25 protein-coding genes are annotated in these 41,213 nt (G+C 57.4%); 21 read left to right on the top strand and 4 right to left on the bottom strand.

Translation table 11 applies throughout. The features are described from left to right. Positions 1-1,151: 1,151 nt before the first annotated feature. The 12 genes from dppA to ACTJKZ_RS20705 all read left to right on the top strand — a co-directional run bounded on the left by dppA (position 1,152) and on the right by ACTJKZ_RS20705 (position 19,502). Positions 1,152-2,762: a dipeptide ABC transporter periplasmic-binding protein DppA gene (gene dppA / locus ACTJKZ_RS20760; protein ID WP_033734771.1), complete on the top strand. Its 1,611-nt coding sequence runs from the start codon at positions 1,152-1,154 to the stop codon at positions 2,760-2,762. A gap of 171 nt (positions 2,763-2,933) precedes the next feature. Next, a complete protein-coding gene (gene dppB, locus ACTJKZ_RS20755; protein ID WP_013359638.1) occupies positions 2,934-3,953 on the top strand; it encodes a dipeptide ABC transporter permease DppB in 1,020 nt (339 codons plus the stop codon). Positions 3,954-3,962: 9 nt separating this feature from the next. Next, on the top strand, positions 3,963-4,865 hold the full coding sequence (gene dppC / locus ACTJKZ_RS20750; protein WP_013359639.1) for a dipeptide ABC transporter permease DppC: 903 nt from the start codon (positions 3,963-3,965) through the stop codon (positions 4,863-4,865). 12 nt (positions 4,866-4,877) lie between these two features. Further along, positions 4,878-5,864 carry a dipeptide ABC transporter ATP-binding protein gene (gene dppD, locus ACTJKZ_RS20745; RefSeq protein ID WP_033784396.1) on the top strand — a complete coding sequence of 329 codons (987 nt, stop codon included), beginning with the start codon at positions 4,878-4,880 and terminating at the stop codon, positions 5,862-5,864. Then, positions 5,854-6,876 carry a dipeptide ABC transporter ATP-binding subunit DppF gene (gene dppF / locus ACTJKZ_RS20740; protein WP_013359641.1) on the top strand — a complete coding sequence of 341 codons (1,023 nt, stop codon included), beginning with the start codon at positions 5,854-5,856 and terminating at the stop codon, positions 6,874-6,876. The genes dppD and dppF overlap by 11 nt, the downstream gene beginning before the upstream one ends. Positions 6,877-7,558: 682 nt before the next feature. After that, the gene (gene bcsO, locus ACTJKZ_RS20735; RefSeq protein ID WP_161734191.1) at positions 7,559-8,158 is read left to right on the top strand and encodes a cellulose biosynthesis protein BcsO; all 600 of its coding nucleotides are present in this window, start codon (positions 7,559-7,561) and stop codon (positions 8,156-8,158) included. Continuing rightward, positions 8,149-8,952, top strand: coding sequence for a cellulose biosynthesis protein BcsQ (gene bcsQ / locus ACTJKZ_RS20730; RefSeq protein WP_161734193.1), 804 nt, complete (start codon positions 8,149-8,151; stop codon positions 8,950-8,952). Before bcsO ends, bcsQ (ACTJKZ_RS20730) begins: the two co-directional genes overlap by 10 nt. A gap of 48 nt (positions 8,953-9,000) precedes the next feature. Further along, complete coding sequence (bcsA, locus tag ACTJKZ_RS20725) at positions 9,001-11,112, top strand: UDP-forming cellulose synthase catalytic subunit (RefSeq protein WP_161734195.1); 2,112 nt, start codon at positions 9,001-9,003, stop codon at positions 11,110-11,112. After that, complete coding sequence (gene bcsB, locus ACTJKZ_RS20720; protein WP_440830002.1) at positions 11,109-14,216, top strand: cellulose biosynthesis cyclic di-GMP-binding regulatory protein BcsB; 3,108 nt, start codon at positions 11,109-11,111, stop codon at positions 14,214-14,216. Before bcsA (ACTJKZ_RS20725) ends, bcsB (ACTJKZ_RS20720) begins: the two co-directional genes overlap by 4 nt. A gap of 11 nt (positions 14,217-14,227) precedes the next feature. After that, positions 14,228-18,043, top strand: a complete 3,816-nt coding sequence (locus ACTJKZ_RS20715) for a cellulose biosynthesis protein BcsC (protein WP_222924771.1) — start codon at positions 14,228-14,230, stop codon at positions 18,041-18,043. Continuing rightward, complete coding sequence (gene bcsD, locus ACTJKZ_RS20710; RefSeq protein WP_161734202.1) at positions 18,043-18,486, top strand: cellulose biosynthesis protein BcsD; 444 nt, start codon at positions 18,043-18,045, stop codon at positions 18,484-18,486. Before ACTJKZ_RS20715 ends, bcsD begins: the two co-directional genes overlap by 1 nt. 8 nt (positions 18,487-18,494) lie before the next feature. Beyond that, entirely contained in the window at positions 18,495-19,502 is a 1,008-nt protein-coding gene (locus ACTJKZ_RS20705; RefSeq protein ID WP_161734204.1) for a glycosyl hydrolase family 8, read from the top strand. Between the two features lie 106 nt (positions 19,503-19,608). On the opposite strand, the gene bcsG is transcribed toward ACTJKZ_RS20705, so the two are convergent. From bcsG to bcsE, 3 genes are read right to left on the bottom strand one after another with little or no spacing between them, the layout of a single operon-like run. Then, complete coding sequence (gene bcsG / locus ACTJKZ_RS20700) at positions 19,609-21,273, bottom strand: cellulose biosynthesis protein BcsG (RefSeq protein WP_161734206.1); 1,665 nt, start codon at positions 21,271-21,273, stop codon at positions 19,609-19,611. Continuing rightward, positions 21,263-21,460 carry a cellulose biosynthesis protein BcsF gene (gene bcsF, locus ACTJKZ_RS20695; RefSeq protein WP_098051885.1) on the bottom strand — a complete coding sequence of 66 codons (198 nt, stop codon included), beginning with the start codon at positions 21,458-21,460 and terminating at the stop codon, positions 21,263-21,265. The genes bcsG and bcsF overlap by 11 nt, the downstream gene beginning before the upstream one ends. Further along, positions 21,457-22,995 (bottom strand): cellulose biosynthesis protein BcsE, encoded by a 1,539-nt coding sequence (gene bcsE, locus ACTJKZ_RS20690; protein ID WP_161734208.1) that lies wholly within the window; start codon positions 22,993-22,995, stop codon positions 21,457-21,459. The genes bcsF and bcsE overlap by 4 nt, the downstream gene beginning before the upstream one ends. Before the next feature lie 199 nt (positions 22,996-23,194). Here bcsE and bcsR point away from each other — a divergent pair, with 199 nt between their 5' ends. The 8 genes from bcsR to ACTJKZ_RS20650 all read left to right on the top strand — a co-directional run bounded on the left by bcsR (position 23,195) and on the right by ACTJKZ_RS20650 (position 37,854). Beyond that, on the top strand, positions 23,195-23,392 hold the full coding sequence (bcsR, locus tag ACTJKZ_RS20685; protein ID WP_161734210.1) for a cellulose biosynthesis protein BcsR: 198 nt from the start codon (positions 23,195-23,197) through the stop codon (positions 23,390-23,392). Next, positions 23,392-24,123 carry a cellulose biosynthesis protein BcsQ gene (gene bcsQ, locus ACTJKZ_RS20680; protein ID WP_440830001.1) on the top strand — a complete coding sequence of 244 codons (732 nt, stop codon included), beginning with the start codon at positions 23,392-23,394 and terminating at the stop codon, positions 24,121-24,123. Before bcsR ends, bcsQ (ACTJKZ_RS20680) begins: the two co-directional genes overlap by 1 nt. Beyond that, positions 24,120-26,720, top strand: a complete 2,601-nt coding sequence (gene bcsA, locus ACTJKZ_RS20675) for a UDP-forming cellulose synthase catalytic subunit (RefSeq protein ID WP_253420641.1) — start codon at positions 24,120-24,122, stop codon at positions 26,718-26,720. The genes bcsQ (ACTJKZ_RS20680) and bcsA (ACTJKZ_RS20675) overlap by 4 nt, the downstream gene beginning before the upstream one ends. A 9-nt stretch (positions 26,721-26,729) precedes the next feature. Next, a complete protein-coding gene (gene bcsB, locus ACTJKZ_RS20670) occupies positions 26,730-29,018 on the top strand; it encodes a cellulose biosynthesis cyclic di-GMP-binding regulatory protein BcsB (RefSeq protein ID WP_260059598.1) in 2,289 nt (762 codons plus the stop codon). Next, a complete protein-coding gene (bcsC, locus tag ACTJKZ_RS20665) occupies positions 29,011-32,478 on the top strand; it encodes a cellulose synthase complex outer membrane protein BcsC (RefSeq protein WP_440830000.1) in 3,468 nt (1,155 codons plus the stop codon). Before bcsB (ACTJKZ_RS20670) ends, bcsC begins: the two co-directional genes overlap by 8 nt. A 117-nt stretch (positions 32,479-32,595) precedes the next feature. Beyond that, the gene (gene hmsP, locus ACTJKZ_RS20660) at positions 32,596-34,602 is read left to right on the top strand and encodes a biofilm formation regulator HmsP (protein ID WP_253420647.1); all 2,007 of its coding nucleotides are present in this window, start codon (positions 32,596-32,598) and stop codon (positions 34,600-34,602) included. Between the two features lie 225 nt (positions 34,603-34,827). Further along, on the top strand, positions 34,828-36,117 hold the full coding sequence (locus tag ACTJKZ_RS20655; RefSeq protein ID WP_161733858.1) for a dicarboxylate/amino acid:cation symporter: 1,290 nt from the start codon (positions 34,828-34,830) through the stop codon (positions 36,115-36,117). 246 nt (positions 36,118-36,363) lie between these two features. Then, positions 36,364-37,854 carry a M16 family metallopeptidase gene (locus ACTJKZ_RS20650; protein ID WP_440829999.1) on the top strand — a complete coding sequence of 497 codons (1,491 nt, stop codon included), beginning with the start codon at positions 36,364-36,366 and terminating at the stop codon, positions 37,852-37,854. A 2-nt stretch (positions 37,855-37,856) separates the two neighbouring features. On the opposite strand, the gene ACTJKZ_RS20645 is transcribed toward ACTJKZ_RS20650, so the two are convergent. After that, positions 37,857-38,729 carry an alpha/beta hydrolase gene (locus ACTJKZ_RS20645; protein ID WP_013359660.1) on the bottom strand — a complete coding sequence of 291 codons (873 nt, stop codon included), beginning with the start codon at positions 38,727-38,729 and terminating at the stop codon, positions 37,857-37,859. 492 nt (positions 38,730-39,221) lie between these two features. Between ACTJKZ_RS20645 and msbA the strand changes: the two genes are divergently transcribed. Further along, on the top strand, positions 39,222-40,979 hold the full coding sequence (gene msbA / locus ACTJKZ_RS20640) for a lipid A ABC transporter ATP-binding protein/permease MsbA (protein ID WP_161733862.1): 1,758 nt from the start codon (positions 39,222-39,224) through the stop codon (positions 40,977-40,979). The last annotated feature ends 234 nt before the right edge of the window (positions 40,980-41,213 follow it).

Genomic DNA, 41,213 nt, shown 5'->3' with positions numbered 1-41,213 from the left:
AGACAGGTTTTTTTTCGTCTGTAGAAAACCACCGACAGGGACGGTTTTTCCTGAACAGTCTCGATCTGGCCGCTAAGCATTCACATTCTTACCGCTGAGTGGGCTTCAGGGAGCATACGCCTTCCGCAAAGACGCAAAACCGCCATCCCTGGCGGGCTCAGCGCGGGCGATTACGCACCTCATCCCTGAGGTGCGCCCGTAGCCGGGCCAACGCTTTGCGTTGTTCAAAAACGCTCCCGGCGTTTTTGTCCCTGGCCCGCGATGCTTTGCTACAGGCGTATGCTCCCTTCGCTTCACGTCTGTCAGACGCATCAGGTACTTACAGAAGCATCTCAGACAACTGACAGATCCAAATCAGAGTGCATCTGACCGCAGCGCATAAACTCAAGGCGGAGGGAACACGGGCAGAGGAGGAAAGCGTCCCACGCCATGGACGGCGTGGGCCGAGCGTCCAGGGAGGGTTTAAGCGCCTTTCCGATCTGCCCGTGTTCCCAAAGCAATCTCGATCTTAACGCTACTCCCGCTTGCCATCTTCGCTATCTTCCAGAAAGTTCCAGTAACCCCCATCCGCGGCGTGTTCCACTTACCAGCCCTGTTATTGTCACTTACCCGCTGGCAGGCCTTGCCATATAAGAGATGCGATCATAATTCGCGACACATTCTTCTTATGACCGAAAGCGGCAACATGCTGATTTCTTATGCTTCTTTGCCAGCATATTCCGCTGGTTGAACGTCATAACGCACAATGAATCGTTCAGTTATTCAACATTTGCCGGTAAAAGTTTTAAGTTTTTTAGCGGTGAGAATCACTAGCGATAGAGCAGCAAGCCAGCACAATGCACGGAATTCAGGTCAGCTACGCTGTGCATTGTATGGCTTTTAGACAGAAACGGTTTTTATTACCGTTGCATGCTATTCCTCACACTCTGTGTAAATAAGTAACCGTTGTATTGACGTTCTTTGCAACTGTTGACAAATTGATGCGTCAATAAACGCGCAGTTACGGAATTTTCTGAATGCACAATCTGCGTCAGAAAAAACAAAAAAAACGCAGCGCGCGTTAACCACCTGTTCGGTGGTACGCCTGAACCGCATAAAAAAATCAGAGGTCGGGCAATACACACAACATCACATCACAATGGAGCAAAAGCATGATCAACTCCCTGGCTAAATCCGGGATGCTGAAGGTCGGTCTGAGCCTGATTGCTATGACTGTCGCCGCCGGTGTTCAGGCAAAAACCCTCGTTTACTGTTCTGAAGGTTCTCCGGAAGGCTTTAACCCGCAGTTGTTCACCTCGGGCACCACCTACGATGCCAGCTCACGTCAGATCTACAACCGACTGGTTGAGTTCACTATCGGCACCACCGAACTGCACGCTGCGCTGGCAGAGAAGTGGGATGTCAGTGAAGACGGTAAAACCTACACCTTCCACCTGCGTAAAGGTGTGAAGTGGCAGACCACCAAAGATTTCAAACCGACACGCGACTTCAATGCGGATGATGTCGTGTTCACCTTTGAGCGCCAGCTGGATAAAAACAACGCCTATCACGGCGTCTCTGGCGGCAGCTACGAATATTTCGAAGGCATGGACATGCCGAAGCTGATCAGCAAAATCGAAAAAGTGGACGAGAATACCGTGCGCTTTGTGCTGACGCGTCCTGAAGCGCCGTTCCTCGCCGACCTCGGCATGGACTTCGCCTCGATTCTGTCGAAAGAGTACGCAGATAACATGCTCAAAGCGGGTACCCCGCAAAACGTTGACCTGAACCCGGTCGGGACCGGTCCGTTCCAGCTGCTGCAGTACCAGAAAGATTCGCGCATCCTTTACAAAGCTAACCCGGATTACTGGGGCACCAAGCCGAAAATCGATCGCTTAGTCTTCTCCATTACCCCGGATGCGTCGGTGCGCTACGCCAAGCTGCAGAAGGGCGAATGTCAGGTGATGCCTTATCCAAACCCGGCTGACATTGCGCGTATGAAGCAGGACAAAAACATCAACCTGTATGAGCAGGCTGGCCTGAACGTCGGCTATCTGTCGTACAACGTTGAGAAAAAACCGCTGGATAACCTGAAAGTGCGTCAGGCACTGACCATGGCGGTCAACAAAAAAGCGATTATCGACGCCGTTTATCAGGGTGCAGGTCAGCCTGCTAAAAACCTGATCCCCCCAACGATGTGGGGCTATAACGACGACGTAAAAGACTACGCCTACGATCCTGAGAAAGCCAAAGCGCTGCTGAAAGAAGCGGGCATGGCAGACGGTTTCTCCATCGACCTGTGGGCGATGCCGGTTCAGCGTCCGTACAACCCGAACGCGCGCCGCATGGCTGAGATGATTCAGAGCGACTGGGCGAAGATTGGCGTCAAAGCCAAAATCGTCACCTATGAGTGGGGCGAATATCTGAAGCGCGCCAAAGCGGGCGAGCACCAGACCGTCATGATGGGCTGGACCGGTGATAATGGGGATCCGGATAACTTCCTGGCCACCCTGTTCAGCTGCTCAGCGGCCAAAGATGGCTCAAACTACTCGCGCTGGTGTGATAAATCCTTTGAGGATCAGATTCAGCCCGCGCGCGCCACCGCCGATCAGGCGAAGCGCATCGAGTACTACAAGCAGGCACAGGTTGTGATGCATGACCAGGCACCGGCGCTGATGATCGCGCACTCAACGGTATACGAACCGGTCAGCAAGAAAGTCTCCGGGTACAAAGTGGATCCGCTGGGCGGACACTACTTTGCTCAGGTAGACATTAAAGAATAATTGTCGCCTTTTCCGGGGCGGCTGCGCGTCGCCCCGGCTTTATCTCCCTGTTTTACTGGAAACGGTAGAGGCGCAGCCTGTCTGCGTCGCGGTCGGGCCTACCCGATCGTCAGATGTAAGCAATAACAACCCTCGCGGCGACGGTCGCGCGGACAAGAGAGAACCCGGATTATGCTGCAGTTCATACTCCGACGTCTGGGCCTTGTCATCCCAACGTTTATCGGTATTACATTACTCACCTTCGCGTTTGTTCACATGATCCCCGGTGATCCGGTGCTGATCATGGCCGGTGAGCGCGGTATTTCTCCTGAACGTCATGCTCAGTTAATGGCGCTGTTAGGTCTGGATCAGCCGCTGTGGAAACAGTACCTGAACTACATTAATGGCGTATTACATGGCGACCTGGGCATTTCACTGAAGAGCCGCATCCCGGTCTGGGATGAGTTTGTTCCACGCTTCAAAGCGACGCTGGAACTCGGCATCTGCGCCATGATATTTGCCGTTGCCATTGGTATCCCGGTTGGTGTGCTGGCGGCGGTAAAGCGTGGTTCGATTTTCGATCACACCGCCGTGGGCATCTCACTGACCGGCTACTCCATGCCGATCTTCTGGTGGGGCATCATGCTGATCATGCTGGTCTCGGTGCAGCTCAATCTGACACCGGTTTCCGGGCGGGTCGGCGACACCGTCTTCCTGGATGACAGCATGCCGCTGACCGGCTTTATGCTGATCGATACCTTCTTCTGGGGTGAGCCAGGCGACTTCCATGATGCGGTGATGCACATGATCCTGCCTGCCATCGTGCTCGGCACTATTCCGCTGGCGGTGATTGTGCGTATGACGCGATCGGCAATGCTCGAAGTGCTGGGTGAAGATTACATCCGTACAGCGCGTGCCAAAGGCCTGACGCGGATGCGCGTGATCGTGGTGCATGCGCTGCGAAACGCCATGCTGCCGGTGGTTACGGTCATCGGCCTGCAGGTCGGCACGTTGCTGGCCGGGGCGATTCTGACCGAAACCATCTTCTCGTGGCCGGGTCTGGGTCGCTGGCTGATTGAAGCGTTGCAGCGCCGTGACTATCCGGTGGTGCAGGGCGGTGTGCTGCTGACCGCAGTGCTGATTATTGTGGTCAACCTGCTGGTTGATCTGCTGTATGGCGTGGTTAACCCGCGCATACGTCACAAGAAATAAGGGGGCATCATGTCTGTTGTTGATCCCGGCAGCGTTACCGTTGCACCCAAGCCGATGACCCCGTTTCAGGAATTCTGGCACTACTTCAAACGTAACAAAGGCGCGGTCGTCGGTCTGGTTTACATCATCATTGTGCTGCTGTGCGCCATCTTTGCCGATGTGCTGGCCCCGCATGCCCCTGCTGAGCAGTTCCGCGATGCGCTGCTGCATCCGCCGGTCTGGCAGGAAGGCGGTAACTGGAGCTACATTCTGGGCACCGACGATGTGGGCCGCGATGTGCTATCGCGTCTGATGTACGGTGCGCGCCTGTCGCTGCTGGTGGGTTGTCTTGTAGTCGTACTGTCGCTGATTTTCGGCGTGATATTTGGCCTGCTGGCCGGTTATCTCGGTGGCGTGGTCGATGCCATCATCATGCGCGTAGTCGATATCATGCTGGCATTGCCAAGTCTGCTGCTGGCGCTGGTGCTGGTCGCCATCTTCGGTCCCTCAATCGTTAATGCCTCTATCGCGCTGACGTTTGTGGCGCTGCCGCACTATATCCGTCTGACCCGCGCCGCAGTGCTGGTGGAAGTGAACCGCGACTATGTGACCGCTTCCGGCGTGGCCGGTGCCGGTATGCTGCGCCAGATGTTTGTGAATATTCTGCCTAATTGCCTGGCACCGCTCATCGTGCAGGCGTCATTAGGTTTCTCCAACGCCATTCTTGATATGGCGGCGTTGGGCTTTCTCGGTATGGGTGCGCAACCGCCAACGCCGGAGTGGGGCACCATGCTCTCCGACGTTCTGCAGTATGCGCAAAGTGCCTGGTGGGTCGTGACCTTCCCTGGATTGGTCATTCTGCTTACCGTGCTGGCATTTAACCTGATGGGCGATGGTTTGCGTGATGCCCTCGACCCGAAACTCAAGCAGTAAAGAGGCACCGAGATGGCGTTATTAAATGTAGACAAACTGTCGGTGCATTTCGGCGACGATAAAGCACCGTTCCGCGCGGTTGACCGCATCAGTTATCAGGTTGAGCAGGGCCAGGTCGTGGGTATCGTGGGCGAGTCCGGCTCCGGTAAATCGGTAAGTTCACTGGCGATCATGGGACTGATCGACTTCCCAGGCAAAGTGATGGCGGAGAAGCTGGAGTTCAACCAGCGCGATCTGAAACGCATCTCCGAACGCGAGCGCCGCCAGCTGGTGGGCGCAGAAGTGGCGATGATTTTTCAGGACCCGATGACCAGCCTGAATCCCTGCTACACCGTGGGCTTCCAGATTATGGAAGCGATCAAGGTGCATCAGGGCGGCAATAAGCGCACCCGGCGTCAGCGGGCGATTGACCTGCTGAATCAGGTCGGGATTCCCGATCCTGCGTCACGGCTCGATGTCTATCCGCACCAGCTGTCGGGCGGCATGAGCCAGCGTGTGATGATTGCGATGGCAATCGCCTGTCGGCCTAAGCTGCTGATCGCCGATGAGCCGACCACGGCGCTCGACGTGACCATTCAGGCGCAGATCATTGAACTGCTGCTGGATCTTCAGCGGCAGGAGAACATGGCGCTGATCCTGATTACGCACGATCTGGCGTTAGTGGCAGAAGCGGCGCACCACATTATCGTGATGTATGCCGGTCAGGTCGTGGAGAGCGGTAAAGCGACCGATATCTTCAAAGCGCCGCGCCATCCTTATACGCAGGCGTTGCTGCGCGCGCTGCCGGAGTTTGCGGCCGACAAAGCGCGTCTGGCTTCACTGCCTGGCGTGGTGCCGGGCAAGTATGACCGCCCGGCTGGCTGTCTGCTTAACCCACGCTGCCCTTATGCGACTGACCTTTGTCGTCAGGAAGAACCTGAACTGCGCACCATTCCAGGACGCCAGTCCAAGTGTCACTATCCGCTGGACGATGCCGGGAGACCCACTTATGAGTCATGAAACCACGAAAGATCAGTTCCTGCTGCAGGCGATTGATCTGAAGAAGCACTACCCGGTGAAGAAGGGTCTGTTTGGTCAGGAGCGTCTGGTCAAAGCGCTGGATGGCGTCTCTTTTAATCTGGAGCGCGGCAAAACGCTGGCGGTCGTCGGCGAGTCAGGCTGTGGCAAATCCACCCTGGGACGCCTGCTGACCATGATCGAAACCCCGACTGAAGGCCAGCTTTACTGGCACGGCCAGGATCTGCTGAAACACGATCCCCAGGCGCAGAAGCTGCGTCGCCAGAAAATCCAGATCGTCTTCCAGAACCCCTATGGCTCGCTCAATCCGCGTAAGAAAGTGAGCCAGATTCTGGAAGAGCCGCTAGTGATCAATACCCAGCTCACGAAAGCGGAACGCCGCGAGAAGACGCTGGAGATGATGGCGAAAGTCGGCCTGAAAACCGAGCACTACGACCGCTATCCGCATATGTTCTCAGGCGGGCAGCGTCAGCGTATCGCGATTGCGCGTGGGCTGATGCTCGATCCGGATGTACTGATTGCCGATGAGCCGGTTTCGGCGCTCGACGTGTCGGTGCGCGCCCAGGTGCTGAACCTGATGATGGATCTGCAACAGGATATGGGCCTCTCTTACGTCTTTATCTCGCACGATCTGTCGGTGGTGGAACACATTGCCGATGAGGTGATGGTGATGTATCTCGGCCGTTGCGTAGAGAAAGGCAGCAAAGAGGCGATTTTCGCCAACCCGCGCCATCCTTATACCCAGGCTTTGCTGTCAGCGACGCCGCGGCTGAATCCTGACGACCGTCGTGAGCGCATTAAGCTGACCGGCGAGCTGCCCAGCCCGCTCAATCCGCCGCCAGGCTGCGCCTTCAATGCGCGCTGCCACCGACGTTTTGGCACCTGCGTGCAACTGCAACCGAAGCTGAAAAACTACGGTGGCCAGGAGATTGCCTGCTTCGCGGTCGATCAGGATGAGAATCAGCCGGTGGGTGTGGCAGAAAAGGTCAGCTGACGATTGGCAGCTCAGGCCGTTAATGCAGTGATGGCCCAGGGAGCATATGCTCTTCGCAAAAACGCCATCCATGGCCCGCGATGCTTAGCTACAGGCGTATGCTCCCATCTCCTGAAGAGAGTTAGCCGTCTGTGGTTCTGATTTGGTAATGCAATACACCCTGAGCCAGTACAATTTCTTAAGCTGAAGGCTCCTTATTGGAGCCTTTTTTTATCTCAATTCTGCTGCAAACCGCACCGCTGGCGGACCGCCATCACGTTTCGGTTATTTCCCCTCTTTTTCCGTTATCAGATTTAATCTGTTTTTCTTCTGGCGAAATTCGCAGCGAAAAAAGATAAACAGGCTCAATCCCTTATGACAGCGATCGGTTTTTTTTGCGCCTGCGGCCGCCCGATCGTGGCTTAACATTGCGTTTATCATGTCACGTCTGGTTGTGCCAGGGGTTGTCAGAGCGGCTAAGTCTTAAAAATTATTGAAACATCGCAGATTAATTTAACTTAAACATCACTTATTAATTATAGGGGTTACTTATCTTATATTGGCTTTATTTTGCTGTAAGTGAATCTTTATGATTAAACTATTTTATTGAATATGCTTTATTTGTAATCAGGTTTTTCTGACTGACATTAAAGGGATGTGTTATATTCCAGGAAAAATCCTCCCTTGTTGCAGGCCACGGCCAATGAAGAATAATTACGATGATTTGCAGCGTTTTAAAGAGAAAACGCAAACGCTCGACATCGACTTTAAAGATATGTCTGGCCAGGCGCAGGAAGCGGCGGAACACAGTAAATGGGCTTTAATTCGTCAACTGGCGAAAGAGGAGCATCAGACCTCATTGGGTGGCGGTCAGCGTATCGACCTGCCGCAGCCACAGCCGCTGCGTGGAGATGAATTTACCGCACCACCACCTGAGGCACCGGCAAGGCCTGCCACACTCAGTGCGCAACCGACGACATCCGCCCGCAGCGCAATTCTCGATAGTCTGTCAGGCAGCAACCTGCCCACGGCCCGCACCGCTGAACGTGACCCTTCAGCACTGTTTCCGCCACCGCCGCCACCGCAAAAACGGGTTGCGGCTGATCCTGTTGCTGTATCACATGCTGAGCCAGTCCGGCCCGCCATGGTGGCGGATTTAAAGCCCACCATCACGCCTGCTACACCCCATTCTGAACCGGAACGGTTTGGTGCGTTGTTCCGCTCGCGCAACAGCGAACCGTCGAATCTGCCAAAAGAAACCTTACTCAAACCGTTACTGGAGAAGATTGCGCTATGCCGTTAGTTTGTGTGTGCTCGCCGAAGGGAGGGGTGGGGAAAACCACGCTGGCGGCGAATCTGGCCTGGAGTCTGGCGCGTTCCGGTAGCAAAGTTCTGGCCATTGATTTCGATGTGCAGAATGCACTGCGTCTTCATTTTGGCGTGCCGCTGCATGATGGCCGCGGATTTGTGGCGCGATCAGAAGAGCAGGCGGACTGGAGCCAGTCGATTCTTACCACCGGCGGCAATATCTTTGTCCTGCCCTATGGCAATGTCACCGAGCCACAGCGCGAACGGTTCGAAGAGAACCTGATGAAAGATCCCCACTTTATTAAGCGTGGTCTGGATACAGTACTTAATTATCCCGGTCTGGTGATTGTCGCTGATTTTCCGCCTGGCCCGGGTCCGGCCCTTAAAGCAATGACGGCGCTGGCCGATATGCATTTAGTGGTGATGTTAGCGGATACCGCCTCTGTGTCGTTATTACCGCAGATTGAAGAGAACCGGATGACCGGGAAACCGCTCAATAATAAGCAGGGGCACTATTTTATCCTGAACCAGTGCGATAACCGCCGGAATATTAATCGCGATGTCACTGCATTTATGCAGCAGCGTCTGGGCGATAATTTACTGGGCGTGGTTCACCGTGATGAAAGTGTGGGTGAAGCCAATGCTTCGCAGCAGTCCGTATATGATTTCAGCCCTGCCTCAGCAGCGGCATTTGATATTGAACTGATCGCCAAACGGGTCAGCAGCATTCTGAATATCACCGTGGGAAATGGCGAAGTTCAGGCTCCCATCCGCACAAATCATTTTTAGTCGGCTATTGCAGGCGACTGACTTAAACAGCTCTTCTCAGGGTGAATCATGAGTAAAATCGGGTTTTACCTGCTGCTGCTGGTGCTTGCACCCGTTGCCGCGGTGATCATCATTACGCCGATGGACAGCCAGAAACAGTATATTTTTGGTCTGATCAGCATCGGCATGATGTTTTTATTGGGTTTCAGCAAGAGCCGCAAAATAACCGTGGTGATGGTGATTCTCTCTGCCCTGATGTCCAGCCGCTATATCTGGTGGCGCACCACTGAGACGCTGCACTTTAATTCCGAAATCGAGGCGATATTAGGGATTGGCTTATATCTTGCGGAGCTTTACGTCTGGCTGATCTTAATTCTTGGCTTCCTGCAAACCACCTGGCCATTAAAGCGCACCATTGAGCCGTTGCCGGACGATACCCGTCTGTGGCCGACGGTCGATATTTATGTGCCGTCTTATAATGAAAGTCTGGATGTGGTGCGCGATACCGTGCTGGCGGCGCAGTGTATCGACTACCCGCGTGACAAACTCAAAATCTATCTGCTGGATGATGGCAAGCGCAGCGAATTTGCCCGATTTGCGGCGGATGTCGGGGTAGGGTATATCACCCGCGACGACAACAAACATGCCAAAGCCGGTAACCTCAACCATGCAATGAAAATCACCAAAGGTGAGCTGATTTGCATCTTCGACTGCGACCACGTGGCGACCCGCACCTTCCTGCAGGCGACGGTGGGGCCGTTTCTGAAAGATCCGAAGCTGGCGCTGTTGCAGACGCCGCACTACTTCTATTCGCCCGATCCCTTTGAGCGTAACCTGCGCGCTGCGCGCAGCATTCCCAACGAAGGCGCGCTGTTTTATGGCCCGGTGCAGCAGGGGAACGACAACTGGAATGCTACCTTCTTCTGCGGCTCCTGTGCGGTGATCCGTCGTTCGGCGCTGGAAGAGATTGGCGGCTTTGCCGTTGAAACTGTCACCGAAGATGCACACACCGCCCTGAAAATGCAGCGCCTGGGCTGGGGCTCAGCCTTCCTGTCGATCCCGCTGGCGGCCGGTCTGGCGACCGAACGTCTGGGTCTGCATATCATCCAGCGTACCCGCTGGGCGCGCGGCATGACGCAGATTTTCCGCGTCGATAATCCGCTGTTTGGCCGTGGCCTGAACTGGCAGCAGCGTCTTTGCTACCTCAACGCCATGCTGCATTTCCAGTTTGGCCTGCCGCGCGTTGCCTTCCTGACCGCGCCACTGGCTTACCTGCTGTTTAACCTCAATATTATTCACTCATCGGCGTCGCTGATTTTTGCCTACGTGCTGCCGCATCTGGTGATGTCGCTCTACGTTAACTCACGCATGAATGGCCGTTTCCGTTACACCTTCTGGGGTGAGATTTATGAGACGGTGATGTGCTTCCATCTGGTCATTCCGACCATCCTGACGCTGCTGTCGCCGAAACATGGCAAGTTTAACGTGACCGACAAAGGCGGTGTGCTGGATCAGGGCTTCTTCGATTTCCACATCGTGCGTCCGCACGTGATTGTGGCGCTGCTGCTGGGCATCGGCATTGTCGCTGGCGTAGTGCGTGCCGTGATGCATGACTATTTTGGCGTCGACCCTTACGTTATTGCGCTCAACGTCGGCTGGGCGATTTTCAGCCTGATTATTCTGATGGCGGCGATTGCCGTGGCGCGCGAAACCAAACAGGTGCGTAAAACCATCCGCGTTGACGTACAAATCCCGGCGATTATTCACTACGCCAGCGGCATTTCATCACGTACCCAGACCAGCAACCTTTCGATGGGCGGTGCACAGCTCGATGCGCCGGATGGCCGTCATGAAACGGATGAAATTGAAGAGATTGATCTGCTGCTGAAATCCGGCGCGATCACCATCCCGGTGAGTAAGATTTCCGGCGATGACGAGAGCATTCGCCTGCGCTTTGAAGCGATGCCGCTGGCGCGTCGTCGCGAACTGGTGCGTGTCGTGCTGGCGCGTGCGGACGCCTGGATCCAGCCAGAGTATAAGCAGGACAACCCGCTGATGTCGCTGGGCACCATTATTCGTACCGTATTTGAGCTGTTCTGGCTGACCTGGAAGGGGCGCCACGATAAACGTAAAAAAGTCGACCCGGTTGCCGCGGCGGCGAAAGAGGATGGCGCGGCATGAAGATCCTGACGCACACGTTGCTGGCCAGTTCACTGACCGCCGCGTTATGGCTGACGCCCGCTGGCGCCGAAACGCCGACGGCGATCGATAACAGCAGTGCCGCGCCGGTAAACAGTCCGGCTCCGACGCCGCCTGATGCTGCTGCAACCACCCAGCCAGCTGAGGCCACTGCAACCTCGAAATCTGCTGATGCCGCCACGAGTGTGCCGGTAACCAGTACGGCTCCGGCGTTGCCTGATGCGGCTGCAACCACGCAACCTGCCAGTGCAGCAGCGAGTGTGCCGGTAACCAGTACGGCTCCGACGCCGCCTGAGGCTGCTGCAACCACTCAGCCAGCTGAGGCCACTGCAACCTTGAAATCTGCTGATGCCGCCGTCAGTGTGCCGGTAAACAGTGCGACTCCGGCGTCGCCTGATGCTGCTGTAACCACACAGTCAGCTGAGGCCACTGTCAGTACACTCGCGGAAAATCAGGCCCCGGCCAGCGGTGCGGCGTATGTGACGCCACCTGCAACGCCTGTTAATCACGCTGCCACACCGGATGCCGGTTCAGCGCAGATGACGGCCCCGGTGAGTGTGGGCGGGTCAGCAGCGCCGTTAGTGCCGTTCGCGGCCCAGCCCGCGGAATCTGTACCGGCCTCTGCGCCACAGAGTGCAGTACCTGATGCCACGCCGACATCAACAAACTCTTCTTACGCACCAGCGGGTGAGGCAACATCAGCGCCTCAGGCGTCAGCGAACGGCGGGTTTTCTTCCGTCGCGCCGGTGACGAGCAGTGGCGCCGTGACCCAGGATAGCAGCGCGCTCTCCGCGGTGCCGCTGCCACAGGGGCTGAGCAATGCCGATCCGGCGCTGGAAGCGGCCGCCAGTGCGCTGCCCTACGCGCCGGGCCAGGCGACTGCGCCGGTTGCAGAACCGCAGCCACCTATCGCGTCGGCCATCAATCAGCCGATCAGCAGCGTGATTTCAGTGGCCCAGATGGGCCAGTCACGCGGCATTACGCTGACCGGCGGTCAGTTACAGTCGGGCATCACTTTTACTCTCCCCAGCGATGAAGTGATTACCAATGCGCGACTCAGTCTGACGCTGCGCGTCTCCGCCGCGCTGGCGGCACGCAATACCTCACTGCAGCTGATGCTGAATGGTCAGCCGCTCGGCACGCTGCCGCTGGGAGCCACGGACAGCGACGTCAGTGATTATGAGCTGGATATTCCGGCGGCGATGGTGGTGTCGAACAACAACCTCAGTTTTAAAATCAACGATGCGGACAAGCTGCTGTGTGAGAAAGAGAGCGCACAGCAGTATCAGGTCACCATTCTGCCGAATACCACGCTGCACCTTGAAGGTCAGCAGCTCAATATTGGCACCCGTCTGCGCAACTTCCCGCGTCCGTTCCTGGATCCGCAGCGGATGACGGCGTCCACCATCACGATGGGCTTTGCCAGTAACGTCTCACCTGATGCGGTCAGCGCGGCTGCGCTGGTGGCTTCCTGGCTCGGCATTCAGAGTGATTATCGCGGCATCCGGTTCCCGGTGGTACGCGGCGAACTGCCGGAAAACAACGGCATCCTGTTTGGTCATCCTGGCGATCGAATCGGCACCCTGACGTTCCCGGCCAGTAATGGCCCGATGCTGCAGGTGGTGGATAACCCCAGTAATCCGGTTTACAAATTGCTGCTGGTCAGTGGTAACAATGACGATCAGCTGCGTCAGGCGGCGAACCGTCTGACGACGCAGCCTTTTACCACCGATGAGAGCCAGCTGCAGGTTCCTGTACAGACCATTGGCAACCGTAAACCTTACGATGCGCCGCGCTGGATTAACACTGACCGCCCGGTTCGCCTGAGCGAACTGCTGCGTAAAGATCAGAGCCTGACCAGCAGCGGCATCTGGCATGATGCGCTGCGGGTTAATTTCCGCGCCGCGCCTGATCTGTTCCTGTGGGATGGCGACACGGTGCCGGTCAATGTGCACTATCGCTTCCCGTCTGAAAGCTGGATTGATGAGGACAACTCGTTCCTTAACGTCATGCTCAACGGCACGTTCCTGCGCAACCTGACGGTGAACAAAGTTGGCCTGCTGGAGAACGCCTGGCATAGATTGGGCGGTGATGCGCGTCAGGAGCAGTATCAGCTGAATCTCGAGCCCTATCTGATCTATGGCGATAACCAGCTGGCGCTCTACTTCAATATTAAACCCCGCGCCGATGCGCCCTGCGGCGTGCTCCTGAATAACAACATCAAGAGCCGGATTGAAGAGGACTCGTGGATCGATCTGAGCCATACCCGCCACTTCAGCATGTTGCCGAACCTCTCTTACTTTGTGGGTGCCTCGTTCCCGTTCTCGCGGCTGGCTGACTTCGGCCAGACCACGCTGCTGCTGCCGGAAACGCCCAGCGATGCTGAGCTGTCGACGCTGCTGGATCTGACGGCGCGAGCCGGAACCGCGACCGGCGTGGCGCTGACGCAGAATGAGGTGCTGTTTGGTCTGCCCACTGGCGGCACCCATCTGGCGCGCATACAGCAGAGCGATCTGCTGGCGGTCAGCACGACAGGTAACACGGCCTTTAATCAGGCGATGCTGGCGGCGTCACCTTATGATGCCACCAGCGGCACCTTTGGAGTTAAAGAGCCCGACACGCTGGAAAAATTACGCGGCTGGCTGACCGGCGACTGGAGTCGTCAGCAGCTGGATGCCGATCGTTACTTCTCATCCAACGAAGCGTGGCGGGGCTTTCTCAGCTACCGGTCGCCATGGAATCGCGATCGGCTGGTGGTGATGACGGTGGCAACCAGCGACGATCAGCTGTTGCGACTGCACAACGATTTAAGTTCGGCGCAGATTAACGCCGCAGTGCGGGGCGACACCGCGATTATCACCGATGAAAACGGCATTCGTAGTTTTCGCGTTGGTGCACAGTTCCCCAGCGGCGAGATGCCCTGGTACATGATGGTGGTATGGTATGCCAACCAGCACTCGGGGCTTCTGGCGGTGGCAGCGATGCTGCTCTCTGCGCTGGTGGGCAGTGCGGTCTGGGTGATGCTGAAGCGTCATGCCTGGCGGCGTCTGAACCCGAAGCAGGGCCATGATTCCGGCAGGAAGTAAGGACAACAATAATGAAAAAAAATCCGTTAAGTGCCGGTATTCGTAAAGCGTTGCTGCTGGGCAGCGCGCTGGCCCTGTCACCGCCGCTGCTGGCGGCAGAAAGCGCCAATCCGGCGTTGCAGGCTCTGTTCGATCAGGCCTCCTACTGGCATCAGAAAGCACATGACGACCTGGCGAAAGCCTCACTGCAAAAGGTGCTGATGGTTGAACCCGGCAACACCCAGGCGCTCTATCTGCTGGCCCTCTATTCACAGCAGGGTGGCGACACGGCTGCCGCAGCGCAGTATCGCGCCCGTCTCAGCCAGGTCTCTCCCAGCGATCCGCACCTGAGCGAGCTGGATAATGCGCGCCAGATGCAGACCATTCCGCAGGCGCAGCTTTCGCTGGCACGTCAGCAGGCGCGCAGCGGCAACATTGCGGCGGCATTACAGACCTGGCGCAACACCTTCAGTGGTAATGAGCCGCCACCGAGCGTAGCGGCGGAATATTATCTTACGATGGCGGGTGACCGTACGCTGCTGCCGCAGGCCGTTGAGGCGCTGCGGCAGTTTGCGGCTCAGCATCCGCAGGATACCGGCGCACGGCTGGCGCTGGGTAAAGCGCTGACCTGGCAGGAACCGACCCGTCGCGAAGGCATTGAGGTGCTGAGTTCGCTGGCAAGTGGTAATCAGGATGCCGATCGTTCACTGCGACAGGCGCTGCTGTGGCTCGGTCCGCAGCCGTCAGACGCGGCACTCTATCAGACCTGGCAGCAGCGTCATCCGCAGGACTCCGCCGTCATCGACTACTATCGTAAAAATGTCGGCGGCGCAGAAAAAGGGGCCGGATTCAGCGCGCTGAACAGCGGTGATGTCGGCGGTGCGCAGTCCAGCTTTGAAAAAGTGCTGGGTGCGAATCCGCAGGATGCCGATGCGTTAGCGGGGATGGGCTATGTGGCCCAGCGAGCCGGACATTATCAGGAAGCGGCAGATTATCTGCAGCGGTCTGCTCAGCAGGGCGGCGATCAGGGTTCCTTGCGCCAGCAGCAGGCCGACGATGCCCGCTTTTATGCGCAGCTGGCCAGCGCGCAGCAGGCGCTGAAAAGCGGCGACACGGCGCAGGCGCTGACCTTAAGCGAACCGCTGGCCCAGGCTGACGGCGAAAAAGGGCTGGCCGCCAGGCTGTTCCGCGCCGACGTGCTACGCCGCACCAATCAGCCTGAGCAGGCTGAGCAGATCTACCGCACCATTCTGCAAAGTGATGCGGACAACCGCAGCGCCAAAGAAGGGCTGTTCTACGTTCTGCGTCAGCAGAATCGCAGTGCCGAAGCCAGTACGCTGCTGGGGGCACTGCCGGACAACGTACGTCAGAGCGTCACGCCACGCGCCAATGAAGCCGATGCGCTGCGTCAGCAGGCGAAGCGGCAGCAGGCGGCCGGTAACAACGCCGCTGCTATCGCGACACTGCAGCAGGGCATTCAGCGCTATCCCTCCGATGGCTGGCTGCGGCTCGATTTAGCCCGACTCTATCGTCAGCAGGGCGATACGCTGCTGGCGGCCAACGTGATGCAGCCGGTGATGCGCAACGGGGCCAGCACCAGCGAGCTCTATGCCGGTGCACTTAACGCCAGCGAAAGCGGTGGCTGGCAGCAGGCCAGCGCGTTGCTGTCGCGCATTCCCGCAAACGCACAGACGGCGGCGATGCGTGAGCTGGCGCAGCGGGTGAATTTCAATCTGCAGATGAGCACCGCCGATCAATATCTGGCGCAGGGCGCGATGGCCGCCGCCACCAATACCCTGAAAGCGCTCACGGTCACGCCGCCCGCTAATCCGGTGGATGCCGGAAACCTGGCGCAGAAGCTGGCAAAAGCGGGCGATCTCACCAGCGCGGTATCAGTGGTGCGGACGAACCTGCAGCGTGGCGTACAGGGCAATGCGGGCGATTATGCCGCGCAGATGGCGGTGCTGAATCAGGCAGGCCTCGGCAGTGAGGCGCAGCGCTTCCTCAGCAACCCGGAGCTGCAGGCGCGCAGTACCCCGGCGCAGCTGGCCGGTATTCGTAACGGCTATCTGATTAACGAAGTGGATCGCCTGCGGCAGCAGCGGCAGTACGCAGTGGCCTATGACAAGCTGATAGGTGCGCTGCAGCAGGATCCGCAGAACCGCGATCTGATGTTCGCGATGGCCCGTCTCTATCAGGACGGTAAGATGAACCGGGATGCGGGAGTCGTGTATGACTACCTGATGACCCAGGATACGCCGACCCAGGATGCGCGTGTCGGGGCCATCAACGTCGCGCTGGCGCAGAACAATGTGCAGCGCGCCAGTGAACTGAGCCGCGGCCTTAACAGCACCACGCAGACTCCGGATCGCCTGCTGCTGCTGGCGCGGGTCGCTGAAGCCAATGGCGAGCATTCACAGGCGATGGCGTATCTGCGTTCGGCACGCGGGCAACTGATTGGCCTGCAGGGCGTGCAGTCTGGCAGTGTGCCGACCGTGGGCGGCCTGGCGCTGGCGGACAATCCGTTTATCAACCGCACCACCTCGCCGGTGGGACGTTCACCATCCAGCTACGGTACCGTGCTGCCGTGGCAGGCGGCACCAGTGGCGGCTACTGCGGGGGTGACCACGCAGGATGAACCGGCAGCGGGCAGTAAAACGGTTTCTCAGCAGTCACGGATTCTGCATGACATCGACACCATGATGGATTCGCTGCAGGAGAAAACCGGCACCTGGAGTCAGGGGATGGTGCAGGTACGCGGGCGCGATGGCGAGTCGGGCCTGAGCAAGCTGACGGAAGCCAAAGCGCCGCTGACCTTCTCTACCGTGCCGTTTGAACAGGCGCGTCTCGACTTTACCGCCACGCCGGTCTCACTGACGGCGGGCAGTGGCGCAGCTGATGCCTGGCGTCGTTTCGGCACCAATGCGCTGAGCCAGGGCCGCGTCGTGGCCGCAGGCGGCGCGACGGTCAATGACCTGCCCAACGCGACTACCGATTCGCAGACCGCTTCTGGCGTCGAGCTGAATCTGGCGCTGAAAGGCGACAGCTACAAAGTGGATATCGGCAGTACGCCGCTGGGCCAGGATCTCAGTACGCTGGTCGGTGGCGTGCAGTGGTCACCGAAACTGACCGACTTCCTGACGCTGATCCTGACCGGTGAGCGTCGCGCGATTACCGACAGCCTGCTCTCTTATGTCGGCGCAGAAGATAAAACCAGCGGCAAACGCTGGGGACGGGTCACGAAGAACGGCGCGAACGCCCTGTTAAGCTATGACAATGGCGATGCGGGCTTCTACGCTGGTGGCGGCGCTTACAGCTACCTTGGCGAGAATGTCGCCAGCAACAACAGCCTGCAGGCGACTGCCGGGGCCTATGTCCGTCCGTTCCACAGTGACGATCGCGAGCTGAAAGTGGGCATGAATCTGGCGTGGATGGACTTCTCAAAAAATCTCAGTTACTTCAGCTATGGGCAGGGTGGTTACTTCAGCCCGCAGAACTACGCGTCGGTCTCGTTCCCGATAGAGTTCACCCGCAAATTTGACGATTTAAAAGTCAATATCGGCGGTGCAGCCGGTTATCAGACCTACAGTCAGGATAAGAGCGCGTACTTCCCGTCGGATGCCAGCCTGCAGTCGGCGCTGGAATCTCTTGCTGCCAGCGGCAGCGTGAAAGACGCTTACTACTCTGGCGGCAGTAAAAACGGCATCGGCTATAACCTGCACGCCGGAGCGGACTACAAACTCAATAAAGATGTGACGATTGGCGGCCAGCTGGGTTATGACACCTTTGGTGACTACAACGAAAGCAGCGCCCGGCTCTATGTCCGTTACCTGTTCGGAGAGAAGTAATGAGTGAACATTCGGGGGTATCGCATCCTTATCAGCCGGGCTGGTTTGACCTGGTCAGCGTACTGATTGACGGGATGATCGCCAACGCCGGTCAGCAGGAGGCGGAAGCCTTTCTCTACAGGATGGGTGAATCGCTGGCGACCCGCTATCCTTTGCCAGAGTCGCGCACCGTGCAGGATCTGGAGCGCGAGGCCAACCTGCAACTGGCGCGGTTTAACTGGGGCTTTGTGCAGCTTCAGCCGGAAGAGAAGGCGCTGCTGATTGTGTATCACGCCTTACCGGCAGGCGACAGTCTCCCTTCTCCGGCTGACTGGCAGGCGGCGTTTGGTGCGGTCATCGCCGGACTTTTTTCAGGCTGGTTGCAGGGCCAGGGCGGCAGCAGAATGGTGCCGGTGACGCTTGAACTCAACGATGGCAGCACGCTGCACTATCGATATCAATAGGATCAGAAATGAAACGTAAGCCATTCTGGATGGGCTGGATCTGCTCTGTTTTACTGCTGGCCTGCAGCGCGCAGGCAAGTGCCAGCGGCTGGGATACCTTTAAAAGCCGTTTTCTGACCGCCGAAGGGCGGATCACGGACACCGCTAATAACAATGTCAGTCACACCGAAGGTCAGGGGTATGGCATGTTGCTGGCGGTGGCCAACAACGATCGCGCCACCTTCGATCGGCTGTGGCAGTGGACGCGCACTCAGCTGCGTAATCCGCAGACCGATCTCTTCTACTGGCGCTATGTGCCGGGCAGTGATAATCCGGTGGCTGACAAAAATAACGCCTCGGATGGCGATGTGCTGCTGGCATGGGCGCTACAGCGCGCCGCACAGAAATGGCAGGAGGAGAGCTATCAGCAGGCGTCTGACCGCATTCAGCGCGCCATCATCAAGCTGGATGTGACCAGCTTTGGCGGCCATACCGTCCTGCTGCCGGGTGCACAGGGTTTCAATAAAACCAGCTACGTGGTACTGAATCCCTCGTACTTCCTGTTTCAGGCGTGGCGGGAGTTTGGCGAGCGCAGTCATCTGCAGGTCTGGGATAAGCTGATTAATGATGGTTTTGATCTGCTGGGTAAGCTGAGCTTTGGCAAAACCGGCCTGCCACTGGACTGGGTCGCGCTGAATGCGGATGGGTCGGTTGCGCCGGCTGTCGGCTATTCAAACCGCTTCAGCTACGATGCGATTCGCGTGCCGCTGAACATCTGGTGGTACGATCCGCACAGTCTGGCGCTGGTGCCGTTTCAGCGCGTCTGGCAGGGTTACAGCCGCATGCTGACCCCCGCCTGGTTCGATGTGCTGGCGAATGCACCAGCCCCTTATCATCTTGAGGGCGGTCTTCTGGCGGTACGTGACCTGACGCTGAATGAGACCGGCTATCTGAGCGATACGCTGGCTGCCGATCAAAACTACTTCTCTGCCAGCCTGCAACTGTTGACCTGGCAGGCGTTTCAGGAGAAGCGCTGATCAATCGCATTACGTCGGCGCTGGCCGCCATTATGCGGCTGATAACCCGGTGTGTCAGGCGCTGAGCCGCGCCTGACACATACTTCTGCTATCCGGCGGTAAGGCGTTACTGCGGATAGGGCACCCAGTCGCCGCCGTTGAGCCTGATCCAGGGCTTGCCCTGATACATCATCACCACCGCCCCGTCGTTTTCTGACACCACTGGCGTCTGCGGCAGCTTGTCGGTCAATACCGACATATTCACATTCGGCGCATTAAATACCTGCCCATCCACCACCCGCGACACAATTTCTGAGATCGCCAGCAGGCTGGTCGGTGCATCAATATTGAGAGGCTGACCCTGATGCGGGGCTTTCATGCCGACAAACTTAATCCCCACCGGCACATGCGTAATGGCAGGGCTGGGAATATCCCGCAGGCCTGACATCTGCATCTTATCACCCTGCAGTGCGGCACCATGCTCCGGTACGACCAGCACCATCACCCGACGGCCCGACTTCTCCAGCTGGGTGAGGAAGGCGTCGATTTGATCAAACAGCAGTTGAGCGCGCGGCTTCCATGGGGCGGTCTGGGTGCTGCCCAGCTCACGGGTGCCGTCGTGCAGCGGGATCAGGTTGTAGAAGGTGGCGCTGCGGGCATCGCTGCTCTTGCTGCGTTCGTCCAGCCAGCGCTGCATCAGCTGAGCATCGTTAAGCACCGGCGAGCCGTCGAATGAGGTCAGCTCCGGGGCAATGCCCGCCTGTGACATCAGCGGTGCCTGAATATCGCCGCCCTCGCGCAGTTCCTTGAGATAGTTACCGAACACACCAGTGTGATCCATCATCAGTTGCTCTTTAAAGCCCAGCTTCGCCAGATTATCGAACAGATAACAGCGTGAATCGGTGGGTTTGTAGAGTTCGCTGTGCGAAATCTGACCGCAACTGGCACGCAGCAGACGAATCCCCGCCGGTCCGCTGTAGCTGGTGGCGGAGTTATAGTTGGTCAGCATGATGTCGACGTGCTGCCACAGCGGATGATTACGCAGCTGGGCGGCATCCATGTCGGACCAGGCGAGTGAACAGATGTTGATCACCAGGATGTCGAACGGCTGCGAATCGGCTGGCAGGCTGTCAGGGAAATGGGTGTAGCGCTTGCGTTCATTCTCGTAAAAACGGCTGAGCCAGGCGGTCAGGCTGGCGCTGGTGGGCGCGGCTGACTGATCAAGCCCATCCGGCACGGCAGCGGCCTGGCTGGCAGCAGCCGGTGTCTGATTCAGCACCACCGGCGGGGTCGTCGCGCGGGTCGGCAGCAGCGACATCGCCGGACCCGCAATGGTCAGCACGTTGAGCCAGATCAGCATCAGCGAAACCAGCACGGTGATGCGAACCCACTGTGAAATAAACAGATAGAGCACCAGCAGAACAAACAGGGCACCCACCATTTGCCAGTTGATAAAACGGTCAGCCAGATCGAGCAGGTAAGCACCCGAGAAGCCCGCCAGCTGATCGCCCTGGCTGAGAATGCTGCTGAGTCCCGGTAGCCAGGTGTCATGCCAGAACAGCGCGAGGCCAACAGGGATCGAGACCCAATGGCGCAGGCGATGCAGGCGAACCGACGGCAGCGGGAAAAGCAGCCAGGCAAGAAACACCAGATTACTCAGGGCGTGAAAATTGAGGTAGCCGTACCACAGCAGGGCGAATTTGACTAAAAAGTAGAAGTTCCAGCCGCCCAGTCCGCGCCAGCAGGACCACAAACGGGAAGAGTGGGCCGCAGCGGGTTGATCATTTTTCATTAATTTTTGCATCCGTTTTTGGAGATTGACGCTGCCAGTGACCTTCAGACTTCAGCGCGCGAGCAGGCAACAGCCGATTCAGCAGGCCATTCCAGCGACGCGGCAGCCACTGGTGCCAGACCGGCTTTAAAATCAGCAAAATAACAACGACCAGCAGCGCAATCTGTACCCAATCCATCAGGTTCATCGGGATTCATTCTCCGGCAGTAAAGTGATGGGCAGGGGAGCTGAGCGTTCCTGCGCTTCGTGCCGGCGCTCGACGGCGACACGTGTTGTCTCTGATACCGGCGTCAGATCCTGAATCGCCATGGGCGTCAGTTTCTTAATATTGCTGACTTCCGCAAGGATCTGATTATCCTCGAACCAGACCATTCGGTTTGCAAACAGCTCGTCATGAGGCAATGAAAATATATATTTCAATGCTTTATCAAGATCGTTATAGCGGCAGGAGGAGAGAAACAGAATGACGCGATCTTCCAGTACCGTGACCAGGTCGCCAAAGCGGCGCGGCTTACAAAGTGTCAGAATCTGCTGCGGTTTAAGCTGTGGCACCGGCCGCAACGCCACCAGCAGGCCCTTATCATTTTCCGGCAGTAAAGTATTACTGATCAACTGGCTGACTGACTGGCAGAAGGCGTCAAGCCGCAGGTAGCCTTTTTCATGCAGAGGCTGCAACGACGCGGTTAACGCTTCAAGACTGGCGGGAACACGGCGGTTAAACACCTGTCCCTGAAGACCTTCAAGTGTGGTCAGAAACCGCGACATTGGCGCGTTGGTCGGCACAATAACGTTTACCCCGCAGGCCAGCAGCAGACGTTCGTCGCTGTAACGCAGGCTGGCACCCATCTCACGCACCACAATTTTCAGGCCGTTGCCGCGTCCGCGTCGCAGGCTGTGTACAAACTTCGCCAGTTCGTTGATAAGGTCGCTTCGGGTCAGGCTGAAAATAACCGTTGCGGCATTGGCCTGTTGAGCCCGTAACCAGACCTGCTCATTATCATCAAAGAGTTGCCACTGGCGTGAAAGTGGCGGTGCACCCTCAAGCACTATTTTGTCTGCAAGATAATGCTGCTCGTCATTAAGGCTCAGCGGTTCCTGATTTTCATTTAAAGTAAAGAAACGATCCGCTTCACAGCCCAGGCGTATTGCACGATCGGCCAGCAGGCGTTCTGCGGCATACCACCAGTTAATTCGATACTGCCAGCTATCCTGCTGAAAGCCCAAATGCGCCACGCCATCCAGCTGACGAAAATAACGCTGAAGATTATTACTCAGGTTTATTATAGTGGAACCGGAAGTCACGATTAAAAGCGTGAGTTTTCTTTTATGCAGCGTGTGGCGCATACCCTTTATCCACCGCGTTAATTCGGCGTCATCGAGCTTATCCCATTGCGCTGCACTGCTGTTAAATATCACCAGGCCGTTTTTACTGCCGAGCGTGCGCAGAAAATCACTTTCCAGCTGCAACAGACTCCGTTTGCTTTTGGGAAGAGAAAACAGCGGGATACGGTCAGGGCCGCCGACCGGGTCAGGCGTCAGTAAATCACGCGGCGGCTGATCAGCGCTGATGAGCGTGACGGCCTGCTGATGTGAAATCACCTGTCGAATAAAAGTGCGGGCGTCATCCTGCCGTGCACAAGTGACCCAATAACAGCCAGGGGTTTGCAATGCCGTTAATTCAGGCTGAACATGCAACAGCCCTAGCGAAAAAGAATTTTTCATATTGAATTCGTTATTTTTCCAGTCCAGGCTAGCTTATTATAGACAGGCCAGGATGTAACCTGAGAAATTTAAAGATTTCTGATGGCAGGCTGGCTCACAATGTTGTGCAAATGCCGCGTTTCTGGAAATTTTTTAATGCCCTTTTTACGCGCGGCCGGTCATTCTGAATCTGACATTGTTTTATTTTTGGCGAACAGTAATGAAAAACCAGAATCTTTATAACCCTGTCGCCACTGCTGGCGAGCGTCAGGATGATATTAGCGCTTTGCGTGACGCCTTTTCTTTGCACTCTTTTCGCTATGTCGATATTGCACGTGAAGAGCGCCTGAAAGAGATCGTGTCACGCTGGCCGCTGTTAGCGGAAACGCTCCCCAGCCAGCCTGAGCAACCTGACTGATGCCGCTGATAGCGCTTCAGGGCGTGCGGGGCGGCGTTGGCACAACCTCTCTTTGTGCAGGACTCGGCTGGGCGCTCGCGACCCTCGGCGAGCGGGTCTTACTGATCGACGGCTCGCCGGTCAGTCAGCTCGGCGTGCATTTTAATCTGCCCGCTCAGCAGGAGAGTGGCTGGATGCAGGCGCTGTGCGATGATGAGGCGTGGCAGCATGCCGCGCTTCGCTATCCCAATGGACCTGATTTGCTTCCTCATGGTGTGCTTTCTCATCAGCATGCGTTGACTATTGCCCACCAGAATGAGGCGGTGGCCGCGCCGCTGCTCCAGGCATTGCCGGACCTGCAGGCGCGCTATCAGTGGATTATTTTCGATTTGCCCGCCGATCCCCTGCCGTGGCACGAAACGCTCTATCCGGAACTGGACGGTGTACTGTGCGTCACTCAGCCAGACGCGAATTGTCATTTACGCCTGAGCCAGCGTCATTTTCCAGTGCATACCCGGTTTATTATCAATCAGTTTAATGCTAACAGTCGTCTGCAGCAGGACCTCCATCAGCTCTGGATGGCTTCGCTGACAGAGCTGATACCGCTGCTAATCCACCGCGATGAGGCGCTGGCTGAATCGCTGATGATGAAGCAGCCGGTCGGTGAATATCGGCCACATGCGTTAGTCAGCGAAGAGATCATCACGCTGGCAAACTGGCTGCTGCTCAATCTGAATGGGGTGAGGTCGTGAACCCGTTGCGCTGGCTGTTGACTGCTCCCGCCTGGCAATCGCTGCACAGCGGCTATACCACCGCGCGTGGCAACGGCGCTTCACGCTTCGCCAGTGCACTCCACCTGTTCTGGTCTGTTCTGGGGGTGATGCTGCTCCGTTTCGAAAGCCCGGCCTGGCAGCGTGTTATTCAGCAGCGTCGCCGACTTTATCCGCACATCTCACCAGAGCGTCCGCGTCCGCTGGATATTTTGCGTTTTCTGATTCAGACACTCTGGCTGATTGTGATCCGGCTACCGGGTGCGCGCGGGCGCGGCGGCGTTAATCGCCTGAGCGTGCTGACTGGCTGGCGGCACCACGGTTATCGCTGGCTGGATAATCTTGTCGCCCGCTCGCAAACCCAGGGCATTGATACGCGTCTTGAACAGCGGCTGAAGCGCCTGTCGCCGCTGATGCGACGCAGCCTTTTCATTGTTATTGCCCTCTTTGCCTCACTGCTGGCGTTGCTCTGTATCAGCCAGCCCTTTGGTCTCATGACCCAGTTTATTTTTGTCGTACTGCTCTGGGGCCTGGCAATGCTGGTACGGCGCATACCGGGGCGTTTCCCCACGATGATGCTGATCGTACTGTCGCTGACCGTATCGTGCCGCTACCTCTGGTGGCGCTATACCTCGACGCTGAACTGGGACGATCCACTGAGCCTGATCTTTGGTCTGCTGCTGATTGCAGCAGAGACCTACGCCTGGGTGGTGCTGGTGCTGGGCTATTTCCAGACACTCTGGCCGCTTAACCGTCAGCCAGTTTCTATGCCGGCGGACCGTTCGCAGTGGCCATCGGTGGACCTGCTGGTGCCGACCTATAACGAACCGCTCAGCGTTGTCAGACCGACGCTCTATGCTGCGCTGGGCATTGACTGGCCGAAAGATCGCCTGACTATCTATCTGCTCGACGACGGCAACCGACCGGAATTCCGCGAATTTGCCACCAGCATTGGCATTAACTATGTGGTGCGCCCCTCTAACGAACATGCCAAGGCGGGCAACATCAACCACGCGCTGAAAAAGTACTGCCGCAGCGACTTCGTCTCGATCTTTGACTGCGACCATGTGCCAACTCGCTCATTTTTACAGATGGCCATGGGCTGGTTTATCAAGGACCCCCGGCTGGCGATGCTGCAGACGCCGCATCACTTCTTTTCGCCCGATCCGTTTGAGCGCAATCTCGGGCGGTTTCGCCGTACGCCGAATGAGGGATCGCTGTTTTACGGGCTGGTGCAGGACGGTAATGATACCTGGGACGCCACCTTCTTCTGCGGCTCCTGCGCCATTCTGCGTCGTACCGCGCTGGAAGAGATTGGCGGTATTGCCGTAGAAACCGTGACTGAAGATGCTCATACCTCGCTGCGTCTGCATCGGCTTGGCTACACCTCAGCCTACATCCGCATTCCTCAGGCGGCCGGACTGGCAACCGAAAGCCTGTCAGCGCATATCGGACAGCGTATCCGCTGGGCACGCGGCATGGTGCAGATTTTCCGCCTGGATAATCCGCTGTTTGGTAAAGGGCTGAAGTGGGTGCAGCGGCTCTGTTATGCCAACGCCATGCTGCACTTTCTGTCCGGCATTCCAAGGCTGGTCTTCCTGCTGGCGCCGCTGGCATTTTTACTCTGCCATGCCTACATCATCTACGCGCCTGCGCTGGCGATCGCGATTTATGTTTTACCTCACATGCTGCATACCAGCCTCACCAACTCGCGTATCCAGGGGCGCTGGCGTCACTCTTTCTGGAGCGAAGTCTACGAGACGGTGCTGGCCTGGTATATCGCCCGCCCGACCACCGTAGCGCTGTTCAATCCCCACAAAGGCAAGTTTAACGTTACCGCCAAAGGCGGACTGGTCGAGGAGCAGCACCTGGACTGGGTGATCACCAAGCCCTATATGCTGCTGGTGCTGCTCAATCTGGCGGGTGTGCTGATGGCGTTCTGGCGCATACAGCATGGTCCGGCAAACGAGATACTGACGGTATGCGTAAGCCTGATTTGGGTGATCTACAACATGATTATTCTCGGTGGCGCGGTAGCGGTGTCGGTTGAAGCACGACAGATCCGCGAGGCGCATCGGGTAGAGATTGCCATGCCCGCTGCCATCGCACGCGAGGATGGTCATATGCTGCCCTGTACGCTGCGTGATTACTCTGACGGCGGCGTAGGGCTGGAAATGCGCGAACCGGATGCGCTGCGGGAAAATGAAAAAGTCTGGCTGCTGCTGCGTCGTGGACAGCAGGAGTTCAGTTTTCCGTGCCAGGTCCAGCGCGTCTTTGGCCGTCGGGCAGGTGTCCGTCTGCATCAGCTGACCACCCAGCAACATATTGATTTTATCCAGTGTACCTTCGCCCGTGCCGATACATGGGCACTGTGGCAGGACGGTTTTCCGGAGGATAAGCCGGTGCAGAGTCTGGCCGACATCATGATCCTCGGTTTTAAAGGTTATCTGCGCCTGGCGGAATATGGCCCGCCGCAGTTACGTCGGTTGTTTAACCTGCTTACCGCTGGGGTAAGCTGGCTGGCTTCGCTGTTGCCGCAAGGCATCGGACGCGTGCCCGCTTCAAAAAATCTGCATTGAGTTGATGATATGACAACAACAGGAATAAACAGGTGGGTCGCTGCACTGCTGCTGGGCTCGGCAACGCTGAACTGCGCAGTGGCGCAGGAGAGTGCGCCGATCATGGCCACAGGAGAAACGGCGGTGCAATCGTTGCCCCAGCAGCCTGCCGCGCCGCTGCGTAGCAGTCAGCTGAGCTTCGTTAAGCTGGCCCCGCCGCCGGGCAGCATGACGCTGAGCGGAACCCGCCCCAGCGGGCAGATCGAGTTCGGGGTGCGCAGTGATGAGGTGGTGACACGTGCGCTGCTTAATCTCAGCTACCGGCCGTCGCCTGCGCTGCTGCCCACGCTGTCGCAGCTGAAAGTCTATCTCAACGATGAGCTGGTGAGCCTGATCACCCTGACGCCGGAACAGCCTGGCAAACAGAATCAGGTGCAGCTGGCGATCGATCCCCGTTTTATCGCCGACTTTAACCGCGTGCGCTTTGAGCTGGTCGGTCACTACGCCAACATCTGTGAAAATCCGGCCAACAGCACCATCTGGCTCGATATCGGCAAAGAGAGCGGTCTGGATCTGACGCTACAAAAACTGCCGCTGAAAAACGACCTGTCTCATTTCCCGGAGCCCTTTCTTGATACGCGCGACACGCGGCCGCTGACCCTGCCGATGGTGTTTGCTGCCCGGCCAGACGTTAACCAGCAGCGTGCCGCTGCGATCCTGGCCTCCTGGTTCGGCAGCAAAGCGGCCTGGCGCGGACAGCATTTTCCGGTGCTCTACAATCAGTTGCCGCAACAGCAGCATGCGGTGGTGTTTGCCACCAACAATGCACGCCCGGATTTCCTGAAAAATTTGCCACCGGTGATGAAGCCGACCGTGGCGATGGTAAGCCAGCCTGACAGCCCCTATGAAAAGATGCTGCTGATCCTGGGACGCAACGACGACGATCTGCTGACGGCGGTGCAGGGGATTGCGCAGGGCGAGCTGCTGTTACGCGGCGACAGCGCGACCGTCGACCGCGTCACACTGCGGGCACCGCGTCAGCCCTATGATGCGCCAAACTGGGTACGCACCGATCGCCGCACCACTTTTGCTGAGCTGACGCAGTATGAAAACCAGCTGCAGTCTGACGGTCTGCAGCCCAACCCGATCAGTCTGACGCTGAACCTGCCGCCCGATCTCTTCCTGGTGCGCGCGCGCGGTATCGATATGGATCTGAGCTATCGCTACACCTCGCCTGTTCACCCGGATGGCTCACGACTGGCCGTTAACCTGAATAATCAGTTTATTCAGGACTACCCGCTGGTGCCGAAAAACACGGCCGGGCAGCAACTGCTGCATATTCCGCTGATTCAGGGAATGATGGACAAGAATCATGAGCTGCTGATCCCGGCGCTGCGGCTGGGCGTGGTTAACCAGCTGCGCTTTGATTTTGACTATGCCAATACCTTTATGGGGGGCACCGCCGACGGGCGTTGTGAAACCGTGACGCCGGTAGGACATCATGTGGTGGTGGACGACAATTCCAGCATCGACTTCTCTGGCTATCGCCACTACATCGAAATGCCCTCATTGCAGAGCTGGGCGAATGCTGGCTTCCCGTTCAGTCGCTACGCCGATCTGGCCCAGACGCTGGTGCTGGTCCAGTCCAACCCTGATGCACAGCAGGTGAGTACACTGCTGAATGCGCTGGGCAATATGGGCGCGCAGACCGGCTATCCGGCGCTGCGCGTGCAGCTTACCGATGACTGGAGTACGGCGAAAAAGCAGGATGCGGATCTGCTGATGATCGGCGATATTCCTAAAGATCTTCAGGATGACCGTCGGATCACGGCGCTGGTCGATGCCACCGCCAGCTGGCTGAAAACCCCGGCGCGCAAGGTTTCTCAGCCTGTTCAGCCGCTGAGTGAGGCTGAAAGAGCAGCGGAAAGTACCACAGCCATTGGTTCACGCGGCCCGCTGGCGACCGTGATCGGTTTCCAGTCGCCGTTTTACGATCAGCGCAGTGTGGTGGCACTGCTCGCCGATGGCAGTCCGCGCAGCTGGCAGCTGCTTGATGAGGCGCTGGATGACAGCGGCAAACGCCAGGCGATCTCAGGCTCCACGGCGATTATCCGTGAGTCTGGCGTCAACAGCCTGCGCGTTGGAGAGACCTACTTTGTTGGCCATCTGCCGTGGTGGGAACGTCTCTGGTCACTGCTCTCTTCACATCCCTTCTGGCTGGCACTCTGTGCATTCTTTGTGGTGGTGCTGTTCGCGCTGATGACATGGCGTCTGATGCGAATTATTACCCGTCGTCGTTTACTGGATGAAGATGAATAACGCTCAGTTATTGCGGACAGGCATGCTGCTCGGCGCGCTAAGTGCGCTGCCGGGAATGGCCGCGTCCGCTGACGGATCGGAAGTCTCACCGGTCGACTGGCTGCTGACCCAGGTCCGTACCGGCGAGTCGACCAACAAATACGATCTGGTACAGCAATCGCTCTATCGGCTTGAGAAAATCGATCCCGATAATCCCCAGGTGCTGGCGGCACGTCTGCGGCTGGCGCTGCATCAGGGTGATATCGCCAGCGCGCAATTGCTGCTGGCTCAACTGAAAAAGGTTGCACCTGATTCGGCAGAGACACGCGAATCCGCTGTCGGCCTGGTGCTGACCTCATCCGATGGACGACAGCAACTGCAGCAGGCGCGTCTGCTTGCCACCTCGGGGCGACTGACCGAGGCGAAAAGCGCTTATGATGCGCTGTTTAACGGCGTCTTCCCCGATCCCAATACCGCCCTGGAGTACTGGCGGCTGCTGGCACGTCTTCCCGGTCAGGAGGGCGTGGCTTATCAGCAGCTTCAGGCACTGGAACAGCGCTATCCGGGCAATATCGGGGTTGAGCTACAAATTGCGCGTATGGCGTTTAATCAGCAGCAGCCAGAAAAGGCGATAGCGCAGCTGAAAAAGCTGGCAAACAGCAATGGCGGGCGTACCGCTGCCGCCGACCTCTGGCTGCAGCAGATCACCGATCAGCCCATCAGCGACAGCAGCGTGGCACAGCTTAAAGCTTATCTGGCTGTTTTCACTGAGGGCGATGCGCACCAGCAGGGCGCAGAGGCGCTCGCGAAGCAGCAGACGACGCTGGCCGATCCCGCTTATCGGGAACGAATGCGGGCGCTGGCGCTGGTTGACGCAGGCGACGTGAATAACGCGATGACGACCCTTAACCGGGCGCTGAAAGCGAATCCCGACGATGCCGAATTAATGGGCGCAATGGGACAAACTCAGGCCCGCGCAGGTCATCGTGATGCCGCCATTCTCTGGCTGGAACGCGCCATTAAAGCGGGTCAGCAGAGCACGCTGATTGGTAAATGGCAGTCACTTTTGCAGAGCAATCGCTACTGGCTGGCGATTGAGCAGGGCGATAAAGCGCTGGCACAGCACGATATTGATGCTGCCGAAAAATACTATCGCGCGGCGCAAACGTATGACAGCAGCGACAGCTATGCCCTGATTGGTCTGGGTGATGTGGCGATGGCGCGCAAAGAGACGGCGGCGGCTGAACAGTTCTGGCAGCGCGCGCGACGGCTGGATGGCACCAATATCACCGCAGTGCGTCGGCTGGCGGGGCTGTATCAGACGGTGTCGCCTGCCCGCGAGATGGAATTTATCACTACCTTGCCCGCTGCACAGCAGCGTGCACTGGCCGATACAATCCGGACGCTGCGCAGCGACAGCCTGCGCGCGGAGGCGGATGCCCTGGCGCAGCAGGCGCGCTGGTCGCAGGCCGCAGAGAAATATCGCCAGGCGCGCGAGCTGGCACCGGATGACGTCTGGCTCAGTTACCGGCTGGCGGGTGCACTGCGTAACGGCGGAGCCGGACAGCAGGCGGATGCGGTAATGCGCGCACTGTTGCAGAAGCATCCCCAAAACGCCACCGCGCTTTATGCGACCGCACTCTGGTTCTCAGGCAACGATAACAATAGTGAGGCGATGGCTTCGCTGCATCGGCTGCCCGACGCGCAGTGGAGCAGCGATATGCGCGAGCTGGCTGACCGCCTGAAGCAGGATCAGATCTTTGACCAGGCTGAGGCGCTGCGCGTCGCCGGGCAGGAGCAGGCAGCGGTGACGCTGCTTAAGCAGCAGCCGGTTTCCAGCCAGCGCGACCTGCTACTGGCCGACTGGGCGCTGGAACGCGGTGAAGCGCAGCAGGCACTGGCGGATTATCAGCAGGTGCTGTCGCGCCAGCCGGATAACGGCGATGCGGCGCTGGGACGAATCGAAGCGCTGGTTGCCCTGCAGCGCAACAGCGAAGCCCGACAGGCGCTTGAGCAACAGCCGCCGGTACAGGCCAGCGTCAATGCGGATCGCCGTGCTGCGCTGGCGTGGCAGGCGGTGGGTGAAACCACACGGGCTGTCGCGCTATTTACCGATTTGAAACAGCGTGCTGCCGCGCTGCCGCCTTCGCAGGACAAGGCGCTGGTGTTTCGTGATGCGGCACGGCTGGAGGGTGCGCAGCAGCAGCCAGAACAGGCGCTGACAGACTATCGTCAGGCGATGACGGCCAGCGGTATCGATAGCCGTGGCAATATCAGCCGCGCAACCCGCAACGATCCTCAGGATGACTGGCTGAAGCGCAGCCTGCGCAGCGACACGGCCGATCTTTACCGTCAGCAGCAGACCACGCTGACGGTGCAGCAGGACTATTCTCGCAACAGTGGTACCGGCGGCATCTCCGATTTTACGGCGCACACCACCATGCTGCAGGCGGAACATCCGTTTGCCGATGGCCGGGGCTTTGTCCGTCTTGATCGGGTGGATGTCTCCGCAGGCACCTTTACCACCCAAAACGGCAGCATCGACGCCCTGTTTGGCAGCTGTGACGACGCCAGTTCGGGCGGCTGCAGTCGCCAGACCCGCCAGCGCGATGAGGGTACGGCGCTGGCCGCTGGCTGGCATAACGCGACCTGGTCGGCTGACCTCGGTACCACGCCGCTGGGTTTTGAAGTCACTAACTGGACCGGCGGGCTGAGCTGGAAAACCGATGTGAAACAGCTCGGCGTCACACTCACTGCCTCACGCAGGCCGATAGCCAGTTCGCTGCTCTCCTATGCCGGGACGCGCGATCCTGCAGCCAACGGGGGCAAAAGCTGGGGTGGCGTGGTGGCCACGGGCGGCAGCATCGGGCTGAGTTACGATCAGGGCGGCGCGCATGGCGTCTGGGGTGATATCAGCGCGCATCAGATCACCGGTAAAAATGTTGCCGATAACAGCCGTGAGCGCCTGATGGGCGGCTATTACTACAAGCTCATCAACAGCGACAACCGCCGTGCAACCGTCGGGCTGAACAGCATGCTCTGGCACTATCAGAAGGATCTCAGTGATTACACCTTCGGCCAGGGCGGCTACTACAGTCCGCAGCAGTATCTCTCCTTTTCCGTGCCGGTGACCTGGCGGCAGCGGACAGAGAACTGGTCGTTTGATCTGGGCGGCTCCGTCTCCTGGTCACATTCGAAAACCAGTGCGCAGCAGCGTTATCCGGTTAATCCGGGCTATACCCTTGCCAGTAATCCGTCTTCTGCCAGCAGTTCCGGCGGCGGTACGGGCTATACGCTGCAGGCAGTCATTGAGCGACGGCTGACGTCGAACTGGTTTATTGGTGCGGGTGTCGATATTCAGCAGGCGAAGGATTACACCCCGAGTCATGGTCTGCTCTATGTGCGCTATGCTGCCGGCGGCTGGGAAGGCGATCTCGATATGCCGCCACAGTCGCTGATCCCTTACGCAGATTTTAAATAACACGGAACGGGAAAAAGCAGGACTTTTCAGACGGTAAAAAAGTCAGTTTTTGGGATATACTGGCGGGCATTGTCCTGTCTGCTATCTGGGCTTTTTTCATCGTCGGGAGAGAATTTTTTGCGCGTAAGCCGGTCACTTACGATAAAGCAGATGGCGACAGTTTCGCTGGTTGCGGTTATCACCATCAGTATCTTTATCGTCATCCAACTGTTTCATTTTGTGCAGCAGCGCAGGATTGACTACGCCCAGCAGATGGAGAATATCGCGCACACCGTCCGCCAGCCGCTGTCGGAAGCGGTGCTGCGTGCCGATATTTCTCAGGCCGAACGCATTCTTCATTCACTGAAGCCTGCCGGTATTTTATCGCGCGCCGACGTGGTGCTGCCTAATGCGTTTCAGGCCCTGCATGCCGACTTTGAGACGGAAAAACCGGTGCCGCTTCTGGTGGCCCGCTTGTTTGAGCTGCCGGTGCAGATTACCCTGCCGCTCTATTCGGTCGAAAATACCGGGATGCCGAAGCCGCTGGCCTATCTGGTGTTGCAGGCTAATTCGACGCGCGTCTACCAGTTTATCCTCAGCACGCTCTCAACCATGATCATCACCTATCTGCTGCTGGCGCTGATCCTCTCCGTGGCGATCAGCTGGTGCATCAACCGGCTGGTGGTGCATCCGCTGCGCAATCTCTCACGCGAGCTGCAGGAGTTGCCACCGCAGTCGATTCTGACGCATAAACTGACCCTGCCGCAGAGCCATCGCGATGACGAAATCGGCATGCTGATCCGCAGCTACAACCGTAATCAGCAGGTGCTGGAGTCGATTCATGACGAGATGAGTCGGCTGACCACCCATTTTGCCGTCACCGATCTGCCTAACCGTACGCTGTTTCTTGCGCTGGTCGAACAGTTCATGTGTAACCCTGAACAGCCTCTGGGTCTGATGGTGATCCGCATTGAAACGCTGCAGGAAGCCAATGGCGTCCTGCGCGATGAGCAGCGCGATACGCTGATGCTGACGCTGGTGGAGAAAATCCGGCATACGCTGGATGACCATACCCTGCTGGCACAGACCGGTGTCAGCGACTTCGTGCTGTTAATGAAGCGCGCCAGTAATCCGTTTCGTGCGCTGCGCCTGGCGCGCAACCTGATGATTCGCCTGAATCAGCCGGTCAACCTGCATCAGCTGCAGCTGCGTCCTAACGTCAGCATCGGTCTGGCGCTGCGCGACGACAAGCCGATGAGCGCTAACGAGCTGCTTGACCGCGCGACCTCGGCGATGATGTCGGCCCGTCATCAGGGCAAAAATCAGATCCTGTTCTTTGACGCCGCGCTGACCGAGCGCGCTCAGAAGCGTCTGACACAGGAGCATGACATTCTGCAGGGGCTGCACGATGAGCAATTCGCCCTCTACCTGCAACCCCAGGTGGATATGCGCACCGGTACGTTAACCGGCGCAGAAGCGCTGCTGCGTATGCGCCAGCCTGATGGCAGTTACGGTCTGACCGAAGAGTTTATTGCCAGTGCTGAAGAGATTGGTGTGATTAGCGCGATTGGCCGCTGGGTGTTTGAAGAGGCGTGCCGCATTCTGGCTGGCTGGCAGCGACAGGGTATTATGCTGCCGCTGAGTGTGAATATTTCCGCAGTGCAACTGCGGGATACCGGTGTAGTTTCTCATCTGCAATCCCTGCTGGCGCGCCACCGTATCGCACCAGGCACTCTGGTGCTGGAAGTGACAGAAACGGCTCAGCTTGACGATGCGGAACAGGCGATGTCGATGCTGCGGATGTTGCAGCAGACCGGCGTGGCGGTGGCGCTGGATGATTTCGGTATGGGCTATTCTAACCTGAACTATCTCCATCAGCTGAAAGCGTTGCCGGTTAACAAACTGAAGATGGATCGCAGCTTTGTGGCGGCACTGCCGCATGACGACACCATGGTCCGCATCGTGGCGGCTATCGCCGAAATTATCCATCTGGAGGTGATTGCCGAAGGTGTGGAAACGGCGGAGCAGCGCGACTGGCTGCTGGCGCGCGGCATCGCTATCGGTCAGGGCTACCTCTATGCGGAAGCGCTGCCGGTGAGCCGCTTCAACCAGACCTGGATCGAAAAATCCTCACTGCCGCAATAATTGCCTGATTCATTGATTTTGCGAGAATTTTAGTTACAAAACCCCTTGCTGAAGCGTTTCAGTTCAGAATTACGATCCCAGGGTTTCCTGGGCGTTTGTCACCCTGTATTAATCACGTAAACAGAGTGTTATTTTCGGGTTACTGTCAGGCGCCACCTCTGTTGCCCGCCAGTCACAATAACGAATCCGACAACATCACCTCACGGCGTTAGTGGACACCTGTTTATGAAAACCTCACTTTTTAAAAGCCTTTATTTCCAGGTGCTGATGGCGATTGGCATCGGCGTTTTGTTAGGCCATTTTTACCCGGAGTTAGGGACCCAGATGAAGCCGCTGGGAGATGGCTTTGTTAAATTAATCAAGATGATTATCGCCCCGGTGATTTTCTGTACCGTGGTGACCGGCATCGCTGGCATGGAAAGCATGAAAGCGGTAGGGCGTACCGGCGCAGTTGCACTGCTCTATTTTGAAATTGTCAGCACCATCGCGCTGATTATCGGCCTGATCGTGGTAAACGTCGTGCAGCCAGGTGCCGGGATGAACGTTGATCCTGCCACGCTGGATGCCAAAGCCGTGGCGATGTACGCCCAGCAGGCAGAACAGCAGGGCATCGTCCCCTTCCTGCTGGATATTATTCCTAACAGCGTGATTGGCGCCTTTGCCAGCGGCAACATTCTGCAGGTATTGCTGTTCGCCATTCTGTTTGGTTTCGCCCTGCATCGCCTGGGTAACACCGGCACGCTGATTTTCAACGTGATTGAAAATTTCTCAAAAGTCATTTTCGGCATCATTAACATGATCATGCGTCTGGCACCGATAGGGGCATTTGGCGCAATGGCGTTCACTATCGGTAAGTATGGCGTGGGATCACTGGTGCAGCTCGGCCAGCTGATCATCTGCTTCTATATCACCTGTGTTCTGTTTGTGGTGATCGTGCTGGGGCTGATTGCGCGTCTGTTTGCCGGATTCAGCATCTTTAAGTTCATCGCCTATATCAAAGAAGAGCTGCTGATTGTGCTGGGGACCTCCTCTTCCGAGTCTGCACTGCCGCGCATGCTGGATAAGATGGAGAAACTGGGCTGTAAGAAATCAGTGGTCGGGCTGGTGATCCCCACCGGTTACTCCTTTAACCTCGACGGCACCTCGATTTACCTGACCATGGCGGCGGTGTTCATCGCTCAGGCGACCAATGCCCACATGGATATCTTCCATCAGATTACGCTGCTGGTGGTGCTGCTGCTCTCCTCGAAAGGCGCAGCGGGGGTAACCGGAAGCGGATTTATCGTACTGGCGGCGACGCTCTCTGCGGTAGGACATCTGCCGGTGGCGGGTCTGGCGCTGATACTCGGTATTGACCGCTTTATGTCTGAAGCCCGTGCGCTGACTAACCTGATCGGTAACGGAGTGGCGACCGTGGTGGTCGCGAAGTGGGTCGATCAGCTGGATCATAAACAGCTGGCCGACACGCTGGCAGGCCGTAATAAGGAGAATAAAGCGTCTGAATCTTCAATTTAATCATTGAATTTCACTTAAATCCCCACAAATGCCCGCTGTCGCTTGCCCTGACAGCGGGCATTTGCATAATGAACCCCACTTGTTTTTTTTGACGTTTTTCACTTCGTTGCGCGACATCCTGAGCTTCCTGTGGTCAAACACTCTGTTGTTGGATAACAGCGCGAATCGGCGTCAGCCGGTTCGTTAATAACAGCGGCAATATGCGCCAGTGATAATGATATTTGAATTATTTGAGTAGGGGTTCACATGCAGGGCACCAGAATTCGGCTTTTGGTTGGTGGATTAGTGCTGGCAGGCAGCTTTGGTCTCCAGGCCGAAACGCTGCAACCGGATCCGGCCTGGCAGGAAGGCAAGCTGGATAATGGATTTAACTGGCAGTTACTGGCCACACCGCAACGGCCCAGCGACCGCATTGAACTGCGTCTGGTGGTGAATACCGGTTCGCTGGTGGAGAGTGCGCAACAGACCGGCTTCAGTCATCTGCTGCCACGCCTGGCGATGGTGCATAACACTGCACTCGATAATCATCAGCAGCGTGCGCTATGGCAACAGGCGATGGATCCTCAGCATCCGCTGCCGCCCGTCATCATCTCCTATGATTCCACCCAATATAATCTGAGCCTGCCGAATAACCGCCCTGAGCTGCTGAAAGAAGCGCTGAACTGGCTGGCGGCCACGGCGGGCAATATGGCGATCACTGAAGAGGTGGTTAACACCGCGCTGGCCGCCTCCGATCCGGTGGCGACCTGGCCGAAAGATCCGCAGGATGTCTGGTGGCGCTACCGCCTGAAAGGCTCCGCGCTGCTGGCGCACGATCCCGCTACACAACCCCGTGCGCCGGTGGATTTAACCCAGCTCAGCGATTTTTATCATCAGTGGTACACCCCGGACGCGATGACGCTCTACGTGGTAGGCAACGTTGACAGCCGTAACCTCTCTGAACAGATCAACAAAACCTTTTCGGCGTTAACCGGCAAACGTGAAACCCCTGCGCCACTGCCGACGCTGTCACCGCTGCCACATGAGCCGGTGAATCTGGTCAGCAGCAACATGACGCAGGATCGTCTGTCGCTGGTGTGGGATACGCCATGGCAACCGATTCGTGACTCCCAGAATCTGCAGCGTTACTGGCAGAGCGACCTGGCCCGTGAAGCGCTGTTCTGGCACGTTCAGCGTGCACTCAGCGACAGTAAGGCGCAGGGCATCCAGGTCGGATTCGACTGCCGGGTGCTCTATCAGCGGGCGCAGTGTTCCATCAACATGGATGGGCGCAATGACAATCTGGCGCAGAATATGAATCTGGTGGCACGTGAGCTGGCGAACGTGCGTGATAAAGGCATACCGCAGGAGGAGTTTGATGCGCTGATGGCGCAGAAGCTGCTGGAGCTGAACAAGCTGTTTACCACTTATGCCCGCACCGATACGGATGTGCTGATGAGCCAGCGCCTGCGCTCGCAGCAGAACGCCGTGGTCGATATCGCGCCAGAGCAGTATCAGAAGCTGCGTCAGACTTTCCTGGCCGGCCTGACCCGCGAACAGCTGAACCAGGAGCTGCGTCAGCAGCTGACGCAGGAGCTGATGATGGTTCTGATTCAGCCGGAAGGCGAAGCGGAAACCAACGTGAAGAGCCTGCAAAACAGCTGGGACAAAGTGATGTCACCGCCAGCGGCACCGGCGACCAGCAATGAAGCCAGTCCGCCGGATAGCAACGTCAAAGACGCTCCGCCCGCCGCGTAACGTCAGGTTTTTGCCCTGAGCCACTCGGTCACTAACATCGGCCAGCTGGCGAGGGGCAAATCTGCCACGCCACGGATACCAAATCCGTGCCCGCCTTTCTGATAGAAATGCACCTCTGCCGGAACCTTATGCTCACGCAGCGCGCCGAAAAACGCCATGCTGTGATTCACTGAGACATCGTCATCGTCGGCGGCGTGGATTAACAGCGTCGGCGGCACCAGCGGATGAACCCGGGTTTCCATTGAATAGGCTTCAATCGTTTTCTGATCGGGCCATGCACCCAGCAGGCGGGTTCTGGCACCTTCGTGGGCGATGCCGTCACGCATACTGATCAGGGGATAGACCAGTACCATCGCATCCGGACGCGGCGAGAAGTTTTCAGCGCCATCCTGCACTGGATAGAGTTTCTCTGCGAAACGCGTTCCCAGGCTGGCCGCCACGTGGCCACCCGCCGAAAAGCCCATCATCACAATGTATTTACCGTTCAGGCCGCGCTGTGCCCGATCACGCAGGACGCGAACCGCACGCTGCGCATCGGCCAGCGGCGCATCGGGACCTTCGTGATGCCCGTCGTAGGGCAGGCGATAGGTCATGACTGCCAGGGTGTAGCCCATTGAAGTAAAGAAGGTTGCCAGCGCGCTGCCTTCACGATCGATCATGACACGCTGATAGCCACCGCCCGGTGCGACCAGCAGGGTAATGCCATTGGATTCGACCGGATGCCAGATCGCCATCTCCGGGCAACGCACGCCGGTAGCGGCGCGATCGTAAGGCTCATACTCTTTTGCCATATCGACAATCTGCGGCTCGGCGCGCGAGTCGCTGGCGCCTGGTGCATCACCGTGTGGCCAGATATTAATAATTTCTGTGTGCATAAATAGATCCTGATGCGGGGAATATTTTAATTGTTTTGTTCGCGGCCGGAGAGAACAGCGTCCTGCTGTCTTTTGATTAAAAGATGGTCTTTTTTCAGGCGGTCGTCCATCCGAAAAGGGCGAATCTGACCAGATTAGGACTATGCCTGGAGAGCGATTTGTTTGCGTAACTGATTAATATTAATCAATAAATTATAAGAGAGATTAAAGAGGATTGCCGAAGAGTGTCTGTTATTAACCACTAATTTTCAGCTTAAGGTAAATAACTGGCACGGGCCACTTTGTTAGACGCAATTTACCGGATATCACGCTGTTTGCTGTTAAGGCGACATAATGCTTTTCGTGCCAGAGTGATCCCCGTCTCAATGCTAAGATTAATGTGCCAGTCTCATTTGGGAATGGTCAGCATTATTTACCACGCGGCAGTTTCCTGTTGGTTGATGCGGTTTAACATAACATCCTCCGTCTGTTCACAACGGTAAGAGGCATGTCATGCTTGATACCAATCTCTCTACCAGACAAACCTTTGGTCGCCTGTGGCCGATGATTTCTCCCTTCAGACTGGGGCTATTGGTCGCGGGTGTTGCCCTGATCGTCAACGCCGCCATAGACCCGTTTATGCTGACGTTACTGAAGACGCTGCTGGACGATGTCATTGGCCAGAAAAATCCCGGCATTCTGGTCTGGATGCCGCTGGTGATTATCGGGCTGATCCTGATCCGCGGTGTCAGCGGCTATCTCTCCAGTTACTGTATCTCGTGGGTGTCAGGCAAAGTGGTGATGGCCCTGCGTTGTCGCCTGTTCAGCCATATGATGGGCATGCCGGTGGCATTTTTTGATCAGCAATCAACCGGTACGCTGCTCTCCCGTATCAGCTACGATTGTGAGCAGGTCGCCTCTTCCTCTTCTGGTTCACTGGTGACGGTAGTGCGTGAAGGGGCCTCTATTCTTGGCCTGTTTGTGATGATGTTTTACTACAGCTGGCAACTTTCGCTGATCCTTCTGGTGCTGGCACCTATTGTGTCGCTGGCAATTCGTATCGTCTCCAGGCGCTTTCGCCGCATCAGCAAAAATATGCAGAACACCATGGGGCAGGTGACTTCTCATGCCGAGCAGATGCTGAAAGGGCATAAAGAGGTGCTGATGTTTGGCGGCCAGCAGGTTGAGTCCGACCGCTTCGGACAGGTCAGCAACAACATGCGTCGCCAGGGAATGAAAATGGTCTCGGCGACCTCACTCTCCGATCCGATTATTCAGCTGCTCGCCTCCTCGGCACTCGCCTTTGTGCTCTATGCGGCCAGTTTCCCCTCGGTGATGGCCACGCTGACCGCAGGCTCTATCAGTGCGGTTTTTTCCGCCATGCTGATGCTGATGCGTCCGTTAAAGTCGCTGACCAACGTCAATGCCCAGTTCCAGCGCGGCATGGCGGCCTGTCAGACGCTGTTTGCGATTCTGGATATGGAACAGGAGAAAGATGAAGGGACACGCGTGGTTAAGCGCGCCACCGGCAACATTGAATTTCGGGATGTTACCTTTACCTATCCGGTCGCGGAAACACCGGCGCTGCAGCAGATCAATCTGACCATTCCTGCCGGTAAAACCGTGGCGCTGGTCGGCCGTTCCGGTTCAGGGAAATCGACCCTTGCCAGCCTGCTGACGCGCTTTTACGACATCGACAGCGGCGAAATTTTGCTGGATGGCCATGACCTGCGTGATTATACCCTGGCCTCGCTGCGCGAGCAGGTGGCGCTGGTCTCTCAGCATGTTCACCTGTTCAATGACACGGTTGCCAACAATATTGCCTATGCCCGTACCGATGTCTTCAGCCGCGAGGAAATAGAAAAGGCGGCAGAGATGGCCCATGCCATGGAATTCGTTAATAAAATGGATAACGGACTGGATACGGTGATTGGAGAAAACGGCGTGCTGCTGTCGGGTGGACAGCGGCAGCGCATCGCCATTGCCCGCGCCCTGTTGCGAGACAGCCCGATTCTGATCCTCGACGAAGCGACCTCAGCTCTGGACACCGAGTCTGAACGCGCGATTCAGTCTGCGCTGGAGACGCTGCAGCAGAACCGGACCACGCTGATCATCGCTCACCGTCTCTCGACCATTGAAAAGGCTGATGAAATTCTGCTGGTAGATGAGGGTGAAATTGTGGAGCGCGGCTCGCATCAGCAGTTGCTGCAACAGAACGGCGCATATGCGCGGCTCTATCAGATGCAGTTCAGTCAGCCGCTTTGTGCGTAAGAGTTGTTTGTGCCAAATCACTGCCTGAAAGGCAAATCAGAGTGAATCCAGCAGCAATAAATCAGCTCAACGCGCAGGGAGCCGGGTCAGAAGAGGAAAGCGTCCCGCGCAAGACAAAAACGCCGGGAGCGTTTTTGAACAACGCAACGCGTTGGCCCGGGTACGGGCGCACCTCAGGGATGAGGTGCGTACTAAAAACGCCGGGAGCGTTTTTGAACAACGCAACGCGTTGGC

Origin of the sequence: Pantoea sp. 22096, from assembly GCF_052045955.1 — a bacterium.
In the GTDB taxonomy this organism is placed as follows: domain Bacteria; phylum Pseudomonadota; class Gammaproteobacteria; order Enterobacterales; family Enterobacteriaceae; genus Pantoea; species Pantoea alfalfae.
This window is presented reverse-complemented; position numbering and strand designations above follow the sequence as displayed.

Coding starts and splice junctions, on each gene's coding strand:
- dppA (WP_033734771.1), top strand. CDS start 1,152: ATGATCAACTCCCTGGCTAAATCCGGGATGCTGAAGGTCGGTCTGAGC.
- dppB (WP_013359638.1), top strand. CDS start 2,934: ATGCTGCAGTTCATACTCCGACGTCTGGGCCTTGTCATCCCAACGTTT.
- dppC (WP_013359639.1), top strand. CDS start 3,963: ATGTCTGTTGTTGATCCCGGCAGCGTTACCGTTGCACCCAAGCCGATG.
- dppD (WP_033784396.1), top strand. CDS start 4,878: ATGGCGTTATTAAATGTAGACAAACTGTCGGTGCATTTCGGCGACGAT.
- dppF (WP_013359641.1), top strand. CDS start 5,854: ATGAGTCATGAAACCACGAAAGATCAGTTCCTGCTGCAGGCGATTGAT.
- bcsO (WP_161734191.1), top strand. CDS start 7,559: ATGAAGAATAATTACGATGATTTGCAGCGTTTTAAAGAGAAAACGCAA.
- bcsQ (WP_161734193.1), top strand. CDS start 8,149: ATGCCGTTAGTTTGTGTGTGCTCGCCGAAGGGAGGGGTGGGGAAAACC.
- bcsA (WP_161734195.1), top strand. CDS start 9,001: ATGAGTAAAATCGGGTTTTACCTGCTGCTGCTGGTGCTTGCACCCGTT.
- bcsB (WP_440830002.1), top strand. CDS start 11,109: ATGAAGATCCTGACGCACACGTTGCTGGCCAGTTCACTGACCGCCGCG.
- ACTJKZ_RS20715 (WP_222924771.1), top strand. CDS start 14,228: ATGAAAAAAAATCCGTTAAGTGCCGGTATTCGTAAAGCGTTGCTGCTG.
- bcsD (WP_161734202.1), top strand. CDS start 18,043: ATGAGTGAACATTCGGGGGTATCGCATCCTTATCAGCCGGGCTGGTTT.
- ACTJKZ_RS20705 (WP_161734204.1), top strand. CDS start 18,495: ATGAAACGTAAGCCATTCTGGATGGGCTGGATCTGCTCTGTTTTACTG.
- bcsG (WP_161734206.1), bottom strand. CDS start 21,273: ATGAAAAATGATCAACCCGCTGCGGCCCACTCTTCCCGTTTGTGGTCC.
- bcsF (WP_098051885.1), bottom strand. CDS start 21,460: ATGAACCTGATGGATTGGGTACAGATTGCGCTGCTGGTCGTTGTTATT.
- bcsE (WP_161734208.1), bottom strand. CDS start 22,995: ATGAAAAATTCTTTTTCGCTAGGGCTGTTGCATGTTCAGCCTGAATTA.
- bcsR (WP_161734210.1), top strand. CDS start 23,195: ATGAAAAACCAGAATCTTTATAACCCTGTCGCCACTGCTGGCGAGCGT.
- bcsQ (WP_440830001.1), top strand. CDS start 23,392: ATGCCGCTGATAGCGCTTCAGGGCGTGCGGGGCGGCGTTGGCACAACC.
- bcsB (WP_260059598.1), top strand. CDS start 26,730: ATGACAACAACAGGAATAAACAGGTGGGTCGCTGCACTGCTGCTGGGC.
- bcsC (WP_440830000.1), top strand. CDS start 29,011: ATGAATAACGCTCAGTTATTGCGGACAGGCATGCTGCTCGGCGCGCTA.
- ACTJKZ_RS20655 (WP_161733858.1), top strand. CDS start 34,828: ATGAAAACCTCACTTTTTAAAAGCCTTTATTTCCAGGTGCTGATGGCG.
- ACTJKZ_RS20650 (WP_440829999.1), top strand. CDS start 36,364: ATGCAGGGCACCAGAATTCGGCTTTTGGTTGGTGGATTAGTGCTGGCA.
- ACTJKZ_RS20645 (WP_013359660.1), bottom strand. CDS start 38,729: ATGCACACAGAAATTATTAATATCTGGCCACACGGTGATGCACCAGGC.
- msbA (WP_161733862.1), top strand. CDS start 39,222: ATGCTTGATACCAATCTCTCTACCAGACAAACCTTTGGTCGCCTGTGG.